Source organism: Ruminococcus sp. 1001713B170207_170306_F1 (assembly GCF_015668065.1).
GTDB lineage: Bacteria > Bacillota > Clostridia > Lachnospirales > Lachnospiraceae > Blautia_A > Blautia_A faecis.
This window is the reverse complement of sequence record NZ_JADPEX010000001.1, coordinates 40,851-98,521: the sequence shown is the minus strand read 5'-3', so window position 1 is coordinate 98,521 and position 57,671 is coordinate 40,851. Positions and strand designations below refer to the sequence as shown.

General features: G+C 40.5%; 49 protein-coding genes, 2 pseudogenes and 2 riboswitches (1 of these 53 only partly in view). Of the genes and pseudogenes, 31 read left to right on the top strand and 20 right to left on the bottom strand.

Annotated elements, in window-relative coordinates; all coding sequences use genetic code 11:
* The 3 genes from I4V84_RS00480 to I4V84_RS00470 form a co-directional block, all read right to left on the bottom strand.
* Nucleotides 1–490, bottom strand: the 5' portion of a protein-coding gene (locus I4V84_RS00480; protein WP_195991021.1) for a tetratricopeptide repeat protein. It extends 386 nt beyond the left edge of the window; the window shows 490 of its 876 coding nt (coding positions 1–490); its start codon is at nucleotides 488–490; the stop codon falls past the left edge of the window.
* Nucleotides 491–527: 37 nt separating this feature from the next.
* Nucleotides 528–2,141, bottom strand: coding sequence for a recombinase family protein (locus I4V84_RS00475; protein ID WP_055225116.1), 1,614 nt, complete (start codon nucleotides 2,139–2,141; stop codon nucleotides 528–530).
* Between the two features lie 111 nt (nucleotides 2,142–2,252).
* A complete protein-coding gene (locus I4V84_RS00470; protein ID WP_055225120.1) occupies nucleotides 2,253–2,468 on the bottom strand; it encodes a hypothetical protein in 216 nt (71 codons plus the stop codon).
* Nucleotides 2,469–2,597: 129 nt separating this feature from the next.
* Here I4V84_RS00470 and I4V84_RS00465 point away from each other — a divergent pair, with 129 nt between their 5' ends.
* Complete coding sequence (locus I4V84_RS00465; RefSeq protein ID WP_154266806.1) at nucleotides 2,598–2,798, top strand: hypothetical protein; 201 nt, start codon at nucleotides 2,598–2,600, stop codon at nucleotides 2,796–2,798.
* 330 nt (nucleotides 2,799–3,128) lie between these two features.
* On the opposite strand, the gene I4V84_RS00460 is transcribed toward I4V84_RS00465, so the two are convergent.
* The 8 genes and pseudogenes from I4V84_RS00460 to I4V84_RS00425 form a co-directional block, all read right to left on the bottom strand.
* Complete coding sequence (locus I4V84_RS00460; protein ID WP_009320127.1) at nucleotides 3,129–4,295, bottom strand: XRE family transcriptional regulator; 1,167 nt, start codon at nucleotides 4,293–4,295, stop codon at nucleotides 3,129–3,131.
* A gap of 325 nt (nucleotides 4,296–4,620) precedes the next feature.
* A complete protein-coding gene (locus I4V84_RS19750; RefSeq protein WP_227097444.1) occupies nucleotides 4,621–4,890 on the bottom strand; it encodes a helix-turn-helix domain-containing protein in 270 nt (89 codons plus the stop codon).
* Between the two features lie 196 nt (nucleotides 4,891–5,086).
* On the bottom strand, nucleotides 5,087–5,272 hold the full coding sequence (locus I4V84_RS00450; protein ID WP_044929481.1) for a DUF4177 domain-containing protein: 186 nt from the start codon (nucleotides 5,270–5,272) through the stop codon (nucleotides 5,087–5,089).
* A 22-nt stretch (nucleotides 5,273–5,294) separates the two neighbouring features.
* Nucleotides 5,295–5,516: a hypothetical protein gene (locus I4V84_RS00445; protein ID WP_009320125.1), complete on the bottom strand. Its 222-nt coding sequence runs from the start codon at nucleotides 5,514–5,516 to the stop codon at nucleotides 5,295–5,297.
* A gap of 239 nt (nucleotides 5,517–5,755) precedes the next feature.
* Nucleotides 5,756–6,412: an ABC-2 transporter permease gene (locus tag I4V84_RS00440; RefSeq protein ID WP_009320123.1), complete on the bottom strand. Its 657-nt coding sequence runs from the start codon at nucleotides 6,410–6,412 to the stop codon at nucleotides 5,756–5,758.
* Nucleotides 6,409–7,260, bottom strand: coding sequence for an ABC transporter ATP-binding protein (locus I4V84_RS00435; RefSeq protein ID WP_004611556.1), 852 nt, complete (start codon nucleotides 7,258–7,260; stop codon nucleotides 6,409–6,411). Before I4V84_RS00435 ends, I4V84_RS00440 begins: the two co-directional genes overlap by 4 nt.
* 3 nt (nucleotides 7,261–7,263) lie before the next feature.
* Nucleotides 7,264–7,635: a GntR family transcriptional regulator gene (locus I4V84_RS00430; RefSeq protein ID WP_004611555.1), complete on the bottom strand. Its 372-nt coding sequence runs from the start codon at nucleotides 7,633–7,635 to the stop codon at nucleotides 7,264–7,266.
* A 210-nt stretch (nucleotides 7,636–7,845) separates the two neighbouring features.
* A pseudogene (locus I4V84_RS00425) lies at nucleotides 7,846–7,971 on the bottom strand (helix-turn-helix transcriptional regulator); the annotation flags it as partial.
* 234 nt (nucleotides 7,972–8,205) lie between these two features.
* Between I4V84_RS00425 and I4V84_RS00420 the strand changes: the two are divergent.
* Entirely contained in the window at nucleotides 8,206–8,685 is a 480-nt protein-coding gene (locus tag I4V84_RS00420; RefSeq protein WP_118578087.1) for a sigma-70 family RNA polymerase sigma factor, read from the top strand.
* Entirely contained in the window at nucleotides 8,682–10,124 is a 1,443-nt protein-coding gene (locus I4V84_RS00415) for a hypothetical protein (protein WP_148462034.1), read from the top strand. The genes I4V84_RS00420 and I4V84_RS00415 overlap by 4 nt, the downstream gene beginning before the upstream one ends.
* A gap of 61 nt (nucleotides 10,125–10,185) precedes the next feature.
* On the opposite strand, the gene I4V84_RS00410 is transcribed toward I4V84_RS00415, so the two are convergent.
* Nucleotides 10,186–10,572 (bottom strand): substrate-binding domain-containing protein, encoded by a 387-nt coding sequence (locus I4V84_RS00410; RefSeq protein ID WP_207748603.1) that lies wholly within the window; start codon nucleotides 10,570–10,572, stop codon nucleotides 10,186–10,188.
* Between the two features lie 360 nt (nucleotides 10,573–10,932).
* Here I4V84_RS00410 and I4V84_RS00405 point away from each other — a divergent pair, with 360 nt between their 5' ends.
* The 7 genes from I4V84_RS00405 to I4V84_RS00375 all read left to right on the top strand — a co-directional run bounded on the left by I4V84_RS00405 (nucleotide 10,933) and on the right by I4V84_RS00375 (nucleotide 16,326).
* Nucleotides 10,933–11,913 carry a leucine-rich repeat domain-containing protein gene (locus tag I4V84_RS00405; protein ID WP_195991018.1) on the top strand — a complete coding sequence of 327 codons (981 nt, stop codon included), beginning with the start codon at nucleotides 10,933–10,935 and terminating at the stop codon, nucleotides 11,911–11,913.
* A gap of 350 nt (nucleotides 11,914–12,263) precedes the next feature.
* Complete coding sequence (locus I4V84_RS00400) at nucleotides 12,264–12,710, top strand: flavodoxin family protein (protein ID WP_118578117.1); 447 nt, start codon at nucleotides 12,264–12,266, stop codon at nucleotides 12,708–12,710.
* Between the two features lie 85 nt (nucleotides 12,711–12,795).
* The gene (locus tag I4V84_RS00395; protein WP_195991017.1) at nucleotides 12,796–13,266 is read left to right on the top strand and encodes a GNAT family N-acetyltransferase; all 471 of its coding nucleotides are present in this window, start codon (nucleotides 12,796–12,798) and stop codon (nucleotides 13,264–13,266) included.
* Nucleotides 13,267–13,303: 37 nt separating this feature from the next.
* A complete protein-coding gene (locus tag I4V84_RS00390) occupies nucleotides 13,304–13,888 on the top strand; it encodes a sugar O-acetyltransferase (protein ID WP_118578091.1) in 585 nt (194 codons plus the stop codon).
* Between the two features lie 42 nt (nucleotides 13,889–13,930).
* Nucleotides 13,931–14,146 carry a hypothetical protein gene (locus I4V84_RS00385; RefSeq protein ID WP_195991016.1) on the top strand — a complete coding sequence of 72 codons (216 nt, stop codon included), beginning with the start codon at nucleotides 13,931–13,933 and terminating at the stop codon, nucleotides 14,144–14,146.
* 110 nt (nucleotides 14,147–14,256) lie between these two features.
* Complete coding sequence (locus tag I4V84_RS00380; protein ID WP_195991015.1) at nucleotides 14,257–15,921, top strand: dicarboxylate/amino acid:cation symporter; 1,665 nt, start codon at nucleotides 14,257–14,259, stop codon at nucleotides 15,919–15,921.
* A 114-nt stretch (nucleotides 15,922–16,035) separates the two neighbouring features.
* Nucleotides 16,036–16,326 (top strand): transposase, encoded by a 291-nt coding sequence (locus tag I4V84_RS00375; RefSeq protein WP_334285979.1) that lies wholly within the window; start codon nucleotides 16,036–16,038, stop codon nucleotides 16,324–16,326.
* A gap of 57 nt (nucleotides 16,327–16,383) precedes the next feature.
* On the opposite strand, the gene I4V84_RS00370 is transcribed toward I4V84_RS00375, so the two are convergent.
* From I4V84_RS00370 to I4V84_RS00360, 3 genes are read right to left on the bottom strand one after another with little or no spacing between them, the layout of a single operon-like run.
* On the bottom strand, nucleotides 16,384–18,762 hold the full coding sequence (locus I4V84_RS00370; RefSeq protein ID WP_195991014.1) for a glycoside hydrolase family 95 protein: 2,379 nt from the start codon (nucleotides 18,760–18,762) through the stop codon (nucleotides 16,384–16,386).
* A gap of 43 nt (nucleotides 18,763–18,805) precedes the next feature.
* The gene (locus tag I4V84_RS00365) at nucleotides 18,806–19,984 is read right to left on the bottom strand and encodes a response regulator (RefSeq protein ID WP_195699182.1); all 1,179 of its coding nucleotides are present in this window, start codon (nucleotides 19,982–19,984) and stop codon (nucleotides 18,806–18,808) included.
* Between the two features lie 52 nt (nucleotides 19,985–20,036).
* A complete protein-coding gene (locus I4V84_RS00360; protein WP_195991013.1) occupies nucleotides 20,037–21,806 on the bottom strand; it encodes a sensor histidine kinase in 1,770 nt (589 codons plus the stop codon).
* A 274-nt stretch (nucleotides 21,807–22,080) separates the two neighbouring features.
* On the opposite strand from I4V84_RS00360, the gene I4V84_RS00355 reads away from it, so the two are divergent.
* The 12 genes and pseudogenes from I4V84_RS00355 (at nucleotide 22,081) to I4V84_RS00300 (ending at nucleotide 41,201) form a co-directional block, all read left to right on the top strand.
* Complete coding sequence (locus I4V84_RS00355; RefSeq protein ID WP_118578097.1) at nucleotides 22,081–23,427, top strand: carbohydrate ABC transporter substrate-binding protein; 1,347 nt, start codon at nucleotides 22,081–22,083, stop codon at nucleotides 23,425–23,427.
* A 151-nt stretch (nucleotides 23,428–23,578) separates the two neighbouring features.
* On the top strand, nucleotides 23,579–24,460 hold the full coding sequence (locus I4V84_RS00350) for a sugar ABC transporter permease (protein WP_148462043.1): 882 nt from the start codon (nucleotides 23,579–23,581) through the stop codon (nucleotides 24,458–24,460).
* Nucleotides 24,461–24,471: 11 nt separating this feature from the next.
* Nucleotides 24,472–25,299: a carbohydrate ABC transporter permease gene (locus I4V84_RS00345; RefSeq protein ID WP_118578099.1), complete on the top strand. Its 828-nt coding sequence runs from the start codon at nucleotides 24,472–24,474 to the stop codon at nucleotides 25,297–25,299.
* 16 nt (nucleotides 25,300–25,315) lie between these two features.
* Entirely contained in the window at nucleotides 25,316–26,740 is a 1,425-nt protein-coding gene (locus tag I4V84_RS00340; protein ID WP_195379709.1) for an alpha-L-fucosidase, read from the top strand.
* Between the two features lie 143 nt (nucleotides 26,741–26,883).
* Nucleotides 26,884–27,073, top strand: a pseudogene (locus I4V84_RS00335) (recombinase TnpX); the annotation flags it as partial.
* Nucleotides 27,074–27,544: 471 nt separating this feature from the next.
* Entirely contained in the window at nucleotides 27,545–27,991 is a 447-nt protein-coding gene (locus I4V84_RS19745; protein WP_237925831.1) for a hypothetical protein, read from the top strand.
* A 123-nt stretch (nucleotides 27,992–28,114) separates the two neighbouring features.
* Complete coding sequence (locus tag I4V84_RS00325; RefSeq protein WP_173717294.1) at nucleotides 28,115–29,722, top strand: DNA mismatch repair protein MutS; 1,608 nt, start codon at nucleotides 28,115–28,117, stop codon at nucleotides 29,720–29,722.
* 193 nt (nucleotides 29,723–29,915) lie between these two features.
* Nucleotides 29,916–29,991: riboswitch (cyclic di-GMP riboswitch) on the top strand.
* 126 nt (nucleotides 29,992–30,117) lie between these two features.
* Nucleotides 30,118–30,933 (top strand): transporter substrate-binding domain-containing protein, encoded by an 816-nt coding sequence (locus I4V84_RS00320; RefSeq protein WP_195379707.1) that lies wholly within the window; start codon nucleotides 30,118–30,120, stop codon nucleotides 30,931–30,933.
* Nucleotides 30,917–33,121, top strand: coding sequence for an ATP-binding protein (locus I4V84_RS00315; protein ID WP_195991012.1), 2,205 nt, complete (start codon nucleotides 30,917–30,919; stop codon nucleotides 33,119–33,121). Before I4V84_RS00320 ends, I4V84_RS00315 begins: the two co-directional genes overlap by 17 nt.
* Nucleotides 33,099–34,949, top strand: coding sequence for an ABC transporter substrate-binding protein (locus I4V84_RS00310; protein WP_173717291.1), 1,851 nt, complete (start codon nucleotides 33,099–33,101; stop codon nucleotides 34,947–34,949). Before I4V84_RS00315 ends, I4V84_RS00310 begins: the two co-directional genes overlap by 23 nt.
* Before the next feature lie 5 nt (nucleotides 34,950–34,954).
* The gene (locus tag I4V84_RS00305; RefSeq protein WP_173717290.1) at nucleotides 34,955–37,906 is read left to right on the top strand and encodes a response regulator; all 2,952 of its coding nucleotides are present in this window, start codon (nucleotides 34,955–34,957) and stop codon (nucleotides 37,904–37,906) included.
* Nucleotides 37,907–38,057: 151 nt separating this feature from the next.
* A riboswitch (cyclic di-GMP riboswitch) is annotated at nucleotides 38,058–38,133 on the top strand.
* Between the two features lie 200 nt (nucleotides 38,134–38,333).
* Nucleotides 38,334–41,201, top strand: coding sequence for a transporter substrate-binding domain-containing protein (locus I4V84_RS00300; protein ID WP_195991011.1), 2,868 nt, complete (start codon nucleotides 38,334–38,336; stop codon nucleotides 41,199–41,201).
* A 158-nt stretch (nucleotides 41,202–41,359) separates the two neighbouring features.
* Here the strand turns inward: I4V84_RS00300 and I4V84_RS00295 are convergent, their stop codons facing one another.
* From I4V84_RS00295 to eutJ, 5 genes are all read right to left on the bottom strand, one after another.
* Nucleotides 41,360–41,533, bottom strand: coding sequence for a hypothetical protein (locus I4V84_RS00295; RefSeq protein ID WP_173717288.1), 174 nt, complete (start codon nucleotides 41,531–41,533; stop codon nucleotides 41,360–41,362).
* Nucleotides 41,520–42,158 carry a DUF3786 domain-containing protein gene (locus I4V84_RS00290; protein WP_148462054.1) on the bottom strand — a complete coding sequence of 213 codons (639 nt, stop codon included), beginning with the start codon at nucleotides 42,156–42,158 and terminating at the stop codon, nucleotides 41,520–41,522. The genes I4V84_RS00295 and I4V84_RS00290 overlap by 14 nt, the downstream gene beginning before the upstream one ends.
* Before the next feature lie 228 nt (nucleotides 42,159–42,386).
* Complete coding sequence (locus I4V84_RS00285; RefSeq protein ID WP_243283986.1) at nucleotides 42,387–43,226, bottom strand: SdpI family protein; 840 nt, start codon at nucleotides 43,224–43,226, stop codon at nucleotides 42,387–42,389.
* Between the two features lie 169 nt (nucleotides 43,227–43,395).
* Nucleotides 43,396–43,689: an autorepressor SdpR family transcription factor gene (locus tag I4V84_RS00280; RefSeq protein ID WP_187564839.1), complete on the bottom strand. Its 294-nt coding sequence runs from the start codon at nucleotides 43,687–43,689 to the stop codon at nucleotides 43,396–43,398.
* A 357-nt stretch (nucleotides 43,690–44,046) separates the two neighbouring features.
* Nucleotides 44,047–44,877 carry an ethanolamine utilization protein EutJ gene (gene eutJ / locus I4V84_RS00275; RefSeq protein WP_118584025.1) on the bottom strand — a complete coding sequence of 277 codons (831 nt, stop codon included), beginning with the start codon at nucleotides 44,875–44,877 and terminating at the stop codon, nucleotides 44,047–44,049.
* A 400-nt stretch (nucleotides 44,878–45,277) separates the two neighbouring features.
* Here eutJ and I4V84_RS00270 point away from each other — a divergent pair, with 400 nt between their 5' ends.
* The 9 genes from I4V84_RS00270 to I4V84_RS00230 form a co-directional block, all read left to right on the top strand.
* The gene (locus tag I4V84_RS00270) at nucleotides 45,278–46,510 is read left to right on the top strand and encodes a leucine-rich repeat domain-containing protein (protein ID WP_207748602.1); all 1,233 of its coding nucleotides are present in this window, start codon (nucleotides 45,278–45,280) and stop codon (nucleotides 46,508–46,510) included.
* Nucleotides 46,511–46,864: 354 nt separating this feature from the next.
* On the top strand, nucleotides 46,865–47,599 hold the full coding sequence (locus I4V84_RS00265; protein WP_207748601.1) for an Ig-like domain-containing protein: 735 nt from the start codon (nucleotides 46,865–46,867) through the stop codon (nucleotides 47,597–47,599).
* Nucleotides 47,600–47,831: 232 nt separating this feature from the next.
* Complete coding sequence (locus I4V84_RS00260; RefSeq protein ID WP_195991007.1) at nucleotides 47,832–47,993, top strand: hypothetical protein; 162 nt, start codon at nucleotides 47,832–47,834, stop codon at nucleotides 47,991–47,993.
* Between the two features lie 17 nt (nucleotides 47,994–48,010).
* Nucleotides 48,011–48,424 (top strand): tyrosine-type recombinase/integrase, encoded by a 414-nt coding sequence (locus I4V84_RS00255; RefSeq protein WP_195991006.1) that lies wholly within the window; start codon nucleotides 48,011–48,013, stop codon nucleotides 48,422–48,424.
* 474 nt (nucleotides 48,425–48,898) lie between these two features.
* Nucleotides 48,899–49,849 carry a PD-(D/E)XK nuclease family transposase gene (locus tag I4V84_RS00250; RefSeq protein ID WP_207748600.1) on the top strand — a complete coding sequence of 317 codons (951 nt, stop codon included), beginning with the start codon at nucleotides 48,899–48,901 and terminating at the stop codon, nucleotides 49,847–49,849.
* A gap of 155 nt (nucleotides 49,850–50,004) precedes the next feature.
* The gene (locus tag I4V84_RS00245; RefSeq protein WP_207748599.1) at nucleotides 50,005–50,412 is read left to right on the top strand and encodes a hypothetical protein; all 408 of its coding nucleotides are present in this window, start codon (nucleotides 50,005–50,007) and stop codon (nucleotides 50,410–50,412) included.
* Between the two features lie 68 nt (nucleotides 50,413–50,480).
* The gene (locus I4V84_RS00240) at nucleotides 50,481–50,654 is read left to right on the top strand and encodes a hypothetical protein (RefSeq protein ID WP_195991003.1); all 174 of its coding nucleotides are present in this window, start codon (nucleotides 50,481–50,483) and stop codon (nucleotides 50,652–50,654) included.
* Nucleotides 50,655–50,943: 289 nt separating this feature from the next.
* Complete coding sequence (locus I4V84_RS00235) at nucleotides 50,944–51,117, top strand: hypothetical protein (protein WP_195991002.1); 174 nt, start codon at nucleotides 50,944–50,946, stop codon at nucleotides 51,115–51,117.
* 623 nt (nucleotides 51,118–51,740) lie between these two features.
* A partial coding sequence (locus I4V84_RS00230) for an InlB B-repeat-containing protein (RefSeq protein ID WP_195991001.1) occupies nucleotides 51,741–57,671 on the top strand: 5,931 nt, incomplete at its 3' end.

Below are 57,671 nucleotides of genomic sequence, written 5' to 3'. Positions count from 1 at the left end.
CCTCCGGATCATTGCAAGAGGACGCAAGCACCATTCCAATCGAAGAGTGGTTCAGCCGACATGGATTGTTCTCTTTCAATAATGCAATTCCTTTGTCATATTCCCCAAGCGCAAAATGGATTTCAGCCATTTCCCTGCGAACAGAAACATCACTTATCTCCGGATCTTTGTTTTGTCCGATCAGTATACATGCACGTTCACAAAGGGAAAGCGCCTTCTTTGAATAAGCAGCATTCTTTTGCGTCAGTCCTCTTAAACGGTAGATTCTGGCACTGTAATAAACAACATCAAAACAATTCGGATAACACTGTAATGCCTTTTCAACATCAGAAAAAACATCCTCAGTATCTCTGTCGTGAGAATACTGCTTCAGCCTTGTAATTACAGTTTCTCTGTTATTGTTTCTAAACTGGTATCCGATAAGCGCATCGATAGACACCTCAAACAGATCTGCCATCTCCGCAATCAGGTTTAATTCCGGCGTCGCCACACCAGTTTCCCTTAGTTAAAGATATGACCCCTCATTATCAGTCTACTTTTCCAATAAATCGGTAGTATATCTCTATTTCCTGTATTCTTTCGTTATCCTCATTCGTTGTTGCTTCGTGAATAAGGATTTTTTCTATCATTGCATTTAACAACGGTGCTGTCAGTTCCTTTGGTACGGAATACTCCTTAATTAACTCAATCCACTTTTCAGCACCTATCATATCCTGTTCCATTTTACTTAATTCTTCTCTTAGGTTGGTTATCTGCTGTTCCAGTTCTATCTGTTCTTTTTGATATTTCCCCGACAGCATGATGAAGTTTCGTTCCGTTATCTTCTCACAGGCTCTATCTTCATACATTTTCGTAAACAAGCGGTCAATCTCATTTTGTCGGTTCTCGGCTTTCTTCAAGGCACTTGCCTTTTTCTTCTTTTCCCGTATTCGCTCTGCATTCCCAGCCTTTTGTATCTTATTCAACACCTTTTCTTCGTCTTGCTGTACTGCCTTAGCCCAATACTGCAATCGTTCCAATACGGCTTGATACAACACATCATAACGGATATAGTGCATAGAACAAGTACCTTTGCCAAACTGTCCGTAGTAACTGCAAGCATAATAACTGTATGGCGTTTTATTTGCCTTATTTGTCGCAAACCGCATAGACCAGCCACAATCCGCACACTTGACAAGCCCTGCAAATATCGGCGTTGCTTTTTCCTTTGTCTGTCTACGCCTTGATTTTATCTGTTCCTGCACACGATAGAACACTTCTTTGTCAATAATCGGTTCGTGGGTATTTTCTACTCGAAACCATTCACTTTCGGGCTTACGCACTTTTTTCTTGCTCTTGAATGAAACTGTTGATTGTCGATTATGAACGCTGTTTCCGATATAGACTTCACTTTTTAAAATTGCCTTGACATGAGCAATCGTCCACTCATAACGCTTGCTTTCGGGCTTTCCCTCAAAGATATGTGCAAAAGTACCGTACCTTGTGAAATTCAGCCAAGACGCTGTCGGAACTTTTTCTTCTCGCAGTACCTTTGTGATTTTTGCACTACCGTAACCTTGATAGGCTAGGGAGAAGATTTTTTCAACAATCCATTTTGTTTCCTCATCAACCAGCAGTTTTCCTTTGATGTCGGGGTGTTTCTTATATCCTAACGGAGCATAAGCCCCATAATACGCACCCTCTGCAAATTTTGTCTTAAATGCCGATTTCACTTTACGGCTTGTATCTCTTGCCACCCATTCATTGATGATATTTTTAAATGGTGCAATCTCACTTTCGCCTTTTTCGCTGTCTACCCCGTCGTCAATCGCTATGTAACGGACATTATGGCTGGGAAAATACAATTCTGTATATTGTCCTGTCATAATATAATTTCTGCCAAGTCGGGAAAGGTCTTTCGTTACAACACAGTTGATTTTTCCTGCCTCTATATCTTCAATCATTCTTTGAAAACTCGGTCTTTCAAAATTTGTTCCCGACCAGCCGTCATCAATATACTCATCAATCACATTCAAATGATGTTCTTTTGCATATAGACGCAACATACTTCTTTGTGTGGTAATGCTGGAACTTTCGCCCTGTAATTCATCATCTCGGCTTAACCTAAGATAAAGTGCAGTATTGTAAATCTGTTGTTTCATTGTCAGTTATCCTCCTTTATAACTAACCCATGTTTACAATACCTGCTTGCAAGTAAAGTATAACATGGGTTATTTTTCACATTCAATCTATTTCTTACAACTGCACCGAATTTATGCGATTGTCTGCTTTGCCTTTTCAAGCATAACATCAGTCAGAAGTTCTTCCATTGTCTTTCCCTTTTCAGAAAAATGCTCTTTTACAACAATCTTTGTTTTTCCTCTGTTGCCAATGCCACGCTTATTATTTGTCTTTTCTTGCCTTGTTTTTACAATATCAGCAATAACACATACCCCCCTTTCTGTAAAAATCTTTTCTAAACAATTCAATGGCATTTGTCATAGCCCACAGGAGTTCCACCTCTGCATAGTTCTTATGTAGCCGTACCCATTGCGTGCGACGCTCTGAACGCTCAAGCTGTGGCTGTACGGGAGTATCATTATCAGACAGGACAGGTCATGGCGATAAAAGAGGACAAATCTTTTACAGGAACACAAATAGGTTATCGCTCGCTTTTGCTGGAGAAAGGTCATGGCGTATCTGTTTCAACGGCTCGCTGTCTGTCTAAGGTATTGAATTGCTTTATTCAGTTGTCAAAGAACACAAAAGAAGAAAATCGTCTTTCCTATATATCGCGTTGGAAAAGAGCAAAAGCGTAACCAATATTCAAAACTTTTTTCTTTTCCTGTACCATATAGGGAAAGAAAGTGTCATTCTGCTAAGTTGCTGATGAAAAAACTTCTTTTCATACCCTAACTACCCATGCAACACCGTTATTGCCAACTATGGAATGAAAGATTTTCTTTGCTCCATATAGGGAACGGCAACTGCCAAAGGTTAAGTTGAGAATGAAAATATTTTCTTCTTTCACTCCATATAGGGAATGGAAACCTCGATTTAATGAGTAGTTTTGAAAAAAAGTTAGATTTCCTTTCCTCGCACCATATCTGTACGCAAGTAGCCGTTTTGTTGCAGATTTTTTGAAGAAATTAAAAAATACCGTCATTCCCTTGTGGAACAGCGGTATCTTTCTCAATCATATCTGCTATGTCTGTTGTCATTTGTTTAATTTTTAATTCCTGCTTTTCTGTTAGTCTTGTATGTCTGTCGATTTCTTCCAGATAATTTGCTCCTGTTTGCTTTTCAATCTCTTTTATCATCAATAAAGAGGGCATGACCTGTCTTTCTAACCAACGTTTTGTTTTATCCATATTGACAGCAACAGGCGTCATAATAAACGGAAGTGAAGTCGTTACATTATCTAAAAATATATCCCATAAAATATAAACGGGAAAATCTATCTGTGTGAGGATAAGGCTTGCTATGGTCTGTTCGGGATTTCTTGAAAAAACAAGTTGTTCTATCGTTTGTTCTGCTTTTCCACTTTTTAAACGAATTTCAAATCGGTTCTTAATGTCTGTTTTTATACCTTTGCTTTTTTGTTCCTTTTCTTTTTCATACAAGCAAAAGTAAATAGAACTATTCTTTGAACCGATATAAAAAGTTTTTGCAGTATCTCCATGTGTACCCGATAATTTTCCGCTGTCTACTGCTTCATGGGTTCTTGAACGTTTCCATACCTTGTTGGCATAATAACGTTCCCTTAGAATTTCTATATCCAGCAATCCGCCCATATCATTGACCGCCAAATCTATGCGTTTAAAAACACCTTGATAATCTATACAACTGCTTAAAAAGTAATACCAGTCTATCCCTCTTGCCTGTAAAACATATTCCAAGTTTCGACACCCCATACCTCTTAATTCCAATAAAACACCCATAGAACTATCTTTAGAAGCATTTACACTAATATCCCCATAGATATACTGTTCTTCATAACCAAACATTCCGTAATCTTCATGTATAAAATATTCGCTTTTCATTGCCAGTACATTTTTTATAATTTCCAATGCGTCTGTGGTAGGAAAACGAACACGCAGATAGTCAATCGTTAAAGTGAAAGGCTGTGTACAATTACAATAATCAAGATAATGTAAAAGTATATGTTTCATTTCTTTACTGGCTTTTGTTTTTCCGTTTTCAATTTCATTTAAGTTCTGCCTGCTAATTTGCAATTCCTGTGCCAGTCGTGATTGCGAATAATCACAGGCATTTCTCTTTTGCTTTAATGTTTCAATAAATTCTATATCATTCATGCTTCATTCCTCCAATCAAAAAAGGCATATACTCATAGGAGCATACACCTTGTATCTTATATTTATTTTCTATTGATATGCTGTTTTAGACCTGTCGGGTAAAAAGAATATGGTGTGAAGTGAAATAAGTTCTTATAACCTTATAAATCGTTGCATATCAGCAGTTTTGTATTTATTTTTTCTCTTGTCTTTTGTAATAGTACCCCCCTGTTAGATAACGGGGGCTTTATGGCTCGCTGACGCTCGCCCCACCGTCAGAGTGAACCAGCCGTTTGCCAGCAAAACTGGCATGGCTTGATGTCTTACGACCGCCACCACGTCTGGATCACTCCGGCGGTGTTGCTGTCTTGCCTACCATTTCCTCATTTTCCGTGTACTTATATCCAACACCTCTGACAATGACGATATAGCGTGGTCTGTCCGGCTCCGGCTCAATCTTCTTTCTTAATTTTCGTATGAATGAAGTCAGATTATTAGGGTCTGCCGGATAGTCATATCCCCATACATTTTCATAAATCTGTTCTTTGGTAAAAACCTGCTCCTTATGAGAAATGAGAAAATAAAGTATATCAAACTCTTTTGCTGTAAGCTGTATGATATTGCCTGTTTTGTGTGATACAGTACGAGTAAAAGGATTGATTATAAAATCTGTCCTGTCTTGTTGTATATAAGCAGGAGTGGTACATATCTTTTTCGATAGCCATTCAACTGTTTGCTGGAAATAATGTTCTTCATTATCCCAAAATTCTGCTACTAATATCTTCCCATAGTATCACCTGCGCTTTTAAAGATTATTTTTCAAATATCAAATCAATTCTTCTAAAACCGCCATGTGCATCTATTAAAGTAGGAATAAAACCAACATAGGAATATCCCTCTTTAGCATATTTGTTGATTATTTCTTTTGGTTCAGAAGCAGAATGGAATAGCACACCTTTTGCCTCAAATTTCACTTCTACATACTTATATTCTTTCATAATCATCAATACCGCCTTTCAATTATCTAAATGTTTTTCTAATTTCTTCTAATTCTTCTTCGTTTTCAACCCAATTTTCTGCATATCCACATGAACAACAAACATAACGTATTACAGGGATTTTCCCAAATAGCGTATAAGTGCTTGTGTAAATATTATTTCCGCTGGCATGGCGGTTAGGGTTATCTGGAATACGAACAATATCGGTTGAGCCACATTTAGGACATGATTTAGTATTTTTCATTTATATTCTCCTCACAACAGCAATTATTTTTTGTTACGTTTGATAAAAAACCAATATGCAAATACAATCAAGGCAAGAACACATAAAATACTATCCATGAAATCACCCACTTTATATACCTTTCTTTTTATCCTCTTTTTTCTTTTTGCGTTCCTTATATATCTTATTCCTTAAAGGAATACCACCGCACAGCAGTAGTACAACAGCCAATATTGTAAAGTCCATATGATTGCTCCTTTTTAAAATTCTTTTTTGTTCATAATTGACAAACTGATTTTCATTGAAACCAATAACATCAACAAAGCGATAATAATTGCAATAGCGATAAGAACTCCCATGCTTACAGTTGGCATATTATCTAACAGACTAACTAAATCAATATTGAAAATGGCTTCTGCTCCTTTCACGATAACGAGAGTGATTACTGCCAGACCGCCAAATGCACCAATCATAGCAATTCTTCCTTTATCTCCACCGAATTTTAGCTGAAAAGGAAGCATGATTGCTTGAACGACAATCATAATAGGTAAAATCATCAATGAACTCTGTACTAAGTCTGTAATAGGTAATGTATCTTTCAATACAGTTGTAATTATTCCTAAAACAGTTGCCAAAACCCAAGCCATACACCCCAATAATAGACCAAGAAAGTATTTTTCACTCACATAATGATTACGTGTAATAGGTAATGTAAACAGAAACGCATTTCCATTATCAAAATCATCATAACTGATTGTGCTTACTGTAAAAAGTGATACAATGAAACTCAGAAAACCTAATGGGAATATCACATCATCAGTAAATATCATCATTCCGATTACAATCGCCAAAATGAGCAACAGAAAATTTTTCTGTAACATCATCAATTTCAAATCTTTTACGAATAAGCCTTTCATTGTTCTGTCCCCCTTATCATCATGGTAATGACTTCATCTATTGTACCTTTTTCAATGGCAATTTTAGGATAATTCTCCATATAATACTGTTTCTGATTTGTCAGACAGCTATATCCATATGTTTCTTTTTTGGAACGCAATATAAACTGTTTATCCAGCTTGCTGTATTGTTCTGCGTCTACTTTTAATAAAGCATAGTCACTAAGAAGAACGTCCGTATCTTCATGCAGAATAATTTTTCCGTCATGTATCATATAAAGGTCATCACATAGCGACTCCAAATCACTGGATATATGAGAGCTGATTAAAATGGAGCGTTCTTCATCTTTTTCCAGAAATTCTCTTAACATTTCAAGCAATTCGTCTCTTGCGATTACATCTAAACCTGCTGTCGGTTCGTCCAGTATCAGCAGTTTTGCATTGTGTGAAATTGCAACCAGCACTTTTAATTTTGCTTTCATTCCTGTTGAAAATTCTTTTATCTGTTTATTCATAGGTAGTTGAAATTTCTGTACCTGTTCTATAAATAGTGATTTGTCGAATTTTGAGTACATATTCTGCAATATAGGGATAATATCTTTTATCTTCAGATACCCACTAAAACCAGAATCCGACAATACTACACCCAATTCCTCTTTATCTTTTGCTGTGAAGTCTTTTCTGTCCTTTCCAAGTATGGTAATATTTCCGCCGTCAGTTGAAATCAAACCTAATATCGCCTTAAATGTTGTGCTTTTTCCAGCACCATTTTGTCCAATCAAGCCTGTTACACATCCAGACATAAGCTCTAATGAACAATCAAGAGAAAAATTATCATAATGCTTTTTCAAGTGTTCAATTTTTAACATACATCAACCCTCCAATATCAACTCAAATAAACTTTTTATATCTTCATCACTAATACCACATCGTCTGCCTTTTTGGATAGCCTGCTCCAAATCCGCTTCCAATTCTTTTTTCTGTTCTTCCAAAAGCAGTTCTGTATTTGTAGCCGCTACATAAGTGCCTTTTCCATGTACTGTAACCGTAAAACCCTCACTTTCCAAATTGTCGTAAGCTTTTTTTACAGTTAAAGCACTTATTTTTAGTTCCTTAGAAAGTGTACGGACAGATGGAAGATTGTCGTTTTCCTTTAGTTCCCCGTTGCGTATGAGCATTTTAATCTGGTCAACAATCTGTTCATATATGGGAACCATTAGGGAAGTATTGATTATAATTTTCATTCTTTATATCCTTCCTTCTTTTCTTGATAACAGTATATAACAGTTACAAACTGTTGTCAAGTGTTATATAGTGTTTATTTTAAATTTTCTTTTGAAATTAAAAACATGCAAATCAATATAGAAATGCATGTTAAAAAATATAGTATTCTATTGTAATTCCTTTAACGCAAGCAGGTGTTTCATGGATTGTTTCTAATATCCTTTTGTTGGGGAAACTCCCCGTTCCCATTTTGAGACAGATGCAAAGGTAACGCCTAAAGCTTCCGCTAACTGCTCCTGTGTCATAGCGTGTTCTTTTCGCAACTTGCTTATATTTGCAGAAAGTGATAATTTCATCTTTGGTACCTCCCTTTTTCTTTATATCTATATTTTACTGTAAATTTGCAAATAAGGAAGGTATCAAGAGTACAATTAGTTTAGTTTTTTTTGGACTGTTAGTTTAGCATTTGCATAGTCAGCTTATCATAATTATTTATGCGAAAATGAATTATTGGGGGATATTTTTGTTTTCTATGCGTCTAATAGATGTAAAGAAAAAGCTGGCCGGCATGAAAAAGAGGTGGTATTTAAATGACAAAAGAACAACTGGGAAATCTGATCCTGGATTCGGAAAGACAATTATACTCAACTGCAAAAACAATCTTATTCAGTGACCAGGACTGTGCAGATGCTATCCAGGAGACAATTGTAAAAGCTTTTTCCAAAATAGACACATTAAAAAACGATAAATATGCCCGTACCTGGTTGATCCGAATTTTGATCAACGAATGTTACAACCTCGTACGTAAGTCCAGTAAGTTTATTTCGTTTGAAGATCTGGAGGACAGACTGGAAATGGAATCAGAAAAGTCAAAGGATTACAGCGAATTGTATGCCGCTGTAAATTCCTTAAAAGAGGAGCTGCGTTTGCCCGTTATTTTGTATTACATAGAAGATTTCAGCGTAAGAGAAATCGCCCAGATCCTTGAAATATCGGAAGGTGCTGTTCAGAAGAGACTTGCAAGGGCAAGGGGAAAATTAAGGCAGGAATTGCAGGAGGTGCTGGTATGAGATTAGAAGATATGAAAAGCGATATTCCCGAAACACCGGATTTTATCCATAAAATGATTCAAAATGAGGTTGCAAAGCAGATACAGGATACAAAGGTGATGAATCTTCAAAGAAGAAAAACATGGACGATTCCCAAAATCGCAGCTGTAGCAGCTGCTTGTACGCTGGCAGTTTCCACAGCAGCATATGCAGGTGTAAATCTGTATCACTGGTTTCTGGAGAAGCAGGGCGCTTATGGTGTAGCGGTTAAAATTGATGCCGATAGCATGGCAAAGGAAACCATGCTTCCAGATGAGGTTCCAGAGGTAAATCTGTTTGCCAGATACATTCCAAAAGGCATGAGCTGGAATGACGAGTATCATCTTCAGTATCCGGAACATGAACAGACCGGCGGGTTTAGCTTTGCATCTGTTCTGTTGGATAAAAATGATCTGGGACAGGTTGTGCAGGATCAGAATGTTATTGATAGCGAGGAGCGTACATTTGGAGAATATCAGGGAGTATACCTAAAGTATAATAGCATCGCCAAAAGTGGAACTTTTAACCAGAGAATTTACCTTGTCTGCCCGGATTTATACCGTGTGATTATGATCTACATAGGAGATGACGTATCAAAAGAGGATGCCATAAAGGTGGCTGAGAATCTGGTGATTACGGGAAACACAACTATGGTAAAAACTGCCGGGATGCCTACCTGGAGTGAAGACATGATAGCTGAAAAGATAGAAAATGATGATGATGAAATAATCACTTCTGTAAATGAGAAGGAGCTGCCTGTTTACCAGATCGGTGACACCTTTGATCTGAATGCGACTGGGGAAGACACAAATGGTGAGTATCTGACGAAAACCATTTCTGCAAAGGTGGATTCCATCCAGATCGCAGATGACCTTCAGCTTCTTGAGCCTGACAAAATACCGGAGGAATGGACAGAAGCAATTGGGGCTGATGGAAAACTGTCTGCAAATACATTGAATTATGTAAAATCTGGTGATGGAATCAATTCCCTGGATGAGATTGTGAAGTCAGAAGCTGTGAACCAGAAACTGGTTTATGCCACAGTGACCTATACAAACAATTCAGATGAGGAAATCGACCATATGCTTTATCTTGGTGCTTTGCTAACCATGACAAAGGAAAATGGAAGAGTACAGATTTACGTTCCAACGGAACAGTCCGGCGATGGCTATGACCGCATCACCTGGGATGGCATGGCAAAGACCGGAGAAATGGTTTATTATAATGTCTCTGAAAATTATGGCAATGGCGGAAACTACATTTCCTCTATAAAGCCAGATGAAAGCGTGCAGCTGAACATGGCCTGGATCGTAAATGAAAATGACCTGGAAAATCTGTATCTTAATGTAACCGGTGATGGAGCCTCGTATGAGTTTTCTGAAAATATACTAAAAAATGGACTTGTAGATATTCGCAAATAATAGTTTAAATATGTAAAAAACGAAGCAAATTAACCATTTCCGGCAGTCAACAGCTGTCGTGTTAAAAGTCCCGGAATGCCAGTAATGTGGATTCCGGGACTTTTGGATAAAAACTAAAAATGGTTGTCTCACGTTTAATTAGAGTGGGTAGTACTGTTTTGTGAATGGGGGTCTCCATAATAGCTGGGCGACGCTTTTTACGGTTTTTCATCTGCATGACGAGGATATCCATGGCTTCTTTAGTAAGAACATCGATTTGCTGATGTATCGTGCTGAATGGTATAAGGTATTCTGACGCAATCGGTGAATCGTCAAAACCAACAACCTGATAGGTTGGAGGTAATTCTCCGTATTTCTTTAGAACCAAATTTAAAAAAATAGATGCCAAAGGATCCTGCCACCAATGAAGATGCTTACGCACAAATAATTTATATGCCAGGTAGTTCATATCCGATTCAGGATAAAGATGTTACATTGTATGCAGTTTAGGCACAAAACAGTGGAACGCTGATGGAAGATATTACGATTGCGGTAAGAAATGATGGCAAGGTACCCTCAGAACCCGCCATTTAAATAGCGTTTTTCGAAATCAGAAATGAAATCGAGAAACGCTTCTTATTTCCGCAATTTTGCTTCGTCCTGTAAATTTCAGTGTACCTATTCTTTTGGGTCAGATCATATCGTAAAGGAAAATTATTGGATTAAACATAATTTTACTGGCTGTAATGATAGTGACAATGAAATTCTTTTACTATATTCTGATAATGTAAAGATTGCATAATATTGATTGTGGAAAGGGGGCAGCAGAATGAAGAAAAGGATATTGACTGTGGTGATTGCAATCGCAATACTGGCAGGAATTGCGGTACCGGTAAGGGCAGAAGAAACTGTTCCGGAAGAAGCCGTGGAGTGCCTGACAGAGATGCCTTATGAAGCATTACCGGAAGAAGAGTTTGAGTTTGATGAAGCAAGCAGAACGATTACTGCGTATATCGGAACATCTGTGGATGTTATTATACCGCGTACGATTGGTGGTGTGCCGGTAGAAAATATTTCCTATAATGCTTTTGAATGTGCAAGAGATTATGTGCATTCGGATATGGCAACCAATCAGAAAGAAGGCGAGTGGCTGCCAATGCGCTGTCTGATTCTGCCGGAGACATTGAAGTCTATAGAGGACAGTGCTTTTACCCACTGCCATGATCTGGAAACTGTGATTTGTTATGCACCTCTGGAAAATACGAATAAAGGTTTATTTGAGGAATGTAAGGGATTGAAAACAGTGATTTTTGTGAACGGGGTTGGAGAGATGGACAATTACCTGTTTAATTACTGTAAGAATTTGAAGACCGTATGGTGGAAGGGAAAGGTAAACAGAATCGGGGTACAGTGTTTTGGAGCTACAGGTTTGGAGCAGTTCTGTGTGAATGCGAAGAATATTGACAGTTGTGCATTTATCGGATGTGAAGATTTGAAGGAAATACACATTCGCAGCGGAGTTGAAAATCTTAATATGACAGCATTTGCAATGCTGGCAGGAATCGAAACAATTTGTCTGGAAGGGATTGATCCAGATGTAATGGAAGCAGACTGGGTGAACTTACAGAACAGCACAGTTACTATCATGGTGCCAGAGGATACTACTGATGAACAGCTGCAGCTTGTGACTCAGAAGTTTGCCAGTGCATATATAATTGTAAATAAATCCCAGGTACAGAAGGACAGCTGCCAGCTGTCGGATGATCCAATGCCGGATATTGATGGCATAGTTGGTGAATATAGTATTTAACCGAATCAAGTAGCGAAGCGGACCTGGAATATCCGCTTGACAGGAAAATCTGATTAACCGTCAAGGTACATTGATATTGTATGCATGAAAAGATCCCAGTAAAGTGGAGGCGTTTTAGCCATTCGCTTTGCAAAGGGATCTTTTTCTGATTTGCATACTCAAATGTCTGCAAAAACAGGTTATTTTGATCCGAAGAATATAGAATAGTTAAGCTATATATGATAATATAAAGACATCATACACATAGGAGCTTCGATAATTTGAACACAGGTCACGAAGCGACTGCGTTCATGAGCAAGTAGTAAAGCGGACCTGGAATGTCCGCTTTACTTTATCAGAAAGGAAAACAAATGAGAAAAGCAATCGTATATGCATCTGTGCATCATGGAAATACAGAAAAATTAGTAAAGCGCATAGCAGACGAGTGTCAGTTCAGTTTAATTGATGCTGTAAAGCAGCCAAATGCAGATCTGAGCAGCTATGATATGATTGGTTTTGCATCGGGAATCTATTTTTCGAAATTTCATCAATCATTATTGGGATTTGCGGAGAAAAACTTACCAGACAACAAAAAGGTATTCCTGATTTGTACTTATGGTGGAAATGCAAACTATAAATCCATAGAGCAGATTTTGAGTAAGAAGCATTCTAAGGTGATCGGAAAATTCGGATGCAAGGGTTATGACACATTTGGTCCATTTAAACTGGTTGGTGGAATTGCAAAAGGGCATCCAGATGATGAAGATATTAAAAATGCAGTTGAGTTTGTAAGAGGATGCCAGATAAAACATTGTTGATGGTATCTCCTTATTTTGGAAATAGAAATATTGTGATTGGCGAGGGAAAATGCGGATAAATCAATCTGTTAAAAGGAGAGCGAAAATGATGATCAGAGACGCAAAAGAAAAAGACATTCCGAGAATTCTAGAGTTATTAAAACAGGTGCTGCAAATTCATGCAGATATAAGACCTGATATTTTTATTCCGGGTACAACAAAATATACCATAGACGAATTGAGAGAGATTTTGAAGAATAAAGAAACACCAATATATGTTGCAGTAAATGAGGCTGATGTTTGCGTAGGGTATGCATTTTGTCAATTACGGGAGCAGTCTTTTTCAAACAATATGGTTCCATTTAAATCTCTTTTTATTGATGATCTGTGTATTGATCAGGAAGCACGAGGTCAGCATATTGGTGAAAGCCTGTTTGAATATGTAAAAAACGAAGCAAAGCAGCTGGGCTGCTATGAAGTGACATTGAATGTATGGACAGGAAATACTTCAGCAGAAAAGTTTTATGAGAAAATGGGAATGCGAACAAAAGAAAGACAAATGGAATACATATTATAAAAAAACAATGTGGTTTGGATATCAGATGGAGGTACCTATGACAGAAAGAGAAAAAATGCTGGCAGGAGAACTATATGATTGCGGAGATGCGGAACTGCTGACACAATGGCATAAGGCAAAAGATCTGGTAAGAGATTATAATCAGATGAATTCTGCGGATGCAGATGAAAAAGAACGAATTCTGAATGAACTTCTTGGCGGAAAAGGCAAAAACTTATGGATAACGGCTCCTTTTTACGTTGACTATGGTAATAATATCTACTTCGGAAATAACTGTGAAGTAAATATGAATTGTACCTTTCTTGATGACAATATAATTCGTATCGGTGATAATGCCTTAATTGCACCGAATGTACAGATTTATACGGCATTTCATCCGACAAATGCCATAGATCGCTTCGGGATACCTAAAGAAGACGGATCATTTGAATTTTGTAAAACACAAACAGCACCAGTTATCATTGGAAATAATGTATGGATTGGTGGCGGAGCTATTATTTTACCGGGCGTTACCATCGGGAATAATGTTGTGATTGGAGCAGGAAGTGTTGTAACAAAAAATATTCCCGACAATGTGATTGCTGTAGGCAGTCCTTGCAGAGTGGTCCGTAGGAATCAGTAACAAACATGTTTTATCCAGATAAATATACAAGTGGGAGATATTATGCCTGAAATACAGAAGAAAATTGAATTACTACAGAAAATTGCACATCGATTTAATGAAGCAAATATAGAGTGGGCTTTAGGCGCATCTATGCTGCTGTACTTTAAAGGGATTCTTTCAGAATTTCATGATATTGATTTAATGATCTCTGTTCATGATGCTGAACAGGTCCGGACGATTTTATCAGAAATGGGAGAACTTCACGCACCGATTTGATTTCCGGTATTATTGCAGTTATATCGGTATTGGTAGGAACTTATATGACGTCAAGTGGAATCAAAAACTGTAAATAAAAGATTTTAGGGTTAGGAGGGATTAATAGAACTATGAGCAAAAGATTGCTGGTAGAGCAGAAGCATACAAAAGCGGGAATAGAGTTTATCAAAGAAGGTCTGGAAGAGTTTGGCATAGAGAAAAAGCAGACCATAAAGACAATGCTTTTAGTAGAGGAAGTATTGGTGAAATTAAGGGAGCATGCCAAAGACCCTGATGAAAAGATCTGCATTATTTTGAATAAAAGGTTTGGCAGGGTATATGTGAATCTGTCACTCCGTGGTGAGAAATTCCAGTTTATTTATGGTCATACCATAGAAGAAGTACTGGACCAGGAAAATGATGATCTTCAGAGCGCACAGGAAAAAGAAGAAAAAATAATCCGGGATGTCCTTCTCAAGGCGAATGAAGAAAGACTGCGCTATAAAAACAAGAACAACATGAACCTGGTAGAAATTACAGTACAGAAAAATCCCCATGCCATGGTATTACATACAATGCTGGCTTTAATAGCTGCAATCGTAATAGGTGTATTGATGAAAGTGTTTGTACCTTCAGGCGTGAACGAAGCACTGAACAATACTATTTTTACATCTATCAGCACAATGTTCCTGAATGCTTTGAAGATGATTGTAGGCCCGGTAGTATTTTTCTCCATAGCATGCTGCATTTCCCAATTTGGAGATCTGAAAGAAGCCGGACGTATTGGTGGAAAAATCATGGGCTTTTACCTGCTTACCACGGTTCTGGCAATTCTTACGGCAACAGGTGTGTTTGAATTATTGAAGCCAGGTAATCCAGAGCTTGCGGCAAAACTGGCTGGAGATGCAGCTGCGGTGTCGGTTTCGGATGTAAGTATTTCAATCAAGGATACAATTGTAGGAATCATTCCGGCAAACTTTGTAAAACCGTTTTTAGATTCCAACATGATGCAGCTCATCTTTTTGGCAGTTCTGATTGGAATTGCATTAGAGAAGATCGGGGAGCATTCCAGATTATTAAAGGATATATTCGAAGCATGCAATGACCTGTTCCTGAAGATTACAGTGATGCTGGTACGTTTCATACCTGTTGCAACCTTTTGCTCCATTGTATCGGTTGTATTAAAGACAGGACCGGATGTGCTGTTGTCCATGCTGGCCATGCTGGGAACTTTTGCAGTAGGAATCGTGGCGATGATCACTGTATATTGTATATTACTTGGAGTAATCGGCCGTTTGAATCCGATTCCCTTTTTGAAAAAATACAGTCCCACAATGCTTCAGGTGTTCGGCATGGCTTCCAGTAATGCGGCGATCATTGTGAACATGGATGCCTGCGAGAATAAACTTGGTATATCAAAGAAAATCTATTCCCTGTCTATTCCCCTGGGGGCAACGGTAAATATGGACGGAACCTGTATATATTTGGTGATATTTGGCATGGCACTGGCAAGAGTTTTCGGTGTTGATATCAACGGTGGAATGATGCTGTCTATGTTTTTCTCCGTGTTTGTTCTTTCTGTAGGTGCGCCAGGAGTTCCAGGAGCGGGGCTTGTATGCCTGTCTGTACTTCTGACACAGTTGAATGTTCCGCTTGCAGGAATCGGACTGGTCATGGGACTGGACTCCCTGCTTGGAATGATGCGTGCAATGAGCAACAGCCTGGGCGATGTGACAGCATCCCTAATTGTTGCAAAATCAGAAAAGAAGCTTGATATGGAAAAATATATGAGTTAGATTGAAAAAACTATAAAAAATAGGTATTAAGCTTTCGTATAGAAGCTACATGCCAATCCATGGTTTATGTCAGGTACATGCACTTGCTTATAATATATTTAATTAGTTTAGATGATTGGCGTTATCTGCAAATATGAGAAAACAACGTATAGAATTTCTCCAATTTTTAAATTTTCGACGACGGTCAGGACGGTGATTTATACTACAAATACCATTGAATCCCTGAATTCTACCTACCGGAAACTGAATCGCCAGAGAAGCGTATTTCCAAGCGATACAGCTCTATTAAAGGTACTGTATCTTGCCACATTTGAAGTTACCAAGAGATGGACCAGTACGATCCGGAACTGGGCACAGGTGTATGGTGAACTGAGTATTATGTACGAAGGGCGCCTTCCAGAGTAACGAATAAACAGGCGAATAAGACGGGCGGAAAACCGTCTGCTCTCACAAAGTTCTTCCTCAGCTTAGCATCCCATTTCCTTCGTATGTCACGCCCCCACGCAGTGAATAGCCCCTCACGTCCCCTTTTCCGACGCGGAGACGTAAAGTGGTGTCATGAGCAGGAGTTAAGGTGTAGGTGACATTCTTCCCCTCCCATTTAAGATCCACGCGGATGTTTCCGCGGGCAATGAACCCCGTGGCTTCCCCATTTCTCCAGGAGGGTGGGAGCGCAGGGAGAAGGACAAGCTCTTCTCCCTGGCTTTGAACCAGGATCTCGGCAACCGCAGCACTGTAACCTAAATTCCCATCAATCTGGAACGGTGGGTGGGCACAAAATAAATTGGGATAGATGCCACCTCTTCGTATTCCCATTTCTTCTATTGGATCTACTACATAAAACAGGTTTTTCATAATTTTCTCCACATGAGCGCCATCCTCCATACGGGCCCACATCAGAACCTTCCACGCCAGACTCCATCCGGTTCCCTCATCACCTCGAAGTTCAAGACTCTTTCTCACTGCTTTATACAATTCAGGTGTCTGTGGAGTAATGCCGCAGCCAGGATGAAGCTCATAAAGATGAGAAACATGGCGATGATGCACATCCTGCTCTGGAAATTCCTGGTTCCATTCCAGAATCTGTCCCTTGCTTCCAATAGCAGTAGGTACCATGCGCTCCAGCGCTTCCAGTACATCACACATTATCTGATTCTGCAAGCCAAGCACTTCACAGCCCTTCACATAATCCCGAAACAGATTTCTTGCAATGGCCATGGTATTTTCACTGTATTCTGCCACGGAACAATCCTCATAAAACAGATTTTCCGGTGAGGTAGCGGGACAGATGGCAAGTCCCTGATCTGTTTCCTGAAGCTGAGCCAGACAGAATCGCACATTTTCTTCCAGTATAGGCATAATTTCCTTCAAATACTCTTTATCTTCTGTAAATAAGTACTGGTCGAACAGATTTCGGCAGAGCCATGCCTCCCCAAATGGCCAGAACGCCCACACCGCCTTTCCTGTTGCAGGAGAAGTTTTACCCCAGATATCCGTGTTGTGAAAACAGGCAGTTCCTTCACAGTTAAGCAGTTCTCTGGCGGTTTTCTGTCCATTTTTAACCAGCGCTTTGCAAAGATTTACCAGTGGCTCCTGCATTTTGGCAAGATTCAGTGGTCCTGTCATCCAGTAATTCATTTCGGTATTGATATTTACGGTGAAATCACTGAACCATGGTGGAATAATATCATTGCTCCAGATTCCCTGCAGATTGGCAGCCTGGGTTCCTGGTCTGGAAGATGAGATGAGCAAATATTTTCCGAAAGCAAACAGGATTGCATAAAGCTCCGGGTCAGATGCGCCCTCATGAAATGCTGCAAGACGCTCCCGCAGATCACACTGAGAAGTTTCAGCAGAAATCTTCGGTACATCATCCCACAGTCTCAATGAAGTTCTCCCATAAAAAGACCTGTATTCCTCTACGTGCTCGTTCAGCAGCTCTTCAAATGGTTTTGAAAGTTTTTCTAAATCGGCAGCCAGCATATGATGAATTTGGGCATCGGAATATTGCTCAGTATATGCTTTGTCAAATCCCCGGAAGCTGGTACGGATTGCCATACGGATTTCCACCCCAGTTACATGCTCCAATAGAATTCCATCAGCAGATCCAGTAGCTCTTCCACCTTCTGCAGTTACGCACCCTTCTCCTATAAAGTGTACACCCTGAAGCTCTGGTTCGTCCGGGAAAAGGAACTCTTCCGGTTTATTTTCCTTAATAACCTTCAGTCCGCTTCTTCCCGGACAGATTCCGGTAAGCGTGAAATGATTTTCCTTATAATCTTTCTCACGGATAAAGGCTCCGTCACAGTGGACCAAAATAGAAAATGGCCGGCTGCTATTAATCTGATACACAAGTCCTTGAGCCGGTGCGCTGATAAAGCAGGTACGTGTAAACTTAGCTCCATTTCTCACATAGCACTCAGACGCCACAGCCCTGTCTAAATCCAAATGTCTCTCATAATCTGTCACTGCTGTATCTGAATCTGGCGAAGCACCTGCAACTGTACCTCCATCAGCATCATAATTATCCTCCACAAAATCCAGAAGCAGATCCCCAAAGGGCAGATAAACCTGTACATCCTCAGCTTCTTCCAGCTTCTTTTCTATAACCTGTTTTGCTTCCTCATATTTCCTTGCTTTTGCAAGCTCCCTGGCCTGCTTCACTACTTCAGGGGAAAGTCCGGTCTGTCCGCTGTAAGGGGAGCCTGACCATAAGGTGTCCTCATTTAACTGTAACACTTCATGATCCAAAGCTCCGTGAATAACCGCTCCCATTCGTCCATTTCCCAGTGGAAATCCCTCCAGCCAGCATTTTGCCGGATTTTTATAATACAATTCCATATATTTATTCCTTTCATTATGGTATATTGGTGTTATGATCTGTCTACTGATGATACTTCTTTCCATATTCCGATGGCGAAATTCCCATGCATTTCTTAAACAGCCTGCTGAAATAAAGCTGATCATCAATTCCTACCATGGAAGAAATCTCTTTCATGGACATGGTATTTTCCTTGATCAGGGTTGCGGCCTTGCGTATCCGCAGATTATTCAGATAATTGGTAATGCTTGTGCCAACCTCAGATTTAAAAATCCTGCACAGATAACTGGAGCTTAAATTTACGTTTGCAGAAATAGAAGACAGGGTCAGCCTGTACATGTAATTTTCCTCCATATACTCCAGGGTTTTCGCTACATCAGTTTTATAGTGTCCCTCATTAGAGGAAAATTCCCGGAACACATTTCGCGCTTCCTCGTAATTTTCCAACATTTCCTGATAGGGCATATCTGGTGCAAAGGACTGATACATGGTAAAACGATTGTATAGCTTTTTTACCAGCTGTTCCACCTTAATTTCACTGTCGGACAGTTCTGTCTGGGAAAAAACAACCAGTGCGCTATAATCGTTCAGCACCAGAATATAGGGCTGAAGCACTCCCTGAACCGCATCCAGGATCATATCCCGCAGAAGACTCCCGGAGATGGAGAATGCGTCATTAGATAAATACTTCTCAAAGGTTACATAGCAGACGGCACAGGAAGCTTCCATAAATGCAAGTCGGGTTTTAGCATGCTGTCCCATATAATCTGAAAGCTTTACATCCTTCTGAAAAAATTCCAGCAGCAGCTTTGCTATATCCTCTTCCGGATCCTTTTTTTCGGTTTCCCAATTTCTGGGCACTTCGTCCTTTAATTTTTCTACCGTTTTATTCAGACAGGCAAGAAGGGTATCTGGCTGGATCTTAATTTTTAGCAGATAATCTGCCGCACCAAGCAACAGTGCACTTCGCACAGAATCAAAATCCTCGTAATTGCTAAGTACCAGAATTTCTCCCGGACAATTCTTTTCCTTTAAAGTCCGAATCAGCTCAAGCCCGTCCATCCCAGGCATTTTCAGGTCTGTGATGATCACATCCGGATGATGCTGTTCGATCAAAGGCAGTGCCTCGAGTCCATTTGATGCCGTTCCGCAAATAGAAAAGCCATGCTCCTCCCAGGGTAGGATGGAACGAAGCGCAATTTTTACAATAGGCTCATCATCCACAATCAGTATACTGTACATGTATCGTCCTTTCTGACCAGAGCGTGTTTGAAAAAGGCTCTAGTTGTGTATTTTATGAAAGCGTGTCCGCATAAAGCTCCGGCAGGGTCAGGGTACAAGTAGTTCCTTTTCCCGGCTGGCTGTTAATTTTCAGCCCGTATTTTCGTCCGAAATTCAGCTGGATCCGGTCATTTACATTGGCGACGCCAATCCTTTTCCGTTCCGGGTGAGGTGCCAGGGCGTCATCTGTTACCTCAAAGCCTTTGCCGTCATCAGACAGTTCGATCATTACATCCTTATTTTCCCGCCAGCAGGTAATCTGAATCTCCATCACCGTGCCATTATCTGACGAACCGTGCATCACCGAGTTTTCTGCCAGAGGCTGCAGAATCAGCTTTGGAACCAGGCAGGAGAGCAGTTCATCCTCCTCCACATGGAAAGAATATTCAAAGCTTCCTGCATACCGGATCCTAAGAATGGAAAAATAATTTTCCAGATTTTCCAGTTCCTCCTGAATCGTAATATATTCATTCTTATTGGTAAGGGTATTTTGTAAAAGACTGCTTAGCGCCTGGATTCCGTCGCTTACAATCTGATCCTTATGCATGGCAGCCACAAACCGAAGACTGTTCAGAGTATTGAAAAGGAAATGAGGATTCAGCTGATACTGAAGCATCTGCAGCTCCAGCTCTCTTTTTTTCTTTTCCTGAGTCTTCTGCTGATCCATCAGATGTTCAATGGTATCTGCCATATGATCCATGCTGCCGGAAAGCCGGGAGAGTTCATCCTTATGCTTGTCTTGAATACGCACAGATAATTTTCCTTCGGAAACCTCACGGCAGAATTCCAGCATTCTTTTAATAGGAGACATAATTCCCTGATATACCATGGCTACAATTCCGATGCACAGTAAAACCAGAAACATTACCACTACAAGAATCTGTTTCAGCATGGCATAAACTTCTGAATTGATATAGTGGTAAGGCATGGTATATACAAACAGCTGATTCAGATTTTTATTAAAAATATAGGTCACCAGCTGTTCCTCCCCATTCTCATGGATACTAAAGGAATCGGTTTTCTTTGGAAGCCTTTCCTGGATTTTTTTCAGAAGCTCCTCATCCGTTTTCTCCCCCAGGGCTATACTTCGGTTCCAGGAAGAGAGCACCGTTCCATCCAGATTCATATACATAATATTGGAAGAATCTGACAGTCCCACAGGCTCCAGTACCGTCTTGGAAAAGATTTTTTCTTCAATAGAAATCAGAGTGTATCCGATTACCCGGCTTTTGGAATAATGCTCGTAAATCCTTCTTCCAAGAACCAGAATATTTCTGTCACGGTAAGTATGTGCATAAGCCCACACATCCTGGTCCTGCTCCTCAAGCTGCGATAGGATTCGGTCCACATCCTTCTGATAGAACCCGTCATAGCCCAGATCATAAAAAATATTTCCATCTGTATCATAGACAGTAATGTTTTTCGCCTGGGCAGGATAGATGATTTTATTGCGGATCATGCTTTGAATCTCCAGTATCGCCTGATTCTTTTCCATATCTGTCATGTCCTTTTTCAGAAGACCTTTTTTAATCTCTTCACTAATACAGATGGAACCACACAGATACTGGTATTTCTCAATCTCACTTACCATATTCAGATTGATCATGGACAGGGTCTGGGAAATAGATGCAGAAAGCTTCTCCTGAAGTGCCGCGGAAAATATATGAAAAGAATAGCCGCTGATTCCTACCAATGGTATAATAGAAATCATCAGAAGGGCAATTACAAGTCTTGTTTTGATGCTGAATTTACGAAATCCCTGAAAATGATATTTTTTTTCCATGGAGGCTCCTCCTGTTACTGGCCATGACGGGTATCTGTCAAAATATTATTATTTTCATTCATTATACAGGAAAAAAACAGAATAATCTATGTAAAAGCAAAAGATGAAAAAATAATACATATATGCCGCAAGAAAATCCATATAGGATATTATTTATAAGAAAATGCTCCATAACGAGAATTGTTTTGTCGATTTACGACAAAAGATTTTTGCAATATAATAGCATCATCAGGCAAACGTAATAAAACAGCCAACCAGAAGGAGGAAACACCATATGAAAAAAAGATTTGCAGCATCCGCAATGATTCTTGCCATGAGCGCAGCTACTGTACTTTCTCCGCTCACAACATTTGCGGAAGCAGAAGAACAGGAACTGAACATTGCCATTTTCCAGGGTGGATACGGAGATGCTTACTGGAATCAGATGGTAGAGCTTTTTGAAGCAAGCCATGAGGGCGTGAAGGTAAATATGACGATCAGCCCGACTATTGGTGATATTATCCGTCCACAGATCGTAGCCGGAAACGCGCCGGATTTTATCTGTCTCAACGATGGTGGTGAGGACGGCGTAATTCTTTCTTTGATTAAAGAACATGCACTTTTAAATCTGGACGATGTATTTGACGGAGAAAACTATGCTGGAACCGGTACTCTTCGCGATGACATTACAGACGGAATTCTTTCCAGTACAAAGTGTGCACCATACGGAGACGATGAAATTTATCTGGCACCATTTAACAGTGGTCCGCAGGGTCTGATCTACAACAAGACCTTTTTCGATGAGAACAATCTGGAAGTTCCAAAAACATGGGACGAGTTTTTCACACTTGGCGATACCTTAAAGGATATTGACGGACGTGCGCTTTTCACCTATCAGGGAATTTATCCGGGATACATGGAAGAAATGCTCTGGCCGGCAATTGCAAATGAGTGCGGTGAGGAAGCTCTTACCAAGATTGCCAATTATGAGGAAGGTTCCTTCAACAACGAAGGTGTGTTAAAGGCTCTTACCCATATCAAAGAAATTGCAGAGAAAGGTTATCTGTTAGAGGGTACTGTAGGTATGAACCATACAGAGTCCCAGACAGAGATGATGCTTGGAAAAGCTGCATTTATCACGAACGGAACCTGGATGGAAAATGAGATGCAGGATGCTCCAAGAGAAGAAGGCTTTGAGTTTGCAATGGCCCCGATCCCAACTGAGAACGCAGATGATGTGCATTATGTATTCGACAGCTGTGAGCAGTTCTCCATTCCGGCTGCTGCAAAGAATCCGGAGCTTGCAAAAGAATTCCTTCGTTTCCTGTACAGCGATGAATCCGTATCTGCATTTGCAGAGGCTTCCGGTGCCCTCTATGCTACCAAGAGTGCCCGTGAAGTAGCAAAAGATAAGCTGTCTACTGCAATCTATAATATGTACGGAATCTACGAAGAGGCAAATGCTTCTTCCTTGATCATGAGCTTTGCAGCAGTTCCGGCTGACTGCAAGATCAACCCGAAAGATGAGATCTTCAATCCGATCACTTCTGTTATGAACGATGAAATGACAGTAGAAGAGTGGGCACAGAACGTGGAAGCTGCTTTCGCACAGGTTCGTGCTGATATGGAAGCTGCCAACTAAACTTCATATGCCAGCCGGATAAAAACGGTAAAGCATGGAAAGGCTGCTGCACAGTGTATGCGGCAGCCTTTTGTAACCCTGAACAGATAGATTGCCAATCGGTGATGTCATCCACATTTTTCAATATTTAAATTTAAAGAGGTGAGCAAGCGTGGTAAAAAAGCCCAGATTATTTATAGCCCTGTGTACGCTTCCTGCATTGATCTTAACCATTGTTTTTATGATTGTCCCTATGGTAAATGCCATTTATCTGTCTTTTACCAGTTCCACTGCACTTAGCGTAGGCTTTAACAGCAAATTTGTATTTTTGGATAATTACAGGTATATGTTCCAGGATAAGGATTTTCTTCAGGCACTGTTTAATACTCTTAAGCTGATGCTGGTAATCCCGGCTGTGACCATATTTCTAAGTCTTGTATTTGCATTTATCCTTACTCAGGGACAGCTTAAGGAAAAGTCATTTTACCGGACCGTATTCTTTTTCCCAAGTATTGTTTCCATGACTGTAGTTGGTATTGTGTGGTCCTTTGTGTTTAATCCCACAAGAGGAATTCTGAATCATATGCTTGATCTGTTCCATCTCTCCACCTGGAAACACGCATGGCTTGGAGAGGGAAAAACGGCTCTCTGGTGTATCGGTGCAGCCTTGGTGTGGCAGGCCATTGGTTATTACATGGTCATGCATGTGGCTTCCATTGATGGGATTTCCCAGGAGGTTTATGAAGCTGCTTCCATTGACGGCGCAACAGGAGTGCAGAAGTTCTTTAAGATCACCATTCCGCTGCTACGCAGATCAATTGGAACGACCTATATACTTTCCCTGTCTGGTACTATCAACTTAAGTTTTACCCTGTCCAATGTTATGACAGGTGGTGGACCAAACGGCGCATCCAGTGTCCTGTTGCAGTATATGTACACCCAGGGTATGAGAAATGCCAACTTTGGATATGCCATGGCAATCGCCATGTTTACCCTTGGCCTTGCAATCGTCCTTGCAATGATTTCTAAAAAAATATCATCTGAAAAAGAATAGGAGGGAGACTGATGAAAACTGTAAGAACCTGGTGTATCAGGATCCTGATGATTCTGTTTACCGTTATCTTTTTGTATCCGCTTTTCTGGAACCTGATGTCTGCGTTTAAGACAAATGCAGAATATCTGACAGATCCTTATGCATTGCCCGCAGCTTTGAATCTGGATAATTTTGTGGCAGCATGGCAGAAAGCAAATATTGCCGCTTATTTTGGAAATTCCATATTTGTGACAGTGCTTTCCACTGTATTGCTTCTGCTTTTGGTCATTCCCATCTCTTATGTACTGGCAAGATACCGTTTTGTGGGCAGCAGGCTGATTTCTACGGTCTACATGGCTTGTATTTTTCTGCAGGCTACTTACATTATGATTCCTTTGTTTCTAGAATTACAGGCTGTGAACGGATTAAATAACCTGCCGGTATTATGTCTTGTTTATGCAGTTATGCAGTTTCCTTTCTGTATTTTTACCTTACAGGGATTTATGTCTGCGGTACCAAGGGATTATGAGGAGTCTGCAAGAATTGACGGTGCTACTAATATCCAGCTGTTATTAAGAGTTATGGTGCCTCTTGCAAAACCCGGGATTGCGACCATTACGATGTTAAGTGCCATGGGCTTCTGGAATGAATATCCACTGGCACTTGTTCTTCTTACGGAAGATGCAAAGAAAACCCTTCCCATCGGTATGGCAAACTTGTTTGAGGTGCAGAAATATGCTACAGACTGGGGCGCCCTGTTTGCCGGACTTGTAATCGTTATGATCCCAACAATTATTATCTATCTCATTGGACAGAGATATCTGCTTCAGGGAATCGGTGCAGGCGGGTTGAAGGGATGAAAAAAGGAGAAATCATATGCCAACTGATCAGGAATTAATAAAAATAGTTCCCTCCTGCCGCCAGATTGCCTATCAGGCAACAGAGTTTTATGCGTTTTTTCATTTTGGAATGAATACGTATACCAATCGGGAATGGGGAGATGGAACGGAAAATCCACAAATTTTTAATCCTACAGAGTTTGACGCAGACCAGTGGGTGACTGCAGCACAAAATGCCGGCATGAAAGGCGTAATTCTTACCTGTAAGCACCATGACGGCTTCTGCCTGTGGCCTACCAGATATACCAGTCACAGCGTTGCAGCAAGCCCGTGGAAAAATGGCAGGGGAGATGTGGTCCGGGAAGTGTCCGAAGCATGCCGCCGCCATGGACTGAAATTTGGAATTTATCTTTCTCCATGGGATCGAAACCAGCCCTGCTATGGAATGGGAAAAGAGTATGACGATTACTACCTGTCCCAGCTTACAGAGCTTCTTACCAGATACGGGGAAATCTTCAGTGTCTGGCTGGATGGTGCATGTGGGGAAGGACCTAATGGGAAAAAACAGGTCTACGACTGGAATCGCTATTACGAATGTGTTCGAAAATATCAGCCAGACGCATGTATCTGTGTCTGCGGGCCAGATATCCGATGGTGTGGAAATGAAGCTGGCGATGTAAGAAAATCTGAGTGGAGTGTTGTTCCTGCGCGTACAGCACTTGCAGAGAGTGTACAGGAAAGAAGCCAGCAGACCGATGATGAGGAATTCAGAATGCGCCGGATTACCAGTGATATGGAAGATCTTGGAAGCAGAAAAGCGCTTGAAGGTGAAACGGATCTGATCTGGTATCCGGCAGAAGTAAATACTTCTATAAGACCTGGATGGTTTTATCATCCAGAAGAAGATGATCAGGTGAAAAGTCTGGAAGAGCTGGTTCATATCTATATTGGGGCTGTTGGAGGAAATGCAACCTTTTTGTTAAACATTCCACCTATGCCAAACGGACTTCTTCATAAAAATGATGTTAAACGTCTGGAAGAATTTGGAAACTGGAAAAAGAAATCTTTTGCTCATAATTTAATGAGTACAGCACATGTTTTTTCGGAAAATGAAGATCCGGCGCATCCGGCTTCTAATTTGACAGAGGATACTTTGGAAGCATGGTATCAGCCTGAAAGCAGTGAGCTGCCAGTAGAGATAACGATTTGCCTGGACGACTCATACAATTTGGGGTATCTGGTATTAAAAGAGGCTGTCTGCTATAGCCAGAGAGTAGAAAAATATGAGGTATTTGTTAAAGAAGGGGAAATATGGAACAGTATTTACACAGGAACGGTAATTGGCTATCAGAAGATCATTCCTGTTAAGGGGAAAAAAGCCAGGGAAATGAAAATTGTTTTACATGATTTCCGTGTACTTCCGCTTCTAACGTTTATTGGGATTTATCCGGAAAATACCTGAGCGGTTAAGTATTGTTTTATATTATTTCATAAATTAAATAAATAATTATTTATAAAAATACCCTTTAGGAGTAGAAATCATCCTAAAGGGTATTTTCCTCTTAAGCGATATACAGGGGAGGGGTGGTAGTTTCTACCTTAAGAGGGAAGCATGTGGCAAGTACAATACCGTATGGTTATCTTAAAGATAAGGATGATTCGAATATATGGGTCAGTGATGAAGAAGCGGCAGCAGTTGTACAGAGAATCTTCCACAGTAGCAGGGATTCTGAAGAAAAGAGAGTATCTTGGTCATACAGTAAACTTCAAAACCAGAAAGCATTTTAAGGAGAGGTAAAGCCGTCTATCTGGTAAAAACTTGCACAGAATGTAGCAAAGATTCAAAGAGAAGAGGCTAACCTGCTTTTGGGGGATATTGAATCATGGAAATGTCAGAGATGATTGCAGCAATGCAGGAGAAAATCAACCGGATGCTGGTTACAGAAGCAAGCCGACAGGAAATATGACAGGAGTGATTTGAAAGTAAATTGAAATGGAAATATGACGGAGAGTGTGATATGATTTCAAGGTAGAAGGACCTGCACAAGGTGGATTACACTCATATGAATTTACGGCTGATACGGAATAAAGAAAACAGGTATAAAAGGATTTTTTTCAGAAAGATTGTTATTATTTTGCCATATCCAGCAGAACAACGTGCATGGCATTGTCCGCATTGTAAAAAGTATTGATGTGGATGGAAGCTGAAGAGCAATTATAAAGTTTTACGACTTGTAGAATATGAAAATGCTGTAAGGAGAAAGAGATGGAATGGTTTGGGATTGTAGCATTGTTGCTGCTACTTTGTTATTCAGCGTATCCGGGAAAAGTAAAGCGTTTGGAAACGAAAGTAAAACGATTGGAGAAAAAGCAGAGAGGAGTGGCATATATGTCAAAGCTGATTAATGATCTTGTAGGAAAACAATGTATTATCAGATCAGAGTTCATTTTTAGTTTTGCGGAAAAAACTGAATTATCCTGCAAGATTATAGATGCAGATGATGAATGGATAAAAATTTGTTATACAGAGAAAAAAGATAAGTTTGCCTTTTTGCCCCAGCCAATGGCCGCACCTTCCCTTTTGAAAAAAGAGATCGTACAGATTCCATTAAAAGATGAAATTCCGGAGCGCCAGATCTGCCTGGTGTATGACAGCCAGCATCCTATGGGAGCTGCGGCAAGAGAACTAAAAAATACAATTCTATTGAATTGATTACATAAAAGAGGTGAAAGCGGAATGAATCCATATGTATCAGTAATCTTGACAATAGCAGTATGCCTTTTGCTATTTGTTTTATGGATTATATATGAAAATTATAAAAATAAAAAGCGTATCTTGACTAAAATTCGAAGAAACTGGGGGAAGCCGTATACCAGACAATATGAGCCTGGTGACATTGAGCAGATTTCCCATTATTTTAGACGAAGAGAAAAAGAAGGTTTCGCAATAGATGATATTACCTGGAATGATCTGGATATGGATCGCCTTTATAAGATGGTAAATCAGACGATTTCTTCTCCTGGGGAAGATGTGCTTTATGATATGATGCGAAGACCTGTATTTTCTCAGGCTGAAATAGACAAAAGAGATGAGTTGATAGATTTTTTTTCCCAACATGAAAAAGAACGGGAGCATATGCAGCTGCTCCTGTCGCAGATTGGAAAAACGAGATTAGGTTCTTTGTCGGATACGGTATTGGCTCTTAAAAGTTCTTCTGAGGTAAAAACAGGAATCCATTGGTTTATGTTGATACTGCTGGTGTTGAATGTTGCAGTGCTTTTACCTGTGAAGCCAGTAGTTGGCTTTTTTTGCTTCATAGTCTTAATGATAACAAATATTACAATTTATTATGCAGGCAATGACCGAAAATTAATTGAAGCTTACCTGGATTGTTATGCACACTTGCTTCGAATGTTATCTGTTGCAGAAAAAATAAAGAATGTGCAATGGTCAGAAACAAGAAAGCAGATGTCTGCTATTGCAGAAGCCAGAGCGGTGTTTAAGGGTCTTAACCGGAAAGCAATTTTTTTGACCAGTAAAAATACAGATGGAGGAGATCCGGCACAGATTCTTATGGACTATATCAGAATGCTGACTCATATAGACATTCTGGTTTATAACGGTCTTTTGAAAAAAATTCAGGACAAAACGGACTCTATTTTGAAGCTTATTGATAATATTGGAGAACTGGATGCGTGTATTTCCATTGCATCTTTTCGGGAACTTCTTACGCTTTGGTGCAAACCTGAGTTTAAAAGCTGGGAAAGTGGTGTCACGCAGATTGAAATGGCTGTAGAAGATCTGTATCACCCACTGCTTCAGGAGGCAGTTGCCAATAGCTTTCAAGTAGCCGGAGGAACTTTGGTAACCGGTTCTAACGCATCCGGAAAATCTACATTCCTAAAAAATGTTGCAATGAACAGTATTCTTGCCCAGACGCTTGTTACCTGTACTTGTTCATCCTACCAGGCACCGTTTTTGAAAGTTATGACATCTATGGCATTGCGGGATGATATAGAGAGTGGAGAGAGCTATTTTATTGTAGAAATCAAGTCGCTGAAACGAATATTGGAAGAAAGTAAGAAAAGGGAGCCACTTTTATGTATTATTGATGAAGTGCTTCGAGGTACAAATACGGTTGAGAGGATTGCTGCTTCATCCAGAATTTTAAATGCACTTCGGCAAAAATGGGTGCTGCCTTTTGCAGCTACTCATGACATAGAACTGTCGTACATTTTGGATTCCCAGTATGAAAACTATCATTTTGAGGAAGACGTACAGGAAAAAGAGGTGGTATTTTCCTATATCCTGAAAAAGGGAAGAGCCACATCCCGAAATGCGATTCAGCTTTTGGATATGTTAGGTTATGACAAGGAAATTGTAGAGGATGCACGAAATGCGGCATTTAATTTTGAAAATAAAGGAATCTGGGATGCCTTATAAATGCAGCAGATCATGTCTGGAAACAGTAATGTCAATGCTGCGTGGACTTCGGAAGAAGGAGAACAGTTCGAGTATATGTATCGGCTGTTCTTTTTTTAAATTTTTAAGTGTTAAAGCGGTGAGGTTTTTCTTGTGTAAAGTAGAGCAATGGAGTATAATAAAATAGGTTTTTGCATAATTTTAAAAGCTATAATAAGAAAATCGGCAAAACAGACGAAAGTCTGTGACGCAAAGCTACAGGGCCTGTAAAATGGCAGCCAGTTGCATGAACTGAGGTGCACTGTCTGTGAGACAGTGTTTTTTTACGGTGTTATTTCATAGACGTAACAATAATAATTTTATGGCAGGGAATCAGATATGAAAAATACGAGAAGGATAGTTAGGATAGACAGAAAATGAAAGGAAAAAAAGTGATTGCAGGCATTCTGCTTGCGGGAATTTTAGCAGTCACCCTGGCAGGGTGTAAAAACACAGATAACACGAAAGAAGAAACAGAAAAGCCCGTTATTACCCTCGGCAGTGACAGCTATCCGCCATACAATTATCTGAACGAGGATGGCGTACCGACGGGCATAGATGTAGAACTGGCTACAGAAGCTTTCAAAAGAATGGGATATCAGGTGGAGGTTGCCCAGATCAACTGGGAGAAGAAAAAAGAACTGGTGGAGAGCGGAGAGATTGACTGTATCATGGGTTGTTTTTCCATGGAAGGGCGTCTTGATGGTTACCGCTGGGCGGGACCATATATAGCAAGCCGTCAGGTGGTCGCTGTAAATGAGAATAGTGATATTTATAAACTGAGTGACCTGGAGGGAAAGAACCTGGCTGTCCAGTCCACAACCAAACCGGAAGGCATTTTTCTGGACCGGACAGATGATAGAATCCCAAAACTGGCAAATCTGATCAGTCTCGGACACCGGGAGTTGATTTATACATTTCTGGGAAAAGGATATGTAGATGCAGTCGCCGCACATGAGGAATCTGTTGTCCAGTATATGAAGGATTATGACGCAAGCTTTCGTATCCTGGAAGAGCCTCTGATGATCACTGGAATAGGTGTCGCTTTTGCAAAAGATGATGACAGAGGAATCTGTGAGCAGATGAGCCAGACGCTGGAAGAAATGCGTCAGGATGGCACATCCCTGAAAATTATTGGAAAATATCTGGATGATCCCCAGAAATATCTGGAGGTGGATGATCTTGGATATTAAGAGGAAGACAAAAGAAAAACGGATCCAGCTGATTGGAGGTCTGTTTGGAATCTGTGTGGCTGTAGGTTCACTGTTTTATTTTTTCCATGCAGAAAAAACGGAAGCCGAGAAAAGAATGGTAGAGATTGTAAATTATGTCAAAGTGCAGTGTTCCACCTACACCCATTATAATGAATCTTCGGAATCCAAAAGCCTCCTCCGTGCCATTGAAAGTGCCAGACAGATGAGTACAAATATTAAAATGGAGACAGAAAACGGCGGGCAGCTAAGCCGGGAGTTCCTGAAAGAAAACCTGCAGACTCTCTGGGTGGATGGTATCATTGTACTGGATACAGAGGGAAAGACGGACTGCGAATACAGTACGGATGAGTCTCTGACCGATGAGATTACGGAGTATCTGCAAAAAGACATTATCATGGATTTTACCGGATATGAAGAAAGATCTTATTCAGAACGGTTTGCCAGGGAAGACGGATCCTATATTGATATTGCAGCTTGTGCCAGAAAAGATGCACCGGGTATTGTGGCAATCTACTATTACACACCTCCTGAATTTGCCAGAAACTATACACTGACGATACAAGGGCTTTTAAATGGTTATAGTATCCAGAAAGATGGAACGATTATTGTTGCAGACGAGGGGATTGTTGTTGCCAGCAATGATCAGAGCCTGTTGGGGCAGAATACGGCTGACAACGAAGTTGTTCAGGCAATGAAGAGGCATACAGACAGTCAGCACATTTATCATTTGAAGAATGAAGGAACAGGATGCTACGGAATCATGCTGAAGCAGAGGGATTACTATATTTATGCATATCTTCCGGATACAGAAGTGTTCCATAATCTTCCATTAAGTGTGATAAGTGTTATTTTTCTTTATTTTCTGATGTTCAGTATATTCTGGTTCTGGACATACAGAACCAATCTGGCACACCGAAAACAGGAACAGGAAAAAGATGAAAAATATAAAGAAGAACTTCTGATAGCAGCAAAAAAGGCAGAAGCAGCCAATGAGGCAAAAACAGAGTTTCTACAGCGAATGAGCCATGATATCCGGACTCCGATCAATGGAATCTGCGGCATGGTACATATGGCAGACTATTATGCAGATGATATGGAAAAGCAGACGGAATACAGAACAAAGGTGAAAGAAGCATCTAACCTGCTGCTGGAACTGGTAAATGAAATTCTGGATATGAGTAAGCTGGAGTCAGGCGAAATCGTTCTGGAAGAGATTCCATTTAATCTGAGCAGTATTTCAAGGGAAGTACTTTCTGTAATCGAGCAGATGGCTGCAGAACAGAATATCAGGATCGTGTGGGAGAAAAAAGAAATCACACACCGGGATTTTATTGGAAGTCCGGGGTATGTGAAACGGGTGATGATGAATATCCTGTCCAATGCGGTGAAATATAACAGAGAAAACGGACATATCTATATCAGCTGCATGGAAATCCCAGCCGGACAGCCAGGAATGACCACAATGGAATTTGTCTGCCGGGATACCGGAATCGGAATGACTGAGGAGTTCCAAAAACATATTTTTGAACCATTTGCACAGGAACACACAGGAAGCCGCACAAAATTTGCCGGAACAGGACTTGGGATGCCGATTGCAAAGAATCTGGTCGAGAAAATGGGCGGAGCCATTACCTTTGAAAGTGAAGAAGGAACAGGAACTACATTTGTGATCCGGGTTCCGTTCAAAATAGATATGAATGCGGATAAACGTGAAAAACAGAAGGATGTATCAGAAAAATCTATAAAGGGGCTGCATATTCTTCTGGCAGAAGATAATGAGCTGAACATGGAAATTGCAGAATTTATGCTCCAGAATGAAGGTGCTGAGGTGACGAAAGCATGGAATGGACAGGAAGCTGTTGAGCTATTCAGAAAAAGTAAACCTGGTGAATTTGATGTCATTCTTATGGACATTATGATGCCAGTTATGAATGGTTATGAAGCTACAAAGAAAATCCGTTCTCTGGACAGAGAGGATGCAAAGATGATTCCGATCATTGCAATGACAGCAAATGCATTCACGGAGGACAGACTGAGAGCTAAAGAAGCAGGAATGGATGAACATATAGCAAAGCCTGTTGATGGAAAATTATTAATAAATATAATTTATAAACTAATGAAACACAGTTTCAGGGGGAGTCATAATGAAAAAGAAAAAACGGAGTAAGTTACTTGCTGTACTTCTGGTGATGGCGACAGGCACATCACTTTTGTCAGGCTGCGGCAGAAAAATTGCAGAAAAAGAAGATGCAGAAACCATCACAGTGTATTTATGGAGCACCAGCCTGTATGATAAATATGCACCATACATCCAGGAACAGCTTCCGGATATCAATGTTGAATTTGTAGTCGGCAATAATGATCTGGATTTTTATAAATTTCTTGATGAAAACGGTGGATTGCCGGATATTATTACCTGCTGCCGGTTTTCCCTGCATGACGCAAGTCCGCTGAATGACAGTCTGATGGATCTTTCCACAACCAATGAGGCAGGTGCTGTCTATGATACCTACCTCAGCAGTTTTATGAACGAGGATGGCAGCGTAAACTGGCTTCCCGTGTGTGCAGATGCCCACGGTTTTGTAGTGAACAAGGACCTTTTTGAAAAGTATGAAATTCCGCTGCCAACCGATTATGAAAGCTTTGTCTCTGCCTGCCAGGCATTTGACGAGGTGGGAATCCGTGGCTTTACTGCAGACTATTATTACGATTATACCTGTATGGAAACACTGCAGGGTCTGTCTGCATCAGAATTGTCTTCTGTAGACGGACGCAAGTGGCGCACCACCTACAGTGACCCGGATAATACAAAGAGAGAAGGTCTGGATGATACCGTCTGGCCGGAGGCTTTTGAACGCATGGAACAGTTTATCCAGGATACCGGGCTGAACCAGGACGATCTGGATATGAATTATGATGATATAATTGAGATGTACCAAAGTGGTAAGCTTGCCATGTACTTCAGCAGCTCAGCTGGTGTAAAAATGTTACAGGATCAGGGCATTAACACAACATTTTTGCCATTCTTTCAGGAGAATGGCGAAAAGTGGCTGATGACGACCCCATATTTTCAGGTGGCATTAAACCGTGACCTGACACAGGACGAGACGCGCCGGAAGAAAGCAATGAAGGTACTGAATACAATGCTTTCAGAGGATGCACAGAACCGGATCATTAGTGATGGACAGGATCTGTTAAGCTACAGCCAGGATGTGGATCTTAAGCTTACGGAATATCTGAAGGATGTGAAACCTGTGATCGAGGAAAACCACATGTATATCCGCATTGCGTCAAATGACTTTTTCTCCGTTTCCAAGGATGTGGTTTCGAAGATGATTTCAGGAGAATACGATGCAGAGCAGGCCTATCAGTCATTTAATTCCCAGCTTCTTGCGGAAGAATCTGCTTCAGAGAATATCGTGCTGGATTCACAGAAATCCTATTCCAACCGTTTTCATAGCAGTGGGGGAAATGCGGCTTATTCGGTTATGGCAAACACTCTGCGTGGTATTTATGGGACGGATGTGCTAATCGCAACCGGAAACAGCTTTACGGGAAACGTGCTGAAAGCTGGATATACAGAAAAAATGGCAAGAGACATGATCATGCCAAACAGTCTTTCGGCATATAGCTGCAGGATAAGCGGGGCAGAACTGACAGAACTGGTCAGAAACTTTGTAGAAGGCTATCAGGGAGGTTTCATTCCCTTTAACCGTGGCTCTCTGCCTGTGGTCAGCGGCATTTCCGTGGAAGTCAAAGAAACGGATGATGGCTATACATTGAGTAAAGTTACAAAAGACGGAAAAAAAGTTCAGGACAAGGATACATTCACGGTAACCTGCCTTGCGATACCAAAACACATGGAAGCCTATCCCACAGATGAGAATATTGCGTTTGAGGGAGAAGACACCTTTGTGAAAGATACCTGGACAGGATATATTTCAGATGGTGATGCCATTCTTGCAGAACCTGAAGACTACGTGACTCTGAGGTGAGAAGAATGGATATTAAGAAGCATAACAAAGGCAGAGAAAAGACTGTTAGGAGAAAACGATTCCGGATCGCTGTCTTTACAGCTGTTTTACTGGGAATTGTTCTGATGGTTTTCCGATATTTTGACTTTGTGTCGAAAACTATTTATGAGGAAAGTGTTTCCCATCTGACGGAGGTTTTTCATCAGTCTGATAATATGTTAAGGGAATTGACAGATAAGAACCTGACTTATCTCCATATTTGGGGTGAGAATCTGCAGAATACCTCAAGCGAAGATGAAATCCGTAATTATATAAAGAATGCGCAGGAAGATGCCGGATTTTTGGATTTCTTTTTTCTGTCAGCCGACGGGAACTATAAGATGGTGACAGGGGAAACCGGGTACCTTGGATTACAGGAAAATATTGAAGAGGACATCCGGCAGGGAAATGATGTGATATCAAATGCAGCAGTTCCGGGAAAATCCCAGTTGCTTGTTTTTGCCACTCCCAAGGCTCATGGAAACTATCAGGGATTTGAATATGATGCCATCGCCATTGCTTATGAAAACTCTAATATCGTAGATGTACTGGATATTTCTGCTTTCAATGGAAATGCACAGAGTTTTATTGTTCATCCGGATGGCCGTGTTGTGATCGATCATTCTTCTGAGTTATGGGGGAATGTATATAATTTCTTCGGTGTTCTGAGAGAGCATTCTGATATGTCTGAAAAAGAGGTCAATGAGCTTTCGGAGAAGTTTAAAGCAGGACATACTGGTGCGATGCTGGTAAATCTGGATGGAAGGAACTATTATCTGGTCTATGAAAAATCAGATATTCAGGACTGGGTATTTCTGGGACTTGTACAGGCAGATATTGTCAATGCCAGTATGAACAGCCTGCAGAGCAGTACAATGCTTCTTGTTGGTGCGGTCGTGTTCTGTATTGCTGCTTTTCTTATCAGTCTTATTATTCAAAAAAGCAGGACAAATCTCAGAAGAAAGGATACGGAGATCCGGTACCGGGATGAGCTGTTTCAAAAGCTTTCAATGAACGTGGATGATGTCTTTCTGATGCTGGATGCAAAAACATATCAGGCAGATTACGTCAGCCCAAATGCGGAAAATCTGCTGGGTATTACGGTAGAACAGATTCGTAGAGATATTCGTGTTCTGGGAAAATTGCATCCGGCGGAACATGAAGATCCGGAGAAAAATTATCTGGAAGAAATCAAGGTTCATGAACAGCGAGAATGGGATTTTGAATATGTTCATCAGAAAACAGGGGAAAAACGCTGGTTCCATAATATTGCAATGGGTAGTGAGGTAAATGGAAAAAAGAAATACATCCTGGTTCTGTCGGACCGTACCTCGGACTGGAAAATGAACCAGGCACTTTCTGAGGCAGTCCGTGCGGCGGAGACAGCAAACAGGGCCAAGAGTACCTTCCTTTCCAACATGTCTCACGATATCCGGACACCAATGAATGCGATCATCGGCTTTACCACACTGGCTGTAAGCAATATTGATGATAAAAACAAGGTTCGGGATTATCTGGGAAAGATCCTTTCCTCCAGTAACCATCTGCTTTCCCTGATCAATGATATCCTGGATATGAGCCGGATTGAGAGCGGAAAGATCCATCTGGAAGAAACGGAGGTCAGTCTGTCGGATGTGCTTCATGATCTGAAGACGATCATCAGCGGGCAGATCCATGCGAAACAGCTGGAGCTTTATATGGATGCCATGGATGTGACAAATGAGGATGTCTATTGTGATAAGACACGACTGAATCAGGTGCTGCTGAATCTTTTGTCCAATGCGATCAAGTTTACTCCTGCTGGCGGAACCGTTTCTGTCCGGCTGAAACAGTATCCGGGTCTCCAAAGAGGCAGTGAACTGTACGAGATCCGGGTGAAGGATAACGGAATCGGTATGAGTCAGGAATTTGTACAGAAGATCTTTTCTCCTTTTGAGAGGGAGCGGACTTCCACTGTAAGCAGGACTCAGGGTACAGGACTTGGTATGGCCATCACCAAGAATATTGTGGATATGATGGGCGGCACCATTGAGGTCCGGACAGAGCAGGGGAAAGGTACCGAATTTATCGTCCGACTGCCATTCCGGACTCAGCCTGAGCACCAACGTATAGAGAAGATCATAGAGCTGGAAGGTCTTAAGGCTCTGGTTGTAGATGACGATTTTAATACCTGTGACAGCGTGACAAAAATACTTGTGAGGGTTGGAATGCGTTCGGAATGGACACTTTCCGGTAAGGAGGCTGTTCTGCGTGCACGACAGTCTATGGAGCTTGGGGATGCCTTCCATGCTTATATCATCGACTGGCGACTGCCGGATATGAATGGTATTGAGGTCACCAGACAGATCCGCAGTCTTGGTGACGATACACCGATCATTATTCTGACTGCTTATGACTGGTCAGACATCGAAGTGGAAGCCAGGGCTGCAGGAGTAACTGCATTCTGTGCGAAACCTCTGTTTATGTCCGATATCAGAGATACCCTGATGACTGCCATTGGCCAGAATCAGGCTGAGCAGGAGAAGCCTGTTCTTCCGGCGGCATGCTCAGATTTCAGAGGCAGATGTATACTGCTTGTGGAAGACAATGAGCTGAACAGTGAAATTGCGGTGGAGATCCTTAATGAATATGGCTTCCTGGTGGATACTGCAGAAAATGGGGCAGAGGCAGTAGAGAAGGTCAAGAGGTCGAAACCGGGCGGTTATGATTTGGTGCTGATGGATGTGCAGATGCCGGTAATGAACGGATATGAGGCCACGAAGCAGATCCGTGCCCTTAGGGATCCGGCACTGGCAGGAATCACCATCCTTGCCATGACGGCCAATGCTTTTGACGAGGACAGAAAGAAAGCGTTGGAATGCGGTATGAATGGATTCTTATCCAAGCCAATCGTTATAGAGGAATTGATCAGTACATTACAAAATAATCTGACAGATTAGTAATAAAAACCTGCTAAGAAGTTCGGTTAACAACTTTTTAGCAGGTTTTCAAATTATTTTTAAGCGTTAAAGCGGTGAGGTTTTTCTTGTGTAAAGTGGAGCAAGGGAGTATAATAAAATCAGTTTTTTTGTATAATTTTAAATGCTCTAATATGGAAATCGGCAAAACAGATGAAAGTCTGCGACGCAAAGCTACAGGGCCTGTAAAATGGCAGCCAGTTGCATGAAATGAGATGCGCTGCCTGTTTGGCAGCGTTTTTATCACCCGGGGCATTGCAGAGATGATGGAAATTACACAGCAGCAGTACACAGCAACAGGGATGAATGCACATATTGCAAAACCGATTGATATAAAAACAATACTTGCTGTTTTTGACCTGGTGTTTGGAACATCATAAAACACAAACGGATGAAGGAAATAAAAAATATGGATAAAAGTAGAAAAAAATCAGCCGTACTATTTGCATGTATATTTGTGGTCCTGGGAATGTGGATGATGTTATCGGTACACTGCCAGGCTGCTGAAACGAATAATGATGAAAAACAGCCACAGACCATCCGTGTCGGCTCATTTGAGGATACCTTTAATTATGTCGATAAAAACGGTGTCAGACGAGGTTATGGCTACGAGCTCATGCAGGCTCTGGCAGGTTATACCGGATGGAAATTTGAGTATGTGAAATGTGACTGGTCCAACTGTTTTGATAAGCTTGAAAATGGTGAGATTGATATCATGGGCGATATTTCTTACACCGATGAACGTGCACAGAAGATGCTTTTCCCGGATGAACCCATGGGTGAGGAAAAATATATCCTTTATGCTGATTTATCGGATACGGATATTGGGACGTCTGATTTCAAGTCTATGGATGGGAAACGTGTAGGTGTGCTCATGGGGACTGAGCCTGAAATCATGCTGACAGAATGGGAAAATAAGAATGGCATACATACAAAACATGTAAATGTGAATAGTGATGATGATGTCGAAAAGAAATTAGCGAATCATGAAATCGATTGTTTTGTATCTCTGGAGGAATCCATCTGGTCTGAACAGGGAATATCATCCGTTACCACGATTGGTAAATCCGGCATATATTTTGTAATAAATAAAGAGCGCAGCGATATCAAGACAGAGTTGGACTGGGCTATGCGTCAGCTGGATCAGGATAGTCCTTTTTTCAAGGCGGATCTGTATAAAAAGTATTTTACGCTTGATTATTGTCAAAGTCTTACAGGCGGAGAAAAGTCCTGGTTGGAAGAACATGATGGGATCCGGATCGGATTTCTGAGTAATGATGCGGCAGTATTTTCCCTGGACGAAGAGACTGGAAAACTTACCGGTATGCTGGCAGAATATTTCTCTTATGCCAAAGACTGTCTGGGAAATCAGATACTGGAATTTAATATACAGGAATATGATGAATATGATGAAATGCTTCAGGCTTTACAAGAACGAGAGATTGACATGATTTTTTATGCTGGCAGGAATCCATATTTTGCAGAAAAAAACGGATATACACTTACAAACACAGCCTGGACCTACAGCCTGATGGCGGTAACAGATGAGGAAAAATTTGATGAGAATAAGGTGTATACTGTAGCTGTGCCCAGGGAAAAATATGCCTTAAAACAGCATATTGCATTCAGTTATCCCCAATGGAAGCTTATAGATTGTGATTCGCTTGACGATGCAGCAGATATGGTCATTCATGAAAAAGCAGACTGTTTCCTCATGGGCGCAAGTCAGGCACTAATATATGATAACAGTCAAAATTTCAAGAGTATTCCACTTACAAAAACAATGGAGGCATGCTTTGCAGTTAGAAGTGGAGAGGGAACCCTCTTATCAATATTGAATAAAACCTTAAAGGCTATGCCGTCTGACATGCTTACAAGTGCACTTGCTATTTATGACAGTACAGCAGATAAGGTAACATTTTTGGATTTTGTAAAAGACAATATGCTTGCTTTTTTTGCTACGGCAGGATTTTTTGTACTCACTATCATTAGTATTATCCTCGTACTTTTACGGAAGGCAAGGAAAGCAGAAGCTGTCGCAAAGCTTGCTGCAAATGATACACAAAAGCTTAATGACAAGTTGGAAATCGCTCTGAAAAAAGCAGAAGAAGCTAATCTGGCAAAGACTCGTTTCCTTAACAATATGTCACATGACATCCGTACTCCTATGAATGCAATTCTGGGCTATGCACAGCTTATGGAGAATGAACTGAAAGGAAAGGATTTGCCTGAAACTTCAGAACATTTAAAAAAACTTCAGCAGTCAGGAAACCTTCTTCTGTCAATCATAAATAATGTACTTGATATGGCTCGGATTGAGAGCGGAAGGATGGAAATTGATGAGAACTATGGACGGATTGAGGATATCCGGCAGACTCTGTTTGAAATATTTGAGGATGAAGCAAAGAAAAAGAATCTTGCTCTTCATTACACAATAAATGTAGAACATGAAAATATACTGACAGATACTACCAAGGTAAAAGAAATATTTGTCAACATCCTGAGTAATGCCATAAAATATACTCCAGCCGGTGGTTCTGTTATGGTAGATATAGATGAATTACCCTGCGAGGAGCCTGGGTACATGATTGTAAGGACCAGGGTGAGCGATACCGGAATTGGTATGAGCCAGGATTATCTGTCAAAAATTTTCGAAGCATTCACTCGTGAACGAAACACCACGAAGAGCAAAATCACAGGAAGCGGACTTGGAATGTCAATCGTAAAGAAATATGTTGATCTGCTCGGTGGAACAATCGATGTGGAGAGTGAGCTTGGAAAGGGCAGCACTTTTACTGTAACACTGAAACACAGGATAGCGGATGAAAGCTATTATGTAAAAAAACATGCTGAAAATCCAGAATCCTGCAGTGAAATACTTGAGGGAAGGAATATCCTTTTGGCAGAGGACAATGATCTGAATGCAGAGATTGCAGAAGCAATACTTGAGCGTGCAGGTCTTAAAACAGAACGTGTGGAGGATGGTATCCAGTGTGTAAACAGGATAATGCAAATGCCGGTTGGAACATATGATGTGATCCTCATGGATATCCAGATGCCTAAAATGGACGGTTATAAGGCAACACAGGAAATCAGAAATTTACCAGATAAGGACAAGGCGTGTATACCAATCATTGCAATGACAGCAAATGCATTTGAGGAAGATAAGCGGGAGGCTATTGCAGCCGGAATGAATGAACATATAGCAAAGCCAGTCCAGGCTGATAAGCTGCTGTCAATATTATCAGAAGTAATAAGGCAGCAGGAAAAATATTAATTGCATGTTATACTAATGGAGTGCCACTCTGGAAAATTGCATAGGACTTTTTTCTTTAAAGAGCGCTTTAACAATTTAATCTTTGAAAGTACCACGATATAAGAATGGGGAGGATTCCCTCCCCAAAAATATTTTTTCAGAACTTACATAAGTTCCTTTCAGATGCCATGATATGACCGGTATTCCAGGTACATTTCAATCATATTTTTTCTTACTGGAAGGTCTGTTTGTTTGAGAATTTCGCTGATTCCAGTAGCAGAATATCCATTTTTCCATAATAATTCAGCCGCACACTCAATCAGGAGTTGTCTGGATTCTTCACCTTTTTTCATTTCGCATTTCCTCGTTCAGTCTGGAAAACAGATGTGTAAGTGCAAACATAAGCGTTTCATAATGCATGTAATCTAAAGTATTCCTGTCTGCAAGAATTTGAAGACTTGCCGGGAACTCATCATCAGCTTCCCAGAAACGAATGATAATCGGCAAAAAAGGAAAAAGATTTAATTTAAAAGCAACATCTCCTTTTTCCAGTTCCTTTCCGGAAAGTGCTATACAGGCATTACGCAATTCAACGGTTTTTCCGTTAAAAAAGTCAGCGGTATTCTGAAAAAATCCGCTGCTCGTTGAGAGATTTCCTGTTCGGACAGAGGAAAGGCTGTTTATGTTTATAAATTCATGTGACAGATGGCATCTATCCTTTGAATAACATAAAACATCATAAATAGTCATTGCTTCATTGTGATTGGCTTCATGAATTATTTCAAAATCATTATCTGACCACTGAACACTTCCCGTTTTTCGATTAATACGATAGGTACGGTTAATAAAAGTAATATATAACCAGTCAGAATTGTAATCTAATGAATATTTATGTATCATTGTAGCCTGATTATATTGCAGGAAAACATGTGCTGTAGAAATTTTTATTTTATCATAATTAGTCAGAGCTTTCGTCATATACCCCTCCAAGAATATTTTTGTTGTAGTTATTTTAGAATAGACTAATTGGTCTATAAAATCAATGCTTTTTGTGCCATTTTGTTATAGCAGGTCAAAGGAACAATGGCTGTAATGAGGATCAGAGGGATAATAGTAGTAACGTAAAAAAGGAAACTGCCTGGAATTATCCGACAGTTTCTTTTCTATTTGCAGAATTGTTGTGGTCAAGCTTTTTTGTAACTGATGTTATTCTAATTCATTTGACATCTTTTCGCTAATAGTATGATAGATTTCCTTTGTCGCTGAATCATTTGCACCATTTACGACCAATATTTTTCCATTTATACTCATGACTACATATGAATGACAGGATGAATGGGTATACCGGATATAATCTCCATAGACATCATTTCTAAAATTTCCCATAGCATATTTAAGATTTCCTAAACCATTGGTTCTATAATCATTCCAGCTCTGAGATGAATTTTCTTCATATGAGATACTGTCAATCTGCGTATAGTCTACTGTATAATCACTCCAGCCTTGTGCCTCAATAGTAAAATCTGTATCCTCGAAACGAATCTCAATACTTCCCCAAAACAATGTCCATATAACGAATATAATGGTTAAAATTGCTATGATTCCGGATACTCCAATTGTTTTTTTGTTATACTGAATTTTTAATTTATCTCCGGTCGCTATCTTTTTCTTATAAAAGAGATAAGAATAGAGAATGCTGATGATTGCAGCTGCCATAATGCTTACGATATACAAAACAAGAGCAGCCATAGTTTCCTCAAAAAGACCACAAAGCATACACAGAATACCTAATGCCATCCATAGCTTCCCACTGAATCTATGAGTTGCATTCCAGTTTTCTTCATCCTGCAATGTCCATATAACCCGGATCCCTATCGTATTGTTCTGTTTTACCTTTGGCAGATAATTTCCTATAACCATGAACAGTAAGCCTGTTCCATAATACATGAATGCCATAAACAGGTTCTCCATATCTGCCCCGGTATTTACCAATCTGGCAATGCCATTATAGAGCAATGTAATAACAGGTATCATCCATATAGCCATTCCTATAACTTTAGGGCTCTGTTGTCGGCTTCTGTTATCATAAAATATGATTGCTACAAATATACAGTGCGTTACTAAAAAAAATACATTTATCCATTTACCGTGTGTACTCGTAAAACCGACCAGGACTCCTACAAAAATTACCAGTATAGAGCTGATTAATGAACCTCTATATTTTTTTATCATTTCCTTCATCGTCTGATGCTCCTTTCAAATTTGTGATCCACAGCATGACATCTTCCAATACGGAAGTGTTTAATTCATAATAAATAAACTTTCCTTCTCTTTGGTTTCGGATCAAATCAGCTTCCTTCAATATTGCCAGATGTCTTGATATGGATGCTCCCGTTACTGAAAAATGTGCGCATATTTCTCCGGCTGAAAGCCGCCCATTCTTCAATAAGTTCAAAATCTCACGTCGTATTGGATCTGCCAGTGCTTTTAATGTATCCTGTATACCCAAAAATTCATCACACCCCTTTATTTAACATTTAACCTAATTGTTAAACGTATTATAATGCAAGGGATATCATGTGTCAAGAACCAGTTACTTCAAAAAACTGCCTGGGTAGCAAATAAAGACAGAAGCATGGTTTTCCCTGTTCTGCAGAAACAGATCTGTTTGATGCCGCCATCCTTGCCCATCCGGAGAAGATTATTGTCAAACGTCTCCTGAAAAGTGAATGCCTGGCAGGGCGTGAGCCATACTAGAAAACTGAAATTCACTTATTTGCAACATAAAAGCTCTATCGTATTTTGAAGCACCAAAAATCTAACTTTTGGACAGATCAAAATACGATAGAGCTTTTTGTTATTAGAATCAGCGAGCTTTTTGTGGAAGCTGGCAGTTATAAGCGATTCCAAGCGGTGTGACCAAAAGGGGATGAACCGGCCGGTAAACTGGAAGGTTCAGCTTCTTCTCAAACACGCTGGTAAATTCCTGAAAGCTTGCAGAGCCGCCTACCACATAAACTGCAGGTATCTCATAGCCTTTTAGAAATTTCTCGGTAATGGATGCCATTTTTTCAACCGTTGCCTTAATAACCGGAAAAATTTCCTTCTCTTTTTCCGGAGTGGTCTTCAGAACCTCTGCCTCTTCGTAGGGAATCCGGTAATGACCGGCAACTGTCATCGTCATATGGCTGCCCCCAGTTGCCTCGTCATCCGTATAGATTACCTTGCCATCCTTGAGGATGCTGATGCCGGTTGTGCCGCCGCCCACATCTACAACTGCACCGTCGGTAATCTTTAATACAGCAGCGGCCGCAGTAGGTTCGTCAACAATGTTGGTTACTTCGAAACCGGCACCTTCCAATACATATCCAATGCTCTTCACACTGCCTTCTGAAACTCCCGGAGGAATGGCAGCAGCGGCATAGAGAAGCTCCGTGCCCAGCTTTTCTTCCAGTTCTTCTTTTAATTTTGTAACCAGCTGAACAGATTCGTAATAATTCACAATAACACCGTCACGGATTGCATGGGAGGGTGCAGAGACACCGGCAATAGGACGATTCGTACTATCTACAACTGCAAGAACCGTGTTCGCAGTACCAAGATCCACGCCTACCTTCAAACGCCCTCTGAATTTTTTACATTCACCAGTGCGTACCAGTTCTGCAAAATTTGATAAAGTTCTGTTTTTTAGTTCCATATCCGAACACTCCATTTCTAATAAATCTGGAAGCTGTGAATCAGTGTACTGATACATTCATATTTTGCAGTGATTCGCAGCGATAATGTATTTATTATATATGAAAAAAGGCGAAAAAACAATAATTTTGCCCGGAATATGGCTCATTGCCGGCGTAAATTAAAATGGCAAAGTAAGCTGATCCAGTAGCTTTAAACAGTCCTCCTTTGAATATACCATAGGACTTCCTGGCAGTGACTGAACGAAATCCTGAAAGATCCGGCACAATGATTCGTCTGAAATATGAATATTACAACAATATGTGCCAAATAAAAAAGCGTTTGTCGGGTAAATATTAATTTTGTTTTGCGCACTGACAGAAATAGACAGATAGTCAGGAAATTCTTCTGTTTCTACAGCATTGTTTGAAGATGGAACTGTGGTGGCTTATGGGCAGGGTGTGTTAAAAAAAGATGGATCTGTAATTGAATATCATGGAACAGAAATTAAGAAACTTATAGTAAATGAAGGAGTTACAGGTATTGGTGGTTCACTTTGCTATAATCTGCCATATTTGAAGAGCGTATTCCTTCCCGAAAGTATTACTAAAATCGGAACCGGGTGTTTTGCAGAATGTACTTCATTGCAGGAAGTAACACTTCCATCCAATTTGCAAACAATTGCATATGACGTTTTTAAAAATTGCTATTCATTACAGAAAGTAACAATGCCATCTAATTTAAATCATATTGGTACGAGCACTTTCGAAAATTGTAAGAATTTAAAAGAAATTCTTTTGCCAGATACATTAAGTTCTATTGGTGAGAATGCATTTAAAGGATGCAGCGTACTTAAAGCAATCAATATTCCTGGAAATGTAAAAGAAATTGGGGATTCAGCATTTGAGGAATGTGTCAGCTTAGATGAAATAACAATTCCCCATTCTATAGTCCTTGGGAAAGGTGTTTTTTGCAGTTGTACCGCTTTAAAAACAGTTATCTTTGAAGCTGATCCTGAATTAAGCAAAATTCCAAATTATGCATTTGAGAATTGTATCAGTCTGACATCAGTAACGTTTTCTGATAATACTTCAGATATTGGAAACAATGCATTTTCTGGATGTGTTAGTTTGTCAGAAATAACTTTACCCAAAGAGCTTATTGAGCTCGGAATGGAAGCATTTAAAGAATGCACAAGTTTAAAAAATATTCACTTTACTAATACCCAACCCTGCAGAATAGGGGAAGCAGCATTCCGGTATTGTAGCAGCTTGGAAAGTATCAATATTGTAGGAGATATTGGAGCTGATGCATTTAATAGTTGCACAAATTTAAAAACTGCTCATATATCCGATGGATATATTTGGGGTAGAGCTTTTAAAGATTGTATTAACCTAACTGAGATAACTTTACCTGAGAATCTTGGTTGGATTGATGAAGAAGTGTTCAGTGGCTGCACCAGTCTAAAAAATATTAGCCTGGATGGTTATTTATTTGAAATACGAAAAAAAGCGTTTTATAACTGTTTGAGTTTGCGTGAAATTATACTTCCACACACCTTTTATGCATTGGAAAATGAAGCATTTGTCGGTTGTTCAAATCTGGAATCCATAACCTTTTTATATGATGAACAAAATGCAGCACGGGATGAATGACCGTTTATTGATCCTTCCGCAGTTGAAGGATGTGTAAACTTAAAAACTATTTATGGTTACAATGGCTGGGGACTGGATTATGACGCAAAAAAAATAGGTGCTGAATTTATTGCACTTGACAAAACACCAGATGTTATCCCATCTTTTTCCATAGAACTAGGAAAATATTCTGAAACTGATGCTGTAAAAATTTTCTGGAAAAAATGCCCTGATGTATCTGGGTATGAGATGGAGATTAGTAGCTCATCATATTTTTCGCAGTGGGCAGATACATCTGTATACCGAAAACTTGATAATACTCAAGATTTCACTTACTGGTTTGAGGCCGAACCAGACTGTACGTATTATGTACGCATGAGAGCATATAACCATTATGTAGAAACCAGCTACGGTGAATGGTCTCAGCCCCAATCATTTATCATTACACGCGACAAATTGACGCCGACCATTACGCCATCGCCCACAGCAACGCCAGCTCCAACTGATACACCAAAGCCAACTGCTGTGCCAAAACCGACCACTGCGCCAAAACCAACTACAATCCCAACGCCATCCAAGGCTCCATCACCACAAGCACCATCATCAAAGCCAACTATGAAGGTAAATATGTCCAGCCTTGTTTTAAAAACCAGACAACGTAGCAGTGCCCTGAAAGTAACTGGTTTGGCGCCTGGCGATTTCGTAAAATCCTGGAAATCGGGGAACACAAAAATCGTCACGGTAACCGGAAATCCAAATGGAACCTGTAAGTTAAAAGCAGGTACAAAAAGTGGAAAAACCACGCTCACAATTACACTAAACAGTGGCCTCACCAAAAAAATACCTGTCCGTGTCCAGAAAACGACCGTTCGGACGCAGAAAATTACAGGCATCCCGAAAAAGCTTGTTTTGAAGGTGAAAAAGAAAGCCACCTTAAAACCTGTGATTCTTCCGTTAACAAGTACCGAAAAAATCACCTACAAGAGCAGCAACAAAAAAGTAGCAACCGTATCCGCAAAGTGGGTAATTGCTGCAAAGAAGAAAGGAACTGCCACCATTACAGTGAAATCAGGAAAGAAATCCGTGAAGTGCAAGGTTACCGTGAAGTAACAGCTTTGAAACGTATTATTTAAAATTTATGGGAGGCAGTACAGTTTTGTACTGTCTCCCTACTATAATAGCAAACACAAAAAAATTGTACGCGCTATGAACAGCACTTTGCAAATCAAGTCTTACACATAGAAAAAAATTGAGCAGTGGCTGGAGGAACAGGAGACTTGAATATTTTTTTTGAACGTGTTAATATGCTGATGTACTTAAAATCTGGCCTGGAAAATATATTATGGGTTACAGCGATAAAGCAAAAAAATATAAAGTTTCGGAATGGTTTGATGAATGGATGAAACTTTATAAAATTGGACGCATTAAGACGAATACAGTCCGAGGATATGTAGACGGCTTTGAAAGAGCAACCGACTTTATTGGATCTGTAAGGCTGTCATAGGAGAAATTTCAGCACTTTTGTGGTCTGATATTGATTTTGAAAAGCATCGTATTCGTGTCTGTAAAACTTTAAATGAGACGACGGTATTTTATGATGATAGTAAGAACCGCCTGGAGGAAACATACTCAAAGAAGCAGATTGCTACGCCGAATCGGGAACCACATTTGTTTAGTGTACATCCACATAAGTTTCGGCATACTTTTGTCACGAGAATGAATCAATCTGGTATGTCACCATTTACCGTTCGCAAGATTGTAGGTCACGCACATGTTAACATGACGGAATATTATACACACTTGGAACAGGAGTATATTTCAGATGAATTTAATAAATTCTCCGAGAAATATGAAGAGGAAAAAGTTCCGGCTATACCAGAAAAAAATAACAAAGGAAAATTATGGAAAATAACACTGATAATAAAAAAATACTAAAAGGTGGTCAAAAAGTGGTCAAAACAGTTTGGAAGATGCCACAAACCCGCATAAAACAAGGGCTTCCGCAGATACTATTAAGATGTCACCCATATGGGAATGGTGATTTGTTTCGCTATTAAAATGTCCGTTAAATGCGATCTTTTAAGGCTTTTCGAAGGTGCTAGGAGATTTTTATGAGTAGCATTAAATGGCGGTTCATGGCATGGGATTATTGCAAAAACCGTGCAGTAAGCTGTGCAGTAAAACAACCAGAAAAAAATTTTTTAATAGATCATATCTCAAGTACAATATGCTTTATTATAAAGTAAGACCGAACCAAGTATAATTGATTATGCAGGGTTCGGTCTGTTTCATTTGGGCTGTGATAATACAAGATCACGTATATAAATTAGCAGTTGTTACAAATGCCGAATTAGAGTATAATATAACTATATTCGGAAAAGGATTTTTGAATATACCCGAAAAGGAGTAATGCCAGTGAATACAGAAACGAAGAATGCAATTCTCATAACTGATAAAGATGCACAGTATGATGAGAGAGCGAAAAGACTGCTTGGTCAGAAAAGCATTCTGGCACATATACTGGTAAAAACAGTAGATGAATTCATGGGAATGAATCCAAAAGATGTAATATCTTACATTGAAGGAGAGCCATTTATTAATACTGTTCCGGTTGAACCTGGGCTTACGAATACTGTTGTTGAAAAAGATAGTCAGCGAGTCGTAGGTTTTAATTCTGAAAACCAGGAGATTCATGAAGGAACTATAAGGTTTGATATTATCTTTTATGTACGGATGAGAGATGGATTATCACAGATTATTGTGAACGTGGAAGCACAAAAGGATGAGCCTGAGAAATATGAGATTTTAAACCGAGCTATCTTTTATGTGAGTCGCATGATTTCTTCACAGAAAGAAAAAGATTTTTCAAATTCAAATTATAATGATATCAAACGTGTTTATTCCATCTGGGTGTGTATGAACATGCCGGAAAATAGTTTGGAGTATATTCATCTGGTAAAGGATAGTCTTGTCAATTCGCATGCCTGGAAGGGAAAGTTGGATCTGATTAATATTGTCATGATCGGACTGGCAGAAGAGCTTCCTGAACATGAAGAAAAATACGAGTTACATAGATTACTTGGAGCATTGTTATCCCAGAATCTGTCTGTAAATGAAAAATTGAATATCATCGGAAACGAATATGATATTCCAATGGAAGAAGACTTCAGAGAGGATGTGAGTGTTATGTGTAATTTAAGTCAGAAAATTAAAGAAACTGGAATTGAGATTGGTAAAAAAGAAATGATTGTAAAAATGCACAGCAAGGGTTATACAATCGCTCAGATCGCCGATGTAGCGGGAATGGAAGAAAAACGGATTGAAGAAATTATTAAAAATGAGGAATTGCTACCAGCATAATGTAGCGTGAAGGAAAAGCCATTCAAATGGATGTTCATTTGGATGGCTTTTTATCCATTCCCAGATAAAAGGAGAACAGCTTTTCCTTGAACAAAAGGAGATTATAAATGCGTGAATTAGTAGCGACTCTGGCAGGCGTAATTGTTGGCTAGATTTTGAATGAGATTACGATGTTTTTTCGTGAAAGACCAAAGCTTACTTTTCAAATGGTTTCTACACCCGAAACGGAACTGATAGATAAAGAATACCGTACTAAAACAAGTTTATCAGAACATGGAATTGAAATTTATAATACAGGTAAAAATCCATTTATACTAGAGAGCTTTGAATTGTGCTATAAAAACAAATTGCTTGTAGATTGTCACATAGTAGAAAATGCCAAGGTTCTTATGCCCTCTGAAAGTTTCACATATACACTTATGGAACAAGAGGCAGATTCTCTACAATACCATTGCAATCAAGAAAAATTTGAAACTTGTGACGTGACGGCTTATAGTGTGGATGGTAAGAAAATAAAAACAAAATTATGGATTCCATTGTTTTATATAAGGGCTGGCAGATAAAATGCAATATCATCGGAAACGAATATGATATTCCATTGTGAGAAGACTTCAGAGAGGATGTGAGTGTTATGTGTAATTTAAGTCAGAAAATTAAAGAAACTGGAATTGAGATGGGCAAAAAAGAAATGATTGTAAAAATGCACAGCAAGGGCTATATGATTGCTCAGATCGCTGATGTAGCGGGAATGGAAGAAAAACAAATTGAAGAAATTATTAAAAATGCGGACTTGCTGACAGCATAAATGAAGAAGTTGTCGCCATCTGGTTGGATAAATATCTGATCGGATGGCAATTTTATTATAGAAATTCAACTATTTCCCTATATCGATACAGAAATCATTTTATATCATCAAACCCTGCAAATCTAAAGTGGTAATCACATTTCGATTCCATTTCTTTTATAAATCGAGAAAATCTTAAAAAAATCGCAATTTATTTTCAAATTTTTACACTTTTCGTCGAAAATATTTATTATTTATAAGTAGGAGAGTAAAGAACCACTCCATATTATGAAAACGGAGGGATAAAAGAATGTGGATATTTTGGCTTATGTTCTTCGTTCTGGTGGCAGTGGTGATTACGCTTATGTATTGCTGCCTTATCAGAGCTAGTATGGTGGACGACGAAATGGAGAAGGCGTTTCAACAAAAGATGAAATTACGAAAGGATGAGGCAGAAAAATGTCAAGAGGACGAGCAGGAGTAATATCGAAAGAATACAAAGGGGAAGAGAATACAGAATTTCATGACATCATAAAACTTTTTAAGATTTACCGAGTAGTAAACTGGCAAATGCAGATTAAGATCAATCAGGTAAGTGTCATGCTTTCGCTTATGTATCAGGCAAATCATAGGAGTTCGAATTACTGGTTACGAAAAGAAACTAATATTTTTTCTGTTCTTTTTTCCTTGTTTATGATATGTGGAAGATTATTATATGGTGTACACTGGTGTACAGACATCATCGGAGATGTTCTATTGAGCTTCGGATTGTTTGGAATATATTGGGGAGCCACTTTACTTTGCTGTAGGAATCAGTGACAGATTGGAGAAAAAACGGGTAGAGAAACATATGCAATAGCAGTAGGGGTGCTGTTTCTGATAATAAAAAGAATCATCCTTTGTATCGTGTGAAAAACGAATAAAGTTTTATAAAAAGGGATTGTTCAGAGTGAACATTCCTTTTTCTATTGGAAATTTGCCATAAATTGTCAAATAACAGTTGCTTAAAGGTGCCAAATAATATATAATTGACTATAATCAATAGTTGAAATATCATTGTAATTACAAGAAAAGGCAAAAGCATTGCCAAAAGGGAGGAGGAAATGTATGAAGTATTTCAGAAAAACAATTGCACTCTTTCTGGTGGTAGTTATGCTGACAACCACAATGGGAAGTACTGTGCTTGCAGGAACTGAAAATCAGGGATTTTCGGATCAAGCAGAAACGACCGTGGATAGCAGGTTTCTGGATGGAATTGATACAGATGGTTACGATTACGTGATCACATCCCAGGAACAGGCCGATGAACTACGGGTGTCGGATGATTCTAAATCCATTTTGGTTGCATGTGGGTCGGTTTATCTTTCCGGCATCACAGTAGGAACCATCACAATCCGCAATACAACAAAGATCCAGCTATCTAATGTTACTGCGAAAGCACTGGACATCAGCCAGGGTACTGCGATCAGCTTCACTGGTGTGAAAGCAGACCAGCTGTTGATAGCCGGGGAAAAGACAGAAGAGTCTTCCCTGCAGATTGATTCTGAAACGAATATTTCCAAACTGGAATTAAACGGCGGCCAGGCAGTAACACTGGAAGGAAGCGGAACCATCGGAGATGTGGAAGTAAAAGAACCGGTAAGTTCCCTGGCGGTTTACGCCACCTGTAAAGTAACAAACCAGTCCGGAAAAGCACTGGAACTGGAAAAACCAGACGGAAGCAGTGAAACCCTTCCAAGTGGTGCAGCAAGCTCTCTGAAACTGGAAACTTACTCCGTTACATTTGTAGCTGATGGCAGTGAAGTGGCTGTCCGTCAGACAGTTCCCGGAACTCCGGTGGATGTTACCGGGATCACGCCAGAAAAAGAAGGATACATATTTACCACCTGGTATCAGGATGTGGCCTGTACAGAAGCGTATTCCCAGTTTGACTGTGTGAACGGACCTCTGACCTTATATGCAGGTTTTACAGATGCTGCTGAAGCTGTGACCGTTACCTTTGAAACATTTGATGGTACACCAGCAGCACCTCTTACCTTTGCAAAAGGGGAAACACTTCTTTCCAAACCAGTATCCAGAATTTCTACAAATAAGGAGGGCTATACCTTCGGCGGATGGTGCCGTGATGAAGCGTGTACCGAATTATTTGCATATACAGAGCCGATTCAGGAAGATATGACTCTGTATGCGCTTTTTACTTCCAATGAAGCCATAAGCCAGGAAAAGGATGGAAGCTGTGCGGAGTTAAATGATTTCGACTGGCAGGGAGAGATCCCGCTGATTACAGATACCAAAATGACAGAAGACGAGGTTCTGTCCGCTGTCTCCTTAGAGCCGGGAGCCGGTGATCTGGATCCGATCCTGTCTGTAAAAAAGACACCGAACGGTTTCTCCATTTTCGGTGAATATTACGAAAAAGATGGAAAAAAAGGATTTGAGCCGGGAGCCACATTTACAGTAAGGCTTCCTAAAGAAATTAATTTTGCAGATTATTCCAAAGATGTTCGCTCAGTTACAGTTTCTGTTTATAAAGAGAAGGTGGAGATTGTTGGTTTTTCAGAAGATATCGATTATATTCTCTGGGACCAGGTAATATCCTACACCCCTGCTGTTGAGAAAGAAAATTCAGAAGAAACAGCAGGACAAACAGAAAAAGAAACAACTGAACTCCTTCAGGAGGAAGAAAAGGAAATTCTTTCCCGGCAGGAAGCGGATGAGCCTTCCACAACAACAGAAGAAAATGAAGAACTTCCTTCCGAAGAAAAACCGGAAATTGAAACAGAAGAGGATGTACCGGAAACCGAAACTCCGGCATATGAGCCTGGGGAACTTCTTGTAAATGGGACGCTTAACTATGAGCCCGGGGAAATCGTAGCCTTTTATGACGGCGAAATCGGCCGGGATGAAAAGAGCATGGATTCCTATACCGAAGGCTCTTTTGACGGATATGTGCTTTTTGCTCAGGTTGTGGATGTCCAGAGCGAAGGGGATCAGACAAGGATCTGGTTCGGATATGCCAATCCACAGGATTACCTGGCAGATTTTGATGTAAACACTACAGATGATGTAGATCTGGAGAGCCAGCTGTCCGAAGAAGAACTCCAGGTAGTGGAATCCAAAATCGTCAGCCAGGTAGAGGAAAACGAGGAATTAAAAGCCCAGATGCTGATGGCGGTTATGACTTCTGAGGAAACCCAGAAGATGATCAATGAAAAATACGGGGAAGGAGTTTATTCCCTGGCAGGAATGAATGCCACCCTGAAGCCGGGCAAACCATCCGTAAAGATCTCTGCATCCGGCAGCAATGTAACTGCGACGATCAGCATCTCGGCAAGTGCAGCCATTAAGAACGGTTCGAAGACGATTCTTACCATTTCACCTAAGCTGTCCTTTACCCAGAGCCTGTCCGTACAGACTAATGTAAAAGGTGGAAAATTCTGGATCGATATGTCCGTAACTTTGCGTTCCACATCCAAGATTTCCCTTACGGTTACCGCATCCTCCGGCGGCTCTGTAAAGCTGTTCAATGATGCGAAGAAAACACTTTCCGAGATCGTAAAACCAGAAGGGTTAAAGGATTCCAACGACTACAGCCAGTATGACAAAAATGTTTCCGAACTAATGAAGACAGTTGGTTCCATTGTAAATTCCTCCCTGGTCTACAATGATATTTTCAACGTCGTTCTTTTGAAGCTGCGGTTCTCTTTCTACGGAATCATTACCTTGGGTGTGGATATTGACCTTGTGGGCCAGGTCGGTGTGCTGGCAACCTTTGGCGTGGAAATTGAGGTAAAAAGCGGAGAACGCATTGGATTTGAGTATAAGTTCCTGAAGTTTGAAGGAAGCTCCTATACACAGAAGCTGGAAAGCAGCGTGACCAGCAGTGTTTACCTGATTGGTAAAGTAGGGGCAAGGGTGGGAATCCGTGTTACGATTTCCATTACCTTCTGCGGCTTCATCTCCACCAGCATAGAAGGCAGCGTCTACGCTTACGCAGAATTGTCTGGCTTCTATTATAACACCGCGAATCTGGTAAGCGGTGCAAGCACAGAGCTGGGCGCATTGAAATTTGAGGTCGGTATTGATGTGGTTGTCAAGCTTCAGCTGAAAGTCAAGCTTATCTTTAAGACCAAGAAAAAGAGCTGGACCGTATACAGCGGCAGATGGCCGTTGTGGTCGAAAAGCTATTCCAGCGGTTTTTCCTATATGAACCAGACCACGTTGGCTGACATGTGGAAGGTTGTGTCCAAAAATGCAGACCAAAAAGATTCCTTCGGTTTTTCTTCCATTCCGATGAAAAACTGGGATATGGCGAAAGGCACATGCAAAGAAAGCTTCGTTCTGGCGACCCAGAAGGATGCAGGTATTTCCCTTCAGATCCAGAATCTGAAAGTTGATGGGAAAGCAGTATCGGACAAAGATCCCCTGGCAAAACTCTTTTATGTAGGAAACGGAAAGAACAACACCAGCCCCGGATTTATTTATCTGGATCAGGGCCTAGCGGCAAAATATAACTGTAAAAAGGCAGAACTGGACCTTGTTGTAACTTATACCAACAACAGCAAATCTGCTATCGTGAAAAAGCAGGTCAGCAGGTTCCATCTTAGTAAAAAAATTTATGTTGCAACCACAAACCACACGATAAAAGTCGTGCTCAGGGACTGGTGCGCAGACGAATGGGGACTGGATCCTGCCGGCTGGGACAATGCCCTGGTTTATCAGAACACTTTTACCAGTTATCTAAGTACAGGCCAGAAAACAGCAGAGTGGAAAACCGTCAGCCTGAATTTAAACCAGATCATCCAGAAAGCAAAAGATGCTTATCCGGAACTGGCAGGTATGGAATGTAAGTGGATAAATGGAAGCGGTTCCCTACAATCCGGAATTGGTTCCGTGAAGGACTGTTCACTGGATGCGCAAAATGGAACCTTAAGATATAAAGTTTTTGCGGATGACCAAAATTATGAAACAACTTATTATCTTTATGTGCACAGATTCCCGGGTGAAAGCAGCCAGGTAAATTATCACATAAGCCTGAACGGGAAAGAAGCAGATACCACTTATAAGCTGTGGGTAACTGCTGCGGACGGTACCGTGAAGGAATTTAAGAAGCAGAAGAACGGCAGCTATGACCTCACCATAAACAAACGGGATTTTAACGGGGAACAGCAGGCGGTGATGATGTCCGTAAATAACGAACCGGATCAGAAGACCAGCCTGTCCATAACCGGCAGGGAGAGCCAGAAAGACGTCTACCTGAAACTTGATCTCCGTCAGGTACAGCTTGTCATACAGGCTGGAGACGGAATCAGGACTTTTAAGGCATATCGGAAATCATTTTTTAGAAATGTGCTGATCCGTTCTGAGGAGATCCGTTCCGGAACGAAAGTGGAAATAAGGACTGTGCTGGACCCGGATTACAGTGACCTGGAAGTCGTCAGTACATATGATAACTTTAAATACAGCGTTACTGGTGAGAATAAAATCACCTTTACCATGCCACAGAGAAATATCACGCTGGTTCTTCGGGCCTATAAACGCCATAAGATCACATTTGATTATAATTTAGACGATTACGGGGTTTATAAGACCATTTACTCCACAGAAAAGCAGGATGTAACAGCACCAGAGGATCCGTCTGTGCCTGGTTACGTATTTAAAGGCTGGTATCTGACAGCAGATGGAAGCGGGGAACCGTATGAATTTGACCGTAAGTTAAAAGAAGACAGTACACTTTATGCACAGTGGGAACCATTAGTTTCACCGGAGCAGATACTGGAATCCATAACAGGAGTTTTATCCAATCATTATACGGACTCCCTGGAAAAGTATCTTCCACTGGAAAATACCCCCAAAAAGCTTCAGGCAGAAATCACTGGAAGACTGACAGAAATCCTGGAAAAGGAAAATGTGTATCAGCTGTATGGGAACCGGATTTCTTTCCATGTGGTGCTCTCTGACAAAGTAGAAGAGACAGAAAACCAGTATATCTATACTTACCAGGCAGATATCCTTTATAAAGATCTGGCTGGAAAAGAATGGGAAGGTACTGCCAAGGGCAGTTTTGTACTGGGAAAAATGAAACCTGAGGTTTCGGTACTGCCACTGGCTGGAAACCTGAAATATCAGGAAAAACTGGCGCTCAGTCCGTTTACGGGAGGCGAAGTGACCTACAAAGAAAACAAGGTGACCGGAAGCTTCCGCTGGAATGAACCGGAGCTTGTGCCTGCAGGAGAAGATAACGGAACCGCAAAATACAAAGCGACATTTATACCGGATGGTGACAGCGCAAAGCTTTATACCCCTGTAGAATTTGAATTACCAGTGAAAACACAGATCGGTGTCCGCGTAAGCTGTAAAGCTGACAGCCGAGATTATGAAAAAGGTAATGTTACCACCACCGGAACCTATGAACTGACACGTGCCGGTGACGGTATGAAACTAACGGATCTGGAACTGACAGACGGTATCTTTAAGTTTGAACAGGAAACACCTGGTGAAAACCTAAAAGTTACCTTCAGCGGTTATAAAATCCGGGACGACCAGAACACGGATAACCTGTATGTGCTTCTGGATGAAACAGCTGAGACAACAGCCTCTATTGGAATGGTCACTCCAAAAATCGAGGAAGTTCCGACGACAGCACTGCTGGGTTATGGCAAGACTTTAAGTGACTGTACAATTACAGGCGGAAAGGCAATCTGGAAGGGAGAAATAATAGAAGGTACGTTCAGCTGGAAAACTCCAGAAGCAAAACCAGCCGGAGAAGATAACGGAACTGAGAAGGCAAACTATACAGTTGTATTTACACCTTCTGAAACCAACATTTATCTTCCTGTAGAATTTGACCTTCCAGTAAGAACACAGATTGGTGTCCACGTAAGCTGTAAAGCCAACAGCCGTGATTATGAAAAAGGTAATGTTACCACCACCGGAACCTATGAACTGACACGTGCCGGTGACGGTATGAAACTAACGGATCTGGAACTGACAGACGGTATCTTTAAGTTTGAACAGGAAACACCTGGTGAAAACCTT

Excerpts from the sequence above, each read along its gene's own strand:
- I4V84_RS00465 (WP_154266806.1), top strand. The coding sequence starts at position 2,598 with ATGGCGATAAAAGAGGACAAATCTTTTACAGGAACACAAATAGGTTAT.
- I4V84_RS00370 (WP_195991014.1), bottom strand. The coding sequence starts at position 18,762 with ATGGAATTGTATTATAAAAATCCGGCAAAATGCTGGCTGGAGGGATTT.
- I4V84_RS00420 (WP_118578087.1), top strand. The coding sequence starts at position 8,206 with ATGACAAAAGAACAACTGGGAAATCTGATCCTGGATTCGGAAAGACAA.
- I4V84_RS00460 (WP_009320127.1), bottom strand. The coding sequence starts at position 4,295 with ATGAATGATATAGAATTTATTGAAACATTAAAGCAAAAGAGAAATGCC.
- I4V84_RS00290 (WP_148462054.1), bottom strand. The coding sequence starts at position 42,158 with ATGACGAAAGCTCTGACTAATTATGATAAAATAAAAATTTCTACAGCA.
- I4V84_RS00405 (WP_195991018.1), top strand. The coding sequence starts at position 10,933 with ATGAAGAAAAGGATATTGACTGTGGTGATTGCAATCGCAATACTGGCA.
- I4V84_RS00265 (WP_207748601.1), top strand. The coding sequence starts at position 46,865 with ATGAGAGCATATAACCATTATGTAGAAACCAGCTACGGTGAATGGTCT.
- I4V84_RS00390 (WP_118578091.1), top strand. The coding sequence starts at position 13,304 with ATGACAGAAAGAGAAAAAATGCTGGCAGGAGAACTATATGATTGCGGA.
- I4V84_RS00430 (WP_004611555.1), bottom strand. The coding sequence starts at position 7,635 with ATGAAAATTATAATCAATACTTCCCTAATGGTTCCCATATATGAACAG.
- I4V84_RS00475 (WP_055225116.1), bottom strand. The coding sequence starts at position 2,141 with ATGAAACAACAGATTTACAATACTGCACTTTATCTTAGGTTAAGCCGA.
- eutJ (WP_118584025.1), bottom strand. The coding sequence starts at position 44,877 with ATGGAACTAAAAAACAGAACTTTATCAAATTTTGCAGAACTGGTACGC.
- I4V84_RS00365 (WP_195699182.1), bottom strand. The coding sequence starts at position 19,984 with ATGTACAGTATACTGATTGTGGATGATGAGCCTATTGTAAAAATTGCG.
- I4V84_RS00320 (WP_195379707.1), top strand. The coding sequence starts at position 30,118 with ATGAAAGGAAAAAAAGTGATTGCAGGCATTCTGCTTGCGGGAATTTTA.
- I4V84_RS00360 (WP_195991013.1), bottom strand. The coding sequence starts at position 21,806 with ATGGAAAAAAAATATCATTTTCAGGGATTTCGTAAATTCAGCATCAAA.
- I4V84_RS00315 (WP_195991012.1), top strand. The coding sequence starts at position 30,917 with ATGATCTTGGATATTAAGAGGAAGACAAAAGAAAAACGGATCCAGCTG.
- I4V84_RS00410 (WP_207748603.1), bottom strand. The coding sequence starts at position 10,572 with ATGAACTACCTGGCATATAAATTATTTGTGCGTAAGCATCTTCATTGG.
- I4V84_RS00300 (WP_195991011.1), top strand. The coding sequence starts at position 38,334 with ATGGATAAAAGTAGAAAAAAATCAGCCGTACTATTTGCATGTATATTT.
- I4V84_RS00295 (WP_173717288.1), bottom strand. The coding sequence starts at position 41,533 with ATGAAAAAAGGTGAAGAATCCAGACAACTCCTGATTGAGTGTGCGGCT.
- I4V84_RS00380 (WP_195991015.1), top strand. The coding sequence starts at position 14,257 with ATGAGCAAAAGATTGCTGGTAGAGCAGAAGCATACAAAAGCGGGAATA.
- I4V84_RS00285 (WP_243283986.1), bottom strand. The coding sequence starts at position 43,226 with ATGGCTATATGGATGATACCTGTTATTACATTGCTCTATAATGGCATT.
- I4V84_RS00450 (WP_044929481.1), bottom strand. The coding sequence starts at position 5,272 with ATGAAAGAATATAAGTATGTAGAAGTGAAATTTGAGGCAAAAGGTGTG.
- I4V84_RS00305 (WP_173717290.1), top strand. The coding sequence starts at position 34,955 with ATGGATATTAAGAAGCATAACAAAGGCAGAGAAAAGACTGTTAGGAGA.
- I4V84_RS00435 (WP_004611556.1), bottom strand. The coding sequence starts at position 7,260 with ATGTTAAAAATTGAACACTTGAAAAAGCATTATGATAATTTTTCTCTT.
- I4V84_RS00385 (WP_195991016.1), top strand. The coding sequence starts at position 13,931 with ATGCCTGAAATACAGAAGAAAATTGAATTACTACAGAAAATTGCACAT.
- I4V84_RS00345 (WP_118578099.1), top strand. The coding sequence starts at position 24,472 with ATGAAAACTGTAAGAACCTGGTGTATCAGGATCCTGATGATTCTGTTT.
- I4V84_RS00395 (WP_195991017.1), top strand. The coding sequence starts at position 12,796 with ATGATGATCAGAGACGCAAAAGAAAAAGACATTCCGAGAATTCTAGAG.
- I4V84_RS00400 (WP_118578117.1), top strand. The coding sequence starts at position 12,264 with ATGAGAAAAGCAATCGTATATGCATCTGTGCATCATGGAAATACAGAA.
- I4V84_RS00240 (WP_195991003.1), top strand. The coding sequence starts at position 50,481 with ATGTGTAATTTAAGTCAGAAAATTAAAGAAACTGGAATTGAGATGGGC.
- I4V84_RS19745 (WP_237925831.1), top strand. The coding sequence starts at position 27,545 with ATGGAATGGTTTGGGATTGTAGCATTGTTGCTGCTACTTTGTTATTCA.
- I4V84_RS00235 (WP_195991002.1), top strand. The coding sequence starts at position 50,944 with ATGTGGATATTTTGGCTTATGTTCTTCGTTCTGGTGGCAGTGGTGATT.
- I4V84_RS00355 (WP_118578097.1), top strand. The coding sequence starts at position 22,081 with ATGAAAAAAAGATTTGCAGCATCCGCAATGATTCTTGCCATGAGCGCA.
- I4V84_RS00310 (WP_173717291.1), top strand. The coding sequence starts at position 33,099 with ATGAAAAAGAAAAAACGGAGTAAGTTACTTGCTGTACTTCTGGTGATG.
- I4V84_RS00445 (WP_009320125.1), bottom strand. The coding sequence starts at position 5,516 with ATGAAAAATACTAAATCATGTCCTAAATGTGGCTCAACCGATATTGTT.
- I4V84_RS00250 (WP_207748600.1), top strand. The coding sequence starts at position 48,899 with ATGCCAGTGAATACAGAAACGAAGAATGCAATTCTCATAACTGATAAA.
- I4V84_RS00415 (WP_148462034.1), top strand. The coding sequence starts at position 8,682 with ATGAGATTAGAAGATATGAAAAGCGATATTCCCGAAACACCGGATTTT.
- I4V84_RS00340 (WP_195379709.1), top strand. The coding sequence starts at position 25,316 with ATGCCAACTGATCAGGAATTAATAAAAATAGTTCCCTCCTGCCGCCAG.
- I4V84_RS00440 (WP_009320123.1), bottom strand. The coding sequence starts at position 6,412 with ATGAAAGGCTTATTCGTAAAAGATTTGAAATTGATGATGTTACAGAAA.
- I4V84_RS00260 (WP_195991007.1), top strand. The coding sequence starts at position 47,832 with ATGGGTTACAGCGATAAAGCAAAAAAATATAAAGTTTCGGAATGGTTT.